Raw genomic sequence first — 57671 nt, forward strand, 5'->3', positions numbered from 1 at the left:
GATCAAGGTCACTCTCCCCGAGCAGCACCCGCTGAGCTCGGTGCGCACCAAGCCGATCCCCGGCTGGACCGCGCAGGTCGAGAAGGCGCAGATCCCGCCGGTGATGGTGGACGGCACCCAGGTCACCGAGGCGGCTCGCAGCATCACCTGGACCGCGCAGCCGGGCACCCGGATCGGGCCGAACGAGTTCAGCGAGTTCGAGGCGACGCTGGGAGCGCTGCCGGAGAACGCCGACGAGCTGATGCTGCCCACGACCCAGACCTACGACAACGGCAAGGTCGTGGACTGGAACCAGCCGACTCCCCCGAGCGGCGAGGAGCCGGAGCACCCGGCACCGGTGGTGAAGCTGATCGCCGCGGAAGGCGGCCACAGCCACGGCGGGACGCCGTCCGGATCGGGCGTACAGGAGGCCGACCAGCACGGATCGGCGGACGAAACGGCCCGCTACCTCGGCGGCGCCGGACTGGTCGTCGGTGCGCTGGGCGTCGGCGTCGGCGCCGGCGCCCTGCTGCGCGGACGTCGTTCCGATGGGGACGCGTCATGAGGCGGCTGCTGACCGTCGGCGCGTTCGCACTGGCCGCGCTCATCGGCGGTGCCGCTCCGGCGCTCGCGCACAACGTGCTGGTCGGCAGCGATCCGGCCGAGGGCGCGCAACTGTCCGCGAGCCCGCGCGAGGTCCAGTTGACCTTCGACCAACCGGTCCGCGCGGGCGAGTCCTATAACACCGTCAACGTGGTGGGGCCGGACGGCTCGTTCTGGGCGGACGGACCGGCTCGGGTCGAGGGCAACTCCGTCATCGCCCCGGTCCGCGAGCTCGGACCGGTCGGTACCTACACCGTGGGTTACCGGATCCTGTCCAGCGACGGGCACCCGGTCCCGGGCAAGGTCAGCTTCACCCTGACCGCCCCCGGCAAGGGCACCCCGGCCCCCGGACCGCAGGGCGGACAGGACTCCGGTCAGCCCGCTGACCAGGCGGAATCCGACTCCGGTGGGATGCCGATCTGGCCGTGGATCGCGGGCGCGGTCCTGGTCGTGATCGTCGGGCTGGTCCTGGCCCTGCGCCTGGGCGCACCGAAGAAGTGAATCCCCGGGAGGGTGTCCGGACTCCGCGTCCGGGCGCCCTCCCGCTCCTCTTTCCGCGGAATTCCGGATCCCGTTCTCAACGGAAGTCCCGATCACGATTCATGTGGAATTCCGCGTTCCGATTATCGCGCGAATTGTCGATCACTTCGTGCGGAGCTGGATCGCCCCCGCGACCCCCGGTTCGAGAGATCCATCGCAAACCAGGTTCGGCGGAACCATGAACCACGGCTGCGGCCCACCCTCCGGCCCCCAGACCGGGAGGTAGGACTGGTCGATCAGCGAGATCGCGAAGTCCGTCGAGACCTCGTTCCCCCTCCCCAGCGCCGCGGTCCCCTGCCACGGCATCACCGCCGAACCCCCCAGCGGCACGAAGCGGAACCTGCCCTGCTCCGGCCGGAGCGACAGGCTCATCCGGACCCTGTCGTGCCGCCACATCGCGGCGTAGTCGAGCTCGGCGTCCACGTGCTTGTTGGCCAGGTACGTGATCGTCTCGTCCCAGGCCAGGGCCAGCAGCTCGCGGCGGGTCCCGCCCAGCTCCGGATCGTCCAGGTCGAACGGGTCGGTGTAGACCCGGCGGGAGAACTCCACCGGATCGGCGCCGGCGTTCGGGACGTCGACCGCGTGCACGATCGAGCGGAACATCTCCGCGAACCGGGGCTGACCGGCGCAGCCCGGGTCGAGCTCATCGACCTCGGCCAGCGCGCCGCGCGGATCGACCCGCACGTCCAGCCCCGCCACGGCGGACTCGTAGCGGTCGCGGTGGCGGGCCAGCAGCTCGGCGCGCGCTGCCGCGTCGCCGCAGCCGAACTCCGCCGCCGCCTCGTCGATGTTGCGCACCGACACCACCCGGTCCGCGCCGGTCAACTCCAGCATCCGCCGGAACTCCCGCTGGTAGCCGCAGTACCGGCTGACGTCGCGCACCCGGAAGTGGCTCGGATCGGCCAGCGCGGTCACCCGGATCCCCGGCGGGTGCACCCGTCTCACCGCGGTGTCGAGCTGCAACAACCGGGCCAGCATCGCCACCTCGGCCAGGTCGGGCAAGCCGCCGAGCGCCTTCAGCCGCGAACCGTCCTGCTTCGTCGGCGGCCCCAGCAGCACCAGCTCGGCCGGTTCCCCCTCGGCCACCGCGCGCGAGAGATCCTCGTCGGCCTGCTCCCACGGGTAGGCCGTGCGGGACGCGCCGAACAGCTTCGCCTGCAAGACCTGCCAGATCGCCCGCGTCGTGCCCAGCTCGATGGCCGCCACCCGGTCACCGAGCCGGGCACCGGTCTCCTCCGCCTTCCGGCACAGTCCGCCCACGATCTCCGCCTGCTCGTCCTCGGAGAGCCGGACGCCCTGCCGCCACAACGTCGGCCGGGTGCGCATCTCCCCGAGCCGGAGCTGCGCGATCGAGGTGGCGTGCGACAAGCCCGGTCTCGCCAGGTGACCCCGACCCAACGGCGTCGGCTGCGGCAGCGCCTCGAAGGTGCCGATGGCGTCCGGCTCGTCGACCCCGGTGAACCCCGGCGCCGCGACCGGCACCACCACGGCCTGCGGGAACGCCGATCGGAGGGCTTCGAGGTTGGCGGCCTTGTCGTCGAAGGCGGCCACCGGTTCCCAGCCGCTCATGCCACGCAGCGCGGCGACCTTCTGCTCGCCGACGTCCGCGCCCTCGTCGCTGGTGCGCAGGTCGAGGTGGCCGAGACCGTGCCGGGCCAGCGCCTCCTCGGTGGCCGCCCGCATCCGGTGCCGACGTCCGGTCACCAGCACCACCCGGCCGCCGGCCTGCTCGACGTCGCCGGCGAACTGCCGCACGCCGGGCGCGAGCTCGTCGGTCAGCAGCGCTTCCCGGTCCCACGAGATCGCCCGCCGGAACTCCGCGTGCTCCACGTCCGCCGGCAACCCCGCCACGTCCCGGAACGGCCGCCACCCCGGCTCGTACAAGCCCGGCAGCACCGGCAGCGGACCGGTCACGCCGATCGCCGCGAGCGCCGCTTCCACCCGCGCCCGCGGGTGGAAGGCGCAGAAGTCCAGGTCGAGGGCGACCAGCGGGCGCGGCGCCGCGGGATCCCTGCGATGCGCGGCCGAGCGGTCCTTGACCAGCCGCAGCACCTGCTGGAGCAACTCGTGCTGGGCGGAGGGGACGTGATGCAGGTGAGGGCTCCACGGGTGTTCGCCGGCGAGCACCGACAGCAGCCCCGCCGAGCAGAACCGCAGCTCGCGGGCGAGGACTCCGGCCACGTCCGGGCTGATCGCGGTCAACCGGCTGTGCAGCCCAGTGATCGTCTCGGTCACGCGGTCCGGGTCGGCGGGTTCCAGACCGGGCACCACCACCCGCCCGCTCGGCAGGTGCACGCCGAGCGGTCCCACCGGGACCTTCCCGGCCGCCAGCAGTCCCCGGACCGTGATCACCACCGGCCGCACGACGCTCTCGATCAGCTCGTCCTCGGCGAGCTCCGGCGGCTCCACCAGCGGGATCGTCCCGCGGGGTGCTGTTCCGACCAGGCAGTACTTCGCGAGAAGGGAGTCGCGCGCGAGGTCCTCCAGCGCGCGTTCCGGCAACGTGCCGGTTGCGTACACCGCGTCTCCTTAACGATTGCAGCGCTCATCAGGCCTTCCACGTGTGCGGATGGCGGCTGCGCGAGGAGGCGCGAAAATTCGGTTCGACCGAAACCGACGACTACCGATCGGCTAACCCGCAGGTCACTGCGGGAATGTTCGGTTCTCCAACGGGTCCGCGATGCGGTCCGGAGGACGAAGACGCGCAAGTCGGCGAGCGGTCATTCACCGTCGACGAACTGCACCGGAGCGAGCCCGTTCGGCTCGTCCATCCGCCGGAGCGCGGCGCGGGCGCGGCGGTGGAGCTCTCGACGCGAGATCCAGCCCGCCGCGTAATGCCGGTACGCCTGGGCCACCATCACCAGTTCGGCGAGGTGTTCGGCGTAGGGCTCGCGGAGTTCCGGCGGCAGCTGTCGCATCGACTCGAGGTGACCGTCCACGATCTCGTTCAGCAGCCGCGCGCTGGCGAGCGCCCGGTCCCGGCGCGATCGCGGGGCCTGCTCACCCGGCGAGAACTCTGCGATCCTCATCGACAGCCCATCCGCTTAGCACCACTCGATGCACCAGTTCGCTCGTATGGTTTACCCCTTCAGGTCGAATCCTGTAACCAAAACCGACCAGAAAGGCACCGCAAACCGACCAAGATCGCCCTATCGGACGCATCAAGGTTGAGCCGGAAGCGTCAGTCGATGCTTCCGTCCACACGAGACGTCAGCTGTACGGCGCCCACTGGGTGTCCAGATCGCCTTCTCGGATCGTGCGCAGCCGCCAGCTCAGCTGCTCGCGCACGCTCGGATTCGTGCGCAGGATCGGCAGCACCCCGGTGGTGATCTTGAGTTCGCGCAGCTCGCGCAGCACCGGGAAGCCCTCCCACGACGTGATGTCGAAGCCGTACGCGTCGGCCAGCTCGCGGTGCCACTCGGCCGGATAACCCATGCGCAGGCTGCCCACCGCGATCGGCGTCAGGTCCCACTCGGGCTGGCCGATGCACAGCGAGTCCAGATCGCACAGCAGCGGGCCGTCCGGACCACCGATCACGTTGCCCAGGTGGGCATCCGCGTGGATGACCGCGCGCGGCAGCGGGAACTCCAGCCCCTCGAGCTGTTCTTCCAGGTAATCGCACCGCTGCTGGAGGAACGCGTGGTCCTCCGGGTCGATGTCCACCGCGTCGCGCAGCCGACGCCGGATGTCGGCCATCGGCTTCCAGGGCTTGAACGTCTCATCGGCGAGCGGCTGGGAGTGCATCTGGCGCAGCAGATTGCCCAGGTCGGCGCTGCCGGGCACCCGGCCCTCCTCGGGCACGAACTGCCACAGCGTCCCGCAGTGCGCACCCGAGGTGACCGGTTGCTCCACCCCCGGGAGTAACCGCACCGCGGGAACCCCGTGCACCGCGAGCCAGTGCGCGGCCTCGACAGCGGTGCGCGCCCGGTGGGCGAACGACGAGGACAGCACGACGCGAACGATCACGGGTTCGTCCCGAAGCAGGAAAACCCCGTTGTTGATGCACCTGATCAGCCGGGCGCCACGCGGGTTCAGGCCGACGGTCTCGCAGATCTCGGTCAGCGCCAGTTCCAGTTCCGGGGGGACGCTCTGACCCTGTTGAACCTGGTATGTCTTCATGCTCATGTTCTCAACACCGACGTCGCCGGCCGGTCACACCCGGAATCGGGGCGACCTCACGCCTGGCGGAACCGCCGGACTTCCTCGAAGAGGTCACGGGAATCCGAGTTGGCCCGGTTCTTGCCCGCTTCCAGCTCCAGTGGTTTGAGCCGGTCGGCGACCCGGGCGGACTTCACGCGCTCACCGAACTGCAGCGCACGACGTCCGACCTTCAGGCCTTCCTGAACGTCGCCGGCCCGGAAGTGGTTGGTTGCCTGCAGGCTCAACCCGAAAACGTGGGTTCGCTGCATGTCCGCGCCATACGCCTCGTTGCACTTGATGGTCTCGGCGACCGCGATCGAGGCGTGCTTCTTGGGATCGAACACCGCCAGCGCGTCGTGCGCGGAGCCGATCATGCCGTGCAGGTCGTTCTCGGTGAAGAAGCGGACCCAGTCCGGAGCGTCGTCCACGTTGGCGCGGGCGAACTCGTCCTTGGTGCGGCCCACCATCTTCTGCACCTGGTCGGGCTTGTTGAGCATCCCGTAGGCCCACGCCTCGTTCGCGCACAGCACCGCGACGGTCAGCGAAGAACCCGATTCCTGGGCCGCGATCTGGCCCAGCTGGAACAGCTTCAACGCCTCGTTGGGCTCCTGGTAGTGCAGGTAGACCCGGCCCATCCGGTACAGCACGCTGGCCACGAGGCTGTCGTCGTCAGCGCGCTTGGCGAACTCCAGGGCGCGGCCGAAGTGGCTGCGCGCCGGGTCCAGCAGGCCCACGTCGAACGAGGTCCAGCCGGCCAGGCTGTGCATGTCCGCCAGCGCCACGAACAGCTGCTTGCGGACGGGATCGCTGGAGGTGGAGTCCAGCAGCTGCTGGGCCCACGAAAGCTGGGCGACCACGGCGTCGCGGCAGGTGCCGCCGCCGTATCGGTAGTCGAGGTCACGCAGGGCCTTGGTAGCGGCCTGGATCTGCTGCACATCCGTCATGCCGATGCGCGCCGGAGCCGGAGTCTGGGCGCTGGCGGGCGACCAAGCACTGTCTTCGGTGCCGAACACCGCGGCGCCCATGGTCACCGCGGCCGCGTGGGACAGGAACTTCCGACGCTTCACCGATTCGTCCTCCTCAGCTTCCAGGGCGTTCGTCGCTTTCGCGACCCGCATGGCGGTCGCCCCGTCGTAGGCGAGGCCCATGTAGCCCCGCGGGATGCCGAGCCCGTCGGCTATTCGGGCCAGCACGTCATACGCCATGACCTGCCGACCCTTGAGGATCTCGGACACCTCGGACTGGGATTGCCCCGTCGAGGCGGCGATCTGCCGCTGCGAGACCCCGTGCCGGCGCAGTTGCCGGTAGACCTCGCTGACGTCCCTCCGAGCCAGCGCATCCCGCATCTCCCGCTCGTTCCAGACGTCGGGAGTAACGGGCGAGCCGCCAGATCCGATGATGTTCATTTGACCCCCTGACGCTCTCAAACGGGCGTTGCTCGCAGAGTAAGCGCACTGCGGCAACTCGGTGAAGCCCGTATCGGTAGAGGTGATCGGTTGCGGTGAAGTCCGCTTACCGCTCGTCGCGGCCTTCGGTCCGGTCGTCGCCTGTCCTCTAGGCGAAGCGACCGCCAGGCATCAATGTAGTCATCAGCAAGCAGCGAGCACAGACAGGATCTGGGGCAACACGATGGACATTCGAGCGACGGACTCGCGGCAGGAGGGTGACGGAACCCCGCACGTTCCGGAATCCGCCGACCGCCGTCGCTGGTGGCACGTCGACTGCCGCGATGTCGCGAACGCGCATCGGAGCCTGGCCGTGCTCGTCAACAGGGACAAGGTGGTGCTCGTCGGACCGCCCGGCTACGCCGCGGAACTCGAAAGCCGTGGTGCAGCTCAGTTGTCGATGGCGCTGCGGGATGCCGCAGCGCAGGCGAGAAAGTGACGGTGGACGTCTCATGGACGAGATCCTGGGGCAGGTGTTGCGCAGCGCGGTGCGTGAGCGGCTCGATGTTCTTTCCGAGCTCGCCGACCGCGCGGACGCCCCCTCCCTGCTCTCCGTGGCGCGCGCCGAACTCCCGCGGCTGACCGCGGGATGGCGGGCGCTGCTCACCGCGCACGAAGCCGACGAGAAGGGCAACTGCCCAGAGTGCTCCGGACGTCGACGCCCCACGAAAGCACCGTGCTCGGTGTGGGAGTCGGCCTACGAACACCTGGTCGCAGGAGCCCTCGCACCCCGTCCCGCACGGCACCAGCGACCGGCGCACGCTTTGCAGCCGGCCACGCCGGTGCCGTAAGCCGGCGGACTCGGACCCGGACAGCAGCACCTCCTCCCCGACCCGGGACCGAGCAACCGCCAGGTGGCGGCCGATGAGCGCTTAGTCGCGAATCCCCGACCCCGGCCAACGCGAGTCGGCCGCCACCAAGCTCCACCGCTGTGACAACACAAGACTTCCGCGGGCCGGTGCTGACGCACTCCCCTCCCCCCGACCGGTACCGGTCCGCGGACTCCAACCACTCCGGATCACCGTTTCCCCGGACGGACCGGAGGTGGAAAAGGCCCTGGACGCGACCTCCCCGACTCGCGCCCAGGGCCTTTCCTTATTTCAGGTTTCGGGTTGGCCGCCGCTCGGTGCCGGTCTGGTTCTGCTGTCCGGCGAGGTCTTGGGGTTCTGCTTACTGACAAGACTCTGTGGTCAGCCTGCTTGGCGGTGTGGGAAGCGGAACCTGAGCGGCTCTCTGGCTCCGGGATCCGAGACTTGTGTATGCCCAATACACGGCGCTACGGCTGTCCTCACCAGAGAGCCGCTCAGAACCCGCGGCGGTGCCGGTTGCTCAGGTGGGGTGCTGAGAAACCGGCTTCGCCGGTTGCCTGACGTTGTTTTCGTTCTTCGCTCTTCGTACTTCTTCTTATTTCCTGCGGAGTCTTGCTCTTTCGGCGAAGTCCGGTTCCAGGCGTAGTCCCTCTCTGGGTGAAACTCCGCGTGGGGTGGGGACGTTCGGGGGTTCGATCAGCTGTGTTCGGTCGGCGGGGACCATGGCCCAGGGTTGGCGCGGGCCCAGGAGCGGTGAGTAGACCGGGACGAAACCCTGGTCCAGCAGCGAGATGGCGAAGTCGATCGCGACGTGGCCGCGCGGGTCCAGGACGCCGGTCCCCTGCCAGGGCAGCAGGCCCGAACCGCCGAGGTAGGTGAAGCCGAGGCAGCCCTGCCGGACCGCGCTGAGCGTCAACCGCACCCGGTTCGGGAACATCCGCTCGTAGCCGAACTCCTCGTCTACCTGCATCGTCGCCATGTAGCGGATGACCGTGTGCCACGCGCGGCGCAGCACCGCGCGTCGTCCCTGCCGGATCTCGGCGGAGGCGCTGGGATCGCTGACGTTGTAGATGTCGGCGTACAGGGCGGCCGACCACTCCAGCCGATCGGTGCCCGCGGGGACCGTCACCGGTACCGAGTACACCAGCGACATCAGGATTTCCCGGAACAGCCCGATCACGTGCGGCGCGAAATCCGTCTCCGCCGTCGACCAGTCGTGCACCGATTCCAGGGTGCGCAACGGGTTGTCGGTGATGTCGAAGTCGCGCAGCCGATCGCTGAGCAGCTTCCGGTAGTTCGCGATCCGGCGGGCGCGTTCGGCGGGCAGGCCCGGCCCGAGCCGCTGCTCGGCGACCTCGTCGATGTCGGCCACCATCGTCCGGTCCCCGATGCCGACGAGGTCCACGTACTCGCGCAGCTTCCGCTGGTAGGCGTCGGCGATCGCGGCCGGCCTGCTCCGGAAGTGCCTGCCGTCGGTGAGGATGTTGAAGTGCAGCCCCGGCGGGTACACGGCCGCGACCGCGCGCTGCATCTCGCGCAGCCGCGCCATCGCGCCCAGCTCCGCCAGGTCCGGCAGCGGTCCGGACGCCTTGAGCCGGTTCAGGCACTGCTTGACCGGGAATCCCAGCAGCACCACGTCGATCGGTTGACCGGCGCGCACCGGGGTTTCGGCGTCGCGCTTGAGGTCGGCCAACCGGTAGTTGGCGCGCGAACCCTTGATGAACTGCTTGCGGGTCACCACGTGGTGCAGCGCGGCCAGCACCCGCTCGACGTCGTCCGGATGTTCGTCCAGGCCGAACTTCGCGATCGCCCCTCGACCGGTGCGCTGCGCGGCCCGATCGGTGTCGGCGACGATCGAGTCCACGATGGACTGCGTCTCGCCCTCGGTGAGGTGCACCGCCCAGCGGCCGGCCAGCCGGTTCCGGCGCAGCGCGCCGATCTGCAGCTCCTCCAGGGAATGCGTGTTGGACAGCTTCGGCCCGCCCGGCGCGCTGGGCCGCGTCTCGAAGGTGGCGATGACCGCGGCGTCGTCGGCGGCGGGGGCGTCCGGCCGCCGCTGCGCGGCCAGGCCCGGGATCTCCACCGCGACCGGCACCGCGTCGCCGAACTCCGCGCGCACCGCCGTCCGGTTCTCCCCTTCGTCGTCGAAGACCGCGACGACGTCCACCTCGCCGAGGGCGCGGATCCGCTCCGCTTTGACCTCGGCGATCGGCCGGGAGACGTCGCTCGGCACGACCAGCAGCGTCGCGTCCGGCACACCGGCGTCGGCCAGCAGCTCGGCGGTGATCTCGCGGAACCGCTCCTTGCGGGCCGTGCAGAACACCACCTGGCCACCGGCGTCCTGGACGTCCCAGACGAACCGGGCCAAGCCGGGGTTCACGCTGTCGGTGCGCAGCCGCTCGCGCGGCCGGGACTGGAAGGCCCGCAGGAAATCACCGCGCAGCTCGTCCCAGTCCACCGCCGGGTAGCGCTCGCCGAGTCCCGACCAGCGCACGAAGTTCTCCCAGCTGCCGGGCAGGTGCGTCGGCAGCACCGGGAGCGTGGCCGGACCGGCCAGTTCGAGGATGCCGCCGGGCGCGCCCGGCCGGGGCCCGGAGACGGCGCGGGCCGCGTCGGTGATCCGCTGCAACGGGATCAGCCCGCACAGGTCGACGTCGATGACCACGGCGGGCCGCGGCGCGTCCGGGTTCCACCGGCGCTCGCGGGTGCCCTGCTGGACGCGGTCGAGCACCGACTTGAGCACGCTGTCCTGGCTCTCCGGCACGGTGTGCGCGTAGCTCTGCAGCGGCTGCTCGCCGGAGAGCAGCTCTGCGGTGTGCGGCGCGAGGTAGCGCAGCTCCTCGCCGATGACCCGCCGCACGGCGTCGGACACCTCGCGGCCGCGGTCACCGGCGCGCAGCGAGGCGAAGCCCTCGCCCAGCCGTTCCAGCGTGCTGACCAGCGCGCGAACCCCGGTGGTGACCTCCGCGCGGCTCGGCTCGGCGGTGATCCGCTCGTGGTCGGTGACTACGATCCGGCCGGTGGCCTGCAACTCCGGCGAGAGCTCGACGGCGAAACCTGTCTCGTCCAGCGCGAAGAGGCCGAGTCCGTGGGTGTCCAGCGCCAGGCGGAACACCCGCAGCAGCGGCCGCACGAAGTGCTCCAGGAAGTGGTCGAGCTCGTCCTCGCGGCGCGCGAACCGGTTGTCCAGCACGACGCGCAGCAGCTTCGGCGCGCCGTCGGAGTCCGGGTGCAGCAGCGCGTCGAGGTCGGCGGCGATCGTGCCGCCCGGGTGCCTGGGGTGCGCGGGGGCCGGGTCGATGACCCGCAGCAGCGCGGTCGTCCCGGTTCCGGTGTCGACCACCGCTCCCGGCACCGGCTGGGTGGCGCAGTGCATCCGCAGTTCCGGGTCGCCGGAGACGACCGAGGCGAAGCGCTCCCAGCCGCGCAGCGCGCGCAACGCCTGGTCGCGGGAGTCGATGGGCTGCACGCGAACGGCGCGTTCCCGTCGGCCGACGGTCACCCCGGCTTCGGGGAACGGCACCTTCGGGCCGGTCCCGGGACCGCGCAACGACGCCAGCACACGGTGCGCCAGTTCGCGGTCGGCACCGCAGAGCAGGTCGACGCGCTCGGCCGGAACCTCGGTGACCCGCGGTTGCGCGGGGCTCTCCGGGGTCAGCGAACCGGCGAGCCGGTTCAGCCACGCCGCGTCGAAAACCCGCCTGGTGCGCCGCGATCGGACCAGCGCGCGGTACAGGTCGGCCCAGGTCGCGTCCGCGCCCAGCGGGATTCCGGTGCCGACACCGGCAAGCAGCAGATCGCCGTCGGGAGCCTGCTCGACCCAGAGCCCGTAGCCCCCGGCGGTGAGCAGGTCGTTCGCCTCTGCGACGGTGAGCGGGCGCCAAGGTCCCGGGGCAGGAAGCCCGTCCACCGGCCAGTCGTCCTGCGCGGAGTCCTCCGCCAGGAACGGCAGGTCCGTCTCCGCCTGTCGAGCCGTCACCACTTCCCGGGCCGTCACGGGACCGAGCGGACGGTCTCGGCACACAGGCGAGGGAACCCGGGTACGGCGAGCAGACGTGGGGCAGCCGTGCAGTAACCCACAATGACCCTTCTGTCACGGAGAATGACGACTCTCGTCACACTAGATAGCGACCCTCCGCGTTGACAACATGACTCAATGCATACCGGTTTCCTGTAACGCTCGTGGATCACCAGGCCGAATGGGGTTTTCACCCGCATGGGATGTAACACTTGACCTAGGTCAAGTGACGCCCAACGAATTCACCCTTTCGTCCGACGTCGTCGGCGGCATGTCCGATACGCGCGGATGTCGGCTCATTAGCAGACTGGTCGACACAACTTCAAGAAATCAGGGAGTCGCATTGCCTGCTGAAACAGCACCGCTGCGGCGCAAGCCCGTGCAGCAGCGAAGTGCCCAACGAGTGGAGAAGATGCTCGCCGCCACCGCCGGCCTCATCGACGAGGTGGGCTACGACGGATTAACAACCACCCTCATCGCAGAACGAGCCGGAGTCGCGGTCGGATCGCTGTACCAGTTCTTCCCGGACAAGCGCGCCGTCGTGCAGGAGCTGACGCTGCGCAACCTGGACCGCTTCGTGCGGACGGTGTCCAGCCGCTTCGAGCAGCTGGAACTCGCCCACTGGTGGGACGCCGTGGACGCGGTCTTCGACACCTACCTGACCATGCACCGCGAGGTCCCGGCGTTCAGCCGGCTGCACTTCGGGGACGTGGTCGACCTGCGGTTGCTCGATCCGAGCAAGGACAACAACGCGGTCATCGCGGAGAAGCTGACCGGGCTGATCGCCGAGGAGTTCCAGCTCGACCCGGCCGACCTCGCCCTGCCGCTGACCGTGGCCGTCGAAGCGGCCGACGCCGTGCTGCACCTGGCGTTCCGGCGCGACCCCCACGGCGACCAGGCCATGCTGGCCGAAGCCAAAGACCTGGTCCGCGGGTACTTGTCCAACCGGATCGCCGAAGGAGAACGAGTCAGCTCGGCCGTGGTCGGGCGAACGATCATGCCGCGTTACCCGAACGACCTGCCTTCCCCGCGGTAGGTCGGCACCTCTTCGACGGCCGAGACCCCGCCGTCGACCAGGTGGTAGCGGTTGAACCGTTCCGCGAGCTCCCCGGCCTTGGAGTGCCGGAACCAGACCCGGTCCCCGATGCGCAGGCCGCGCGCCGCCGCACCGGTCACCGGTGTCTGCACCTCACCGGCACCCTCGGCCCCCAGCAGCCCCAGGCCCTCCGGCCAGTGCGGGGCCGGAACCCGGTCCGCCCCGGGCGGGCCTGATGCGATGTAACCGCCGCCGAACAACGTCGCGATGCGCCCTGCCGGTCGATGCACCACCGGCAGGGCGTAGAGCACGGCCGGCCGCGGCTGGAAAGCGCGGTAAGCGTCGAACAACGTCGGGCCGATCAGCCCCGAACCCGCCGCGACCTCGGTGATGATCCCGTCCTCCACCGCGGTCCGCTCCAGGCTGCCTGTGCCACCGCCGTTGACGAACTCCAGATCCGCGACCTCGCGAACCTCGCGCACCACCGCCGCGCGTCGCTGCGCCAGCTCAGCCGCCGAGCGGCGCTGGATGCCGCGCAGCAGCGCCCCGCGCAGCGGCCTGCCGGGCGGGGCATCGCCGAGCCCCGCGATCTGCCCCTCGTACGCCATCAACCCGACCAGCTGGAATCCCGCGCGCCGCTGAGCGGCTTCGGCGAAACGCCGCACCTGCGCCGGGGTGTGCAGCGGGGAACGGCGGGTGCCGATGTGCACCCCGGGCACCGGCCGCCACGAGGCGTCGACTTCGACGCACAGCCGGATGTCCGGCCGGTCGCGGCCCACCGCCGCGTCGATGAGGTCCAGGTGATCGATCGAGTCGACCATGACGCTGATCGCCGCGGCGGCTGCCGGGTTCGCGGCCAGTTCCCGCAACGCGGAGCAGTCCGCGGTCGGGTAGGCGACCAGGAGGTCGTCGCTGAGGCCTTCGGCGTGCAACCACAGTGCTTCGGCCAGGGAGTAGCACATCAGGCCCGAGTAGCCGTCCATCCGCAGCGCGCGGGTGATGAGCTCCCGGCACCGGACGGATTTCGTGGCGATCCGGATCGGCACACCGGCCGCGCGGCGCACCATGTCCTGGGCGTTGTGGTCGAAGGCTGCCAAGTCCACCGCTACGAACGGTGCCTCGATTTCGCTGGTGATCTCGTCGATCCGGCGCACGCCGACAACCGTAAGCCGATGGGCCTTGTTATGTGAATCGGTTTCACATAACTTCAGCCCATCGCGCCGACCACCTCACCCATTGGAGGCCCGGCATGCAGCGTGATCCGGCCACCGCACGGCCGTGGACCAACTGGGGCCGCACGACCACCGCACACCCGGCGCGGGTCGTCGCCCCACGAGACACCGCCGAAGCGGCCGAAGCGATCCGCGCCGCGACCCGGGATGGCCTGCGGGTGCGGCCGATCGGGTCCGGGCACTCGTTCTCGGCCGTGGCCTCGCCGGAATCCGGTGTGGCCCTGGACCTCCGGCACTGGTCGGGGATCATCCACGCCGACCCGTCGACCGGCCTGGTCACCGCGCACGGCGGCACTCCGCTGCACGTGCTCAACGCCGAACTCGACTCGCTGGGCCTGGCGATGGCCAACCTCGGCGACATCGACCAGCAGACCATCGCCGGCGCCATCTCCACCGGAACGCACGGCACCGGAGCCGGTCTCGGCGGTCTGGCCACGCAGGTGGAAGCGCTGGAACTGCTGCTCGCCGACGGCAGCGAGGTGCGCTGCTCGGCGACCGAGAACCCCGAGCTGTTCGCCGCGGGCAGGCTCGGCCTGGGCGCTCTCGGCGTGATCACCACCGTGACGCTGCGCTGCGTTCCGGCGTTCACGCTGGCGGCCGAGGAACGCCCGGCGCCGCTGGAGGAGGTGCTCGCCGACTTCCACGGGCTCGCCGAGGCCCACGACCACTTCGAGTTCCACTGGTTCCCGCACAGCCGCAACGCCATGGTCAAGCGCAACGACCGGCATCCGGGACCGCCGCGCCCGCTGCACCCCGTGCGGCACTTCCTGGAGTACGAGGTGATGGAGAACCACCTGTTCGGCGCGGTCTGCGGGATCGGGAGGGCCGTTCCCGCGCTGGTCCGGCCGCTGAACCGGATCTGCGCCGCGACCTGGTCGGCCCGCAGCTACCAGGACCGCTCGTTCCGGGTGTTCACCACGCCGCGCCGAATCCGGTTCGTGGAGACCGAGTACGCGTTCCCCCGCGATGTCGTCCCGGACGTGGTGCGCGAACTGCGCGAGGTCGCCGCGCGGCTGGCCGACCCGGTGATGTTCCCGGTGGAGGTTCGGGTCGCCCGAGCCGACGACGTGTGGCTGTCCACCGCTCACGGCCGCGACACCGGCTACATCGCGGTGCACCAGTTCCTGGGAATGCCCTACCGGCACTTCTTCGACGCCTTCGAGGCGATCGCCCGGGACGCGGGCGGGCGACCACACTGGGGGAAGATGCACCGCCTGGACGCGACGGCGTTGTCTCGCATTTACCCCCGGTTCAACGAGTTCCGGCAGGTCCGCGCCTCGGTCGACCCGGGCGGGATCTTCCACAACTCGTATCTGGACCGCGTCCTGGGACCTGTGGATAACCCGAACTGATTACCCCGCCGCGGCACGCACCGCGTCGGTGATCGCAACGTCACCACCGACGAGCTCCAGGGCCCGTCCGGAGGTCCCCGGTTCGCGCAGCAGGGCCGCCAGAACGGCGGCCACGTCGCGGCGCGTGACCTCGTCCCGGCCGACCTCCTCGGCGAGCGCGACCCGGCCGGTCGGCTCGTCGTCGGTGAGCCGTCCGGGGCGCAGGATCGTCCACTGGAGATCGCGCCCGCGCAGGTCCTCCTCGGCCGCGCGCTTGGCGTCCAAATAGGCCCCGAACACCGGGTCCACGTCGGGCGGGTTGGGGGTCCGGGTACCCATCGAACTCACCTGCACGAAGCGTCGAATTCCGGCCTGTTGACAGGCATCCGCGAGCAGCGCGGAGGCTCCGCGGTCCACTGTGTCCTTGCGCGGAGCACCGCTGCCGGGGCCCGCTCCCGCGAGGAAGACGGCGGCGTCCACTCCGGACAGCCGGCCCGCCAGCTCGGCCGCTCCGGTGCTCTCCAGATCGAGCACCAGGGGCTCGACGCCGTCGGCTTCGAGGTCGGCCGCGTGGTCGGGGTTGCGGATGATTCCGAGGACCTGATCGCCCCGTTCGGAGAGCAGTCGGCCGAGCGGCCGAGCGATCTTCCCGTGGGCTCCGGCGATGACGATGCGCATGTCCCCACGGTATGCCCGACGCCGCTGCTCAACCGTTCAAGCACGGCCTGTGGACAACTCCCGATTTCTGGGGATAACCCACCTGTGGACACACCTGTGGACAACTCCGCGAGAAGCCTCGAACCGAGTCGGCGGACGGAGCCCGCCCACGCTGCGCGGTAGCGTGGTCCGGGCGGGCACCGTCCGCTTCTCTCCCCCTCCAGCAGGCAAACCCCCGCCCACTGGTTCTGGTAAGTGCAGTTCCAGTTGAAGCCCCCCGGTCCAACTGGAACTGCGGCCCCCAGGGGCCTTCAGCTGCGCGACGGCGCTGTGGCTTCAGCAGACAGCAGTTGTTGGTAGACGACCTCGTTCACCCATCGCGAGACCGCGGTGTGCTCGACCGGCGGCGCGTCGTCGAGGCTGTGCCCCGGAAGTTCTTCGCGCACGTCGTCACCGTCGGCGCTGAGCACCGCGATGCCGAACTGGCGGGCGCGGATCAGGCAGGTCTCGGCGAAGTCCGGCGCGACGGCCACGCTGCGCGGCACGACGATCGCCGCGTCGACGAAGCGCGCGAACGGCACCGCGGCGGTCAGCGCGGTGCGCCAGTGGCGCGCCGGCGCGAGGACTCCGGTGATGCGAGCCGCGGGCGGTGGCACCCGGCCGTCCATCTCGGGCCAGACCCAGGTGGCGATCTCCGCGCGGTCCAGAACCGGACCGCTGGCGAAGACCAGGCGTTCGGCGTGGGCTTCGGGCACCAGTTCCGCGGTGGCGATGATCTGGCGTCCGAGCAACTTCACCGGCGGCAGCACGCTGCCGCTCCAGCCCATCGCGTCCACCGATCGCTGGGCGAGCCGACCCATCGAGGCGGCCTGCCCCAGCGGCGACCGGACCTGCGTGGTCGAGCAGGCTCGGAGCTCGTCTTCGGACCAGGCATGTCCCGGCATTGCGGTCACAGCGTTCCGCCTCCCTCGCGCTACGTGCACTCCGCGACTTCAACTTCCCCCGGCCACCGGTGCGGGGGCCACGTTGACTAAAACAGCTCCGAGGCGGTTCTGCGCTGCTCATCGGGGGTCGCTGCGATCGGCGGCGGGCAGCTGTCGGTGACCGGTCGACGAATGACATGGAGGCTTCAGCCCCGCCATGCGGCCAAACAGGTGATCGGTACCCGACACCCGCACGACGACGCCTTCCGCCCATCATTCATGGCCTGGAAAATCGCGGCATGATATCTGCGCCGGTCACACGACCTGCACAAATGTACAGTTGACGGATTATTCGACCAGTAAGCGGAAGATTATTCATCGCTGCAGCGCGTCGAGGTTGACCCGTTCGCCCTCGGCGAGTCGCTGCCGGATGCCGTCGGCAGCGGGCAGCAGCGAGCGGACGAGCCGGGTGACGTCGGCCCGGACGCTGTGGGCGACCACGCCGAGCGCCGCGACGACCGTGCCCGAGGTGTCGTGGACGGGCACGGCGACCGAGCAGTTCCCGAGCGTCATCTCCTCGTTGGCGGAGGCGAAGCCGCGCGTGCGGACGCCCTGCAGCTCGCGGCCGAGCCGGCCGGGCTCGGTGATCGTGTAGGCGGTGTGCCGGGACAGCCCCGTCTCGCAGCAGGAGTGCAGAACGCTCGCGGGCGCGTGCGCGAGGAGGACCTTGCCGACCCCGGTCGCGTGCAGCGGCAGCCGTCCACCGGTCCGGGAGACGATCGGCACGGCCTTGGGCGTCGTGAGCTTCTCCACGTACACGGCGTCCAGTTCGTCCCGGACCGCCAGGTGCACGTTGTCGTGAGTGGTTTCGCACAACTCCTGCATGTAGGGCAGCGCGGCTTCGCGCAGCCGCCCGTTCACCGGGGCCAGCAGTCCGATCTCCCACAACCGCAGCCCGATGACGTACCGCCCGTCGGGGTCGCGCTGCAGCGCACCCCACAGCTCCAGCTCGCGCACCAGCCGGTGCGCGGTGGCCAGCGGGATGTCGGCCCGCTGCGCGATGGCCGTCAAGGTCAGCCGAGGGTGCTCCGCGTCGAAGGCGGTCAGCACACTCAAGGCACGAGCGGTCACCGACCGCCCAGAATCCCGACTGTTTCCCGCCACGAGGCCACCTCCGAGCCACAACCCCCAGCCGGACACCCCCACCCCAGCACAAGAAGCACCCAACACCAAGAAAGATCACGAAAAGATTTCGCTCAACGCTGAACACCCACCCCACCACGAAAACAACAAGGAGAAGGGAGAAAACGGCGCGAGGAACGACCCGAGGCCGAAGGCCGAGCACGGCGCTTCACGTGAGCAGGCCGACGAAGAACGAAGGCGACGACCAGGAAGAACGAGCCCAGCCGCACCGTGGGGGGCATGGGGGGCATGGGGGGTTCGACCCCCCAACACGAAGACGAAGAAGGCCCCCGGCGAAGCATGAGCCGGGGGCCTTCGAAGTGGGCGAGGAGGGAGTTGAACCCTCACGTCCTTTCGGACACACGGACCTGAACCGTGCGCGTCTGCCATTCCGCCACTCGCCCGTGGCACGATGAGAAGCTTAACTTGCCGCTCTTCACCGCTGGGCACCGGGGTGAGCTTCCGCTTTTCCCTGCTGCCCTGTTGGCGAAAAGAAGATTAGCACGGCCCTGAGAGGGGTCTGCGCAGGGGGGTCAGGAAGTTGGGAGCAGGGCGGTGTCTCGGGCCGTGGGCCCAGATACGATGGTCGGCAGAAGTCGTACGCGTGGAGGGATATTGCCGTGGGCCTCGTGCAGCGCTTTGAGCGCCGGATCGAAGGCATCGTCGGTAATGGCTTTGCGCGCGTGTTCGGCGGGAACGTAGTTCCGCAGGAAGTCGCCCAGGCCTTGCAGCGCGATGCTGAGCTGAAGGTCAGGCAGCTTGCCGGTGGTCGGTTGCTCGCTTGTAACCACTACGTTGTGCAACTGAGCCCGTCGGACCATGATCGGCTCACCGGCGATGAGGACCGGGTGACGGACCTCCTCGCCGACTGCGTTCAAGAGCACCTCACCGAGCAGGGGTGGGACACATATGGTGACGTCGTAGTCTCCCTGGAGCGCTCTGAAACGCTGCACACGGGACAGTTTCGAATCAGTTCGACCGTCGACCCCGATGTAACCCGACGGCCGACACAACCGCGTACCGCAGGAGACCGACCCATGAGCCAGCCACCAGGCCACTACCCCCAGGGAGATCCGTACAACCAGCAGGGGCAGTACGGCTACGACCAGGGATACGGCCAAGGCCAGGACCCCAACTACGGCTACGGTCAGCAGCCCGGCTACGACCAGCAGGGTTATGGCCAGCAGCAGGGCTACGGTCAGCAGCCCGGCTACGACCAGCAGGGCGGGTACGGCCAGCCGCCGCAGCCCGGTTACGACCAGGGCTACCCGCAGCAGCCCGGCTACGACCAGGGCTACGGGCAGCCGCCGCAGCAGCCCGGTTTCGACCAGGGTTACGGGCAGCCGCCGCAGCAGGGATTCGACCAGGGCTACGCGCAGCCACCGCAGCCCGGCTACGACCAGGGTTACGGCCAGCCCCAGCAGGGTTATGACCAGGGCTACGCACAGCCGCCCGGTTTCGACCAGGGCTACGGCCAGCCCCAGCAGGGATTCGATCAGGGCTACCCGCAGCAGCCTGGCTTCGACCAGGGCTACGGCCAGCCGGGTGGTGCCTACCCGCAGAGCGCTCCGGGCGGTTTCCCGGACCAGGGCGGCTACGGCCAGCCCGGCGGTGGCTACCCGCAGAGCGCACCGGGCGGTTACCCGGCCGGTGGTCCTCGTGGTCAGATGACCGCCACGCTGCACCTGGACGACGGTTCGAACCGCTCGTACACGCTGCAGCAGGGCTCGAACATCATCGGCCGCGGACAGGAGGGCCAGTTCCGCCTTCCCGACACGGGGGTCTCGCGCAAGCACATCGAGATCACCTGGGATGGTCAGAGCGCGATGCTGGCTGATCTCGGTTCGACAAACGGCACCACGGTGAACGGCACTCCGGTGCAGACTTGGCAGTTGGCAGATGGTGACGTGATCAGGGTCGGGCATTCGTCCCTGGTCTTCCGCGCCCAGCAGGGCTGAGCGCGGATCGCCGATCCCCGAATACGAGTAGGAGCGTTCACAACAAGTGCCGGAGCTGGTTATTCAGCTGACCAGAGCAGGGTTTCTCGCCCTGCTCTGGTTGTTCGTGCTGGCTGCGCTTCGCGTGGTTCGTTCAGATCTCTACTCCGCGTCGGGGATGCGAGTCCCGATGCCAGGTGCGAGTCGGGCCCCGGGCAAAGCCCGGGGCAAGAGCAAGGCGCCCCGCCAGATGGTGGTGACGCACGGCGCTCTCGCCGGCACGCGCATTTCCCTGGACGGCCGGCCGATCCTGATCGGCCGAGCCGATGACTCCACGTTGGTGCTGGACGACGACTACGCGTCGACGCGGCACGCTCGGTTGTCGCTTCGCGGCTCCGATTGGTACGTGGAGGATCTAGGCTCCACTAACGGCACATACCTCGATCGGGCGAAGGTCACGGGGCCGACCAAGGTCCCGCTCGGCGTTCCGATCAGAATCGGCAAGACGGTGATCGAGCTGCGCTCATGACCCTCGTCCTTCACTACGCAGCCCGCAGCGACCGCGGCCTGGTGCGCTCCAACAACCAGGACTCGGTCTATGCCGGCCCACGACTACTCGCCCTCGCGGACGGCATGGGTGGACATGCCGCCGGTGAGGTCGCCAGCAAGGTCGTCATCGCGGCGTTGGCGCCGTTGGATGATGACGAACCAGGTGACGACCTGCTCGGACAGCTCCGCGGTGCGGTGCTGGACGGCAACAGCGCGATCGCCGAGCTGGTGGCCAACGACCCGGAGCTGGACGGGATGGGCACCACCCTCACCGCTGTGCTGTTCGCAGGCAGCAAGCTGGGTCTGGTGCACATCGGTGACTCCCGCGCATACCTGGTCCGCGACGGCGAGCTGACCCAGATAACCCACGACGACACCTTCGTGCAGTCGCTGATCGACGAAGGCCGGATCACCGAGGAGGAGGCCGCCAACCACCCGCAGCGCTCGCTGCTGCTGCACGCGTTGACCGGCCACGAGGTGGAACCGAGCCTGGCGATCCGCGAAGCTCGCGCGGGCGATCGCTACCTGCTGTGCTCCGACGGCCTGACCGGCCCGGTGAGCACGGAGACGATGGCGGAAGCCCTGCGCATTCCGGACCCGCAGCAGTGCGCGGACCGGATGATCGAGCTGGCGCTCAAAGGTGGCGGTCCGGACAACGTGACCGTGATCATCGCCGACGTCGTCGACGTCGAGTTCGGCGACGACGCCCCCATAGTCGGGGGTGCGGCGGGAAATGGCGATGAGCATCCGCAACCCGATTCGTCGGCGGCGCGCGCTTCCGCGGTGACCATGCCGCGGCCGCAGCCGAAGCGTTTCGAGCCCACCTCACCTCCGGCGGAGAAGCCGCGCAAACGGCGCTGGCTGACCTCGCTGGTGGTGGCCTGCGGCGTGCTCATCGTGTTGGCGGCTGTCGCTCTGGTTGGGCGTTGGTGGGTGCTCAACCAGTACTACATCGGCGTGAACCGCGCCGATGAGGTCGTGATCTACCAGGGCGTTCAGGGAGCCACGCTGGGCGTGGCGCTGAACTGGCAGGTCGAGACCTCCTGCCCGCCGGACTCCGCCAAGGACTGCCAGCCGATCAAGCTGGACGACCTGCAGGAAGCGCAGCGTCCCGACGTGCGCAACGGCATCACCGAGGTCAACGGCCTCACCGAGGCGCGGGAGGCGATGCGGCGGCTGCGGATGACCGCGCTGCTGCCGGAGTGCCAGACGCCCGAGCCTTCGGTGCCGACGGTTCCGCCCGTTCCGGGTGCCCCCGTTCCGGGTGCGCCGACACCGCCTCCTCCCGGTCAGCCGCCGGTGCAGCCCACCCCGGGTGCTCCGACGCCTGGTCAGGCCCTGCCGCCGGAGTCCTCGGCGGCGGACGCCACGCCGCTGCAACCGGAGGAGCCGAAGCCTGGCGTGAACTGCCGGACGGTGAGTTGATGTCCGAACCGGCCGCTACGACCGGAGCAGTCAACGGGGCCCCCCGAGTCAACACTCGGCGGGGCACCGAACTGTTCATGCTCGTTTTCTCCGCGATCATCGTGACCGCAGCGTTGATCCTGGTGGAGGTTTCGCAGGAGCAGACCGTCACCCGTGAGCTGCTGTTCTACGGGGTCGCGTTCCTGATCCTCTACGGCGCCGCGCACTTCGGCGTGCGCTACTTCGCGCCGTACGCCGACCCGTTGATCCTGCCGCTGGTGGCGTTGATCAACGGGCTCGGTCTGGTGATGCTGCACAGGCTGGACCTGGCCCCGGTCGTCGGGGCGCCGTACACGCCGAAGCAGATCCTCTACACCACGGCCGGCGTGGTCATGTTCATCCTCGTCCTGTGGCTGGTGAAGGATCACCGCACGCTCGCGCAGTACGGCTACACGTGCGGCTTCGTCGGGATCGCGCTGCTGGCGCTGCCCGGTGTGCTGCCGGCGAGCATCTCGGAGGCCAACGGCGCGAAGCTGTGGGTCAACCTGGGTTTCATCTCGATCCAGCCGAGCGAGTTCGCCAAGATCCTGCTGCTGATCTTCTTCGCCTCGTTCCTGGTGGGCAAGCGCGAGCTGTTCACCACGGCGGGCAAGCGGTTCCTCGGTGTGGACTGGCCGCGTCCGCGTGACCTCGGCCCGGTGCTGGTCGCCTGGGTCCTGTCCATCGGCATCGTGGTGCTGGAGAAGGACCTGGGCACCTCGCTGCTGTTCTTCGGCATCGTGCTGGTGATGATCTACATCGCGACCGAGCGCGCGGTGTGGGTCGGCCTCGGCCTGACGTTGTTCGCGGCGGGCGCGGTCATCGCCTTCAACCTGTTCTCGCACGTCCAGGTCCGGGTGAACACCTGGCTCGACCCGATGATGCGGGTGGCCGACGGCGAGTCCGACCCCGGCTACCAGCTGCGCACCGGCCTGTTCGGGATGGCGCACGGCGGCATCCCGGGTTCGGGTCTGGGCAGCGGGATGCCGAACATCACGCCGCTGTCGTTCAGCGACTTCATCATCCCGGCGCTGGGCGAGGAGCTCGGCCTCATCGGGCTGATGTCGTTGCTGCTGGTCTACGTGCTGCTGATGATGCGCGGGCTGCGCAGCGCGCTGGCCGTGCGCGACTCCTTCGGCAAGCTGTTCGCCGGCGGTCTGTCGTTCACCATCGCGCTGCAGCTGTTCGTGGTCGCCGGCGGTTCGACGGGTCTGATCCCGATGACCGGTCTGACGGCGCCGTTCCTGGCGGCCGGTGGTTCGTCGATGCTCGCCAACTACGTGCTGATCGCGCTGCTGCTGCGGGTGTCCGACGCGGCCCGCCGCCCGCAGGCCCCGGCCAAGCCCAAGCCCAAGCAGGCGCCGATCGCGGAAGCGCATACGGAACTGGTGGAGCGTCCCCGATGAACAAGCCGCTGCGCCGAGTGGCGCTGGCCATGATGGCGATGGTCCTGCTGCTGATGGGCAACATGACCTACGTCCAGGTCATCAAGGCCGATGAGTACCGCGAGGATGCCCGCAACACGCGCACCCAGCTGGAGGAGTTCTCCCGGGAGCGCGGTCAGATCATCGCGTCCGGTCAGTCGCTGGCCAGCTCTTCGCCGATCGAGCACGACCGCTACAAGTTCCAGCGGACCTACCCGAACGGTCCGCTGTACGCGCCGGTCACCGGGTTCTACTCGTTCTTCTACGGGTCGAACGGCGTCGAGCGCGCCAACGACAAGATCCTCAACGGCACCGACGACAGCATGGCGTTCGGCCGGATGTCGGACATGATCACCGGCAACACGCCTCGCGGTGGCAGCGTCGAGCTGACCATCAGGCCGGAGATGCAGCAGGTCGCCTACGACCAGCTGACGAAGAAGGGCTTCCAGGGTTCCGTGGTGGCGCTGAACCCGTCGACCGGCGAGATCCTGGCGATGGTCAACGCGCCCTCCTACGACCCGAACAAGCTCACCGGCCCGGACAACAACCAGGTCGCCGAGCAGTGGAACGCGCTGAACGAGGCCGAGGGCAACCCGATGGCCAACCGGGCGGTCTCCGAGATCTACCCGCCCGGTTCGACGTTCAAGCTGATCACCGCGGCCGCTGCGCTGGAGAACGGGTACAACCCGAACAGCCAGGTGCAGGACGCCGCGTCGATCACGCTGCCGCAGACGTCGACCCAGCTGCCGAACTACGGCGGCAAGAAGTGCTCGGGCAACACGCTGACCGACGCGCTGGCGCACTCCTGCAACACCGCGTTCGCCGAGATCGCGGGCAAGGTCGGTGCGGACAAGCTGCGGGAGACCGCGGCGTCGTTCGGCTTCGGCCAGGACCTGCAGATCCCGATGAGCGTGGCCAAGTCCGACCTGGGCCCGATGGACGACGGCGCGTCGCTGTACCAGAGCGGCATCGGCCAGCGCGACGTGCGCGTCACGCCGATGCAGAACGCGATGATGGCCGCGACGATCGCCAACGGCGGCAAGGTGATGAAGCCGCAGCTGGTCAGCGCGACGAAGGCTCCCGACATGGAGGAGCTCGACTCGCTCCGCCCCGAGGAGCTGGGCCAGGCGGTCACGCCGGACGTCGCGGGCAAGATCCGCGACATGATGATCAAGTCGGAGCAGAACACCAAGGGCTCCGGCAAGATCACCGGGATCGAGATCGCCTCGAAGACCGGTACCGCTCAGCACGGCGACCCCGGTGACCGGCCGCACGGCTGGTACGTCGCGTTCGCGCCGGCCGCCAACCCCACGATCGCCGTCGCGGTGATCGTGGAGAACGGCGGCGACGAGGGCGACGAGGCCACCGGTGGTTCGCTGGCAGCCCCCATCGGCCGGGAGGTCATCCGGGCCGGTTTGCGGGGAGGTGGCTGATCCGTGCTGACCACCGGCCAGTTACTCGCCGAGCGCTACCGCCTCGGCCGCCGCATCGCGGTCGGCGGAATGGGCGAGGTGTGGGAGGCGGTGGACGTCCGGTTGGACCGGACGGTGGCGGTCAAGGTGCTCAAGGCCGAGCTGTGCGGGGACGCCGAGTTCCTGCACCGCTTCCGCACCGAGGCCCGCACCACAGCGTCGCTGAACCACCCGGGAATCGCAGCGGTCCACGACTACGGCGAGACCGCTGCGGTCCCCGACGGTCCGGAGGACACCGCCTACCTGGTGATGGAGCTGGTCGAGGGAGAGCCGCTCGCGGCGATCCTGGCTCGGGAACGGCGGATCAACACAGATCACACGATGGACATGCTGGAGCAGGCGGGCCAGGCGCTGCAGGCCGCGCACGAGCGCGGCCTGGTGCACCGGGACGTCAAACCCGGCAACATCCTGATCACCCCCGAGGGCAAGGTGAAGCTGACCGACTTCGGCATCGCCAAGGCGGCCGACGCGGCACCGGTCACCCGCAACGGGATGGTGATGGGAACGGCGCACTACATCGCGCCCGAACAGGCGCTCGGCAGCGACGCGACACCGGCCAGCGACGTGTACTCGCTGGCCGTCGTCGGTTACGAGTGCCTGATGGGGCACCGCCCGTTCCTCTCCGAGAACGCGGTGACGGTCGCCATGATGCACATCCGCGACATCGCGCCACCGCTCCCGCCGGACGTTCCGCCGGGAGTGCGGGCGCTGGTCGAGGCGACCCTGGTGAAGGACCCGCGCCGGCGCTACGCCGACGGCGGGGAGTTCGCCTCCGCGGTCGCCGCGGTGCGCGCGGGTCGGCCGCTGCCGACACCGTCAGCCCTGGTCGCCCAACAGCAGCGACCGGTGAACGTGCACGGGCCGGGCACCGGCGTGCACCCGGCGCCGCCGGGTCCGCCACCGATGGGCAACACCTATCCGCCCGGCATCATCCCGCCCCAGCAGCCCGTGCAGCAGCAGGCCGTTCAACAGCACCAGGTTTCACAGCAGCAGGCCCCGATGCCGGTTCCGGCCAACGCCTCGGCGGTGGCAGGAGCCATGGGTGGCAATGCTCACCGGGAAAGCGGCAACACCAGGGTTGTCGTGTGGATTCTCGTCGCGGCGCTGGCGGTAGTCTTGCTGGTCGCCATCGGTCTGCTGACGTATTGGGCGGTCAACCGCCACGACCTCGGCATGTCCGGACGCGGTCCGGTGGCCACCCTGAGCCTGGATTCCACGAACGGTTTGGGCCAAACTTCGCAACGGCAGGAACCCATGATCGGAATGCCTCCCGCGGGTGAGATGGGACGATCGTTGACAAGGATCGGAACGACGATTCGATGAGTTCACCTCGACTTCTATCCGACCGCTACGAGCTCGGCGAGACTCTCGGCTACGGCGGTATGTCGGAGGTGCACAAGGGCCGCGACACCCGCCTGAGCCGAGACGTCGCGGTCAAGATCCTGCGTGCCGACCTAGCCCGGGACCCCACCTTCCAGCTGCGCTTCCGCCGCGAGGCGCAGAACGCGGCAGCGCTCAACCACCCGGCGATCGTCGCGGTCTACGACACCGGCGAGACGGACTCCGAGAACGGGCCGCTGCCCTACATCGTCATGGAGTACGTCGACGGCCGGACGCTGCGCGACATCGTCAAGACCGAGGGACCGCTGTCGCCGCGACGGGCGATGGAGGTCATGGCGGACGGCTCGGCCGCGCTGGACTTCAGCCACCGGCACGGGATCGTGCACCGCGACGTCAAGCCCGCCAACATCATGATCACCCGCTCCGGCGCGGTGAAGGTGATGGACTTCGGCATCGCTCGCGCGCTGGCCGACGGCCAGGCGGCGGTGACCCAGACGGCGGCGGTCATCGGCACCGCCCAGTACCTCTCGCCGGAGCAGGCGCGCGGCGAGGCGGTGGACGCGCGAAGCGACGTCTACGCCTCCGGCTGCGTGCTCTTCGAGCTGCTCACCGGGGAACCGCCGTTCACCGGTGACTCGCCCGTCGCGGTGGCCTACCAGCACGTCCGGGAAGAACCCCGCAAGCCGTCCGACGTCGTTCCCGCCACCCCCGCGTCGCTGGACGCCGTGGTGCTCAAGGCGCTGAGCAAGAACCCGGCCAACCGCTACCAGTCGGCGGCCGAGATGCGCGCGGACCTGGTCCGCGTGCTGTCCGGTCAGCGCCCGAAGGCTCCGATGATCATGTCGGAGGAAGAGCACACCGCGATGCTCGGCCAGGGCGCCGGCCCCACCGAGATGATCGGCTCCGGCAGGCACCGCTCGGACGACGTCGAGGACTACCCGCCGGCCCACCCGCCGGAGCGCCGGCGCAGCAAGAACGCCGTCGTCGCGCTGGTCACCCTGGCCTGCGTGGCCGTGTTCGCGCTGGCCGCGTGGCTGGTGACGATGCTGGTCGGGGTGGGCAACCCGGATCGCGTCCCGGTCCCGAACCTGATGGGCATGACGGCTCAGGCCGCGAACGAGAAGGCCAAGTCGGAGGGCTGGATGGTCCTCCCGCGGTCCTGCCCCTCACCGGAGGACAAGCGCGGCACCATCGTGAACCAGACGCCGAGGGCGGGAACCCAGAGCGTCAAGGCCGAGACCAAGATCGAGCTCTGCGCGGGCACCGGTCCGGAGTCCACCGCGGTCCCGGACCTGTCCGGCATGACCATGACCGAGGCTCAGCAGGCGCTCGAAGCCGCGGGGCTGAAGATCGGGCTGAACCCGGACAAGAAGGAGACGTCCGACCCCAAGCAGGTCGACAAGATCCTCGACTGGGACAGCAAGGGCTCCGAGGTCGCCAAGGGCACCACGATCAACGTCGTGGTCGGCCAGGCGATCCCGCAGACGGAGGTCCAGGACCTGCGCGGCCAGCAGCTGGAGACCGCGAGGGCGTTCCTCGTCGGCGCCGGTTTCAAGGTCAGCGTGGAGCAGCGCGACTCCTCCGAGCCGCCCAACACGGTCATCGACCAGTCGCCGTCCGGCGGCACCAAGGCCCGAACCGGTTCGACGGTGACCCTGGTGGTCTCCAAGGGCAACCAGATCACCATGCCGCAGCTGCAGAACATGTCGAAGAACGAGGCCGAGGCAGCGCTGAAGGCCGTCGGCTGGAACGGCACCCTCAGCGAGTCCGAGCAGCCCACCGGTGATTCGTCCAAGGACGACAAGGTCCTCAGCAGCTCGCCGCAGGCGGGTCAGAAGATCAGCAAGGACCAGGCGATCACGATCTACGTCGGCAAGTACGACAGCTCCAGCACGAGCTCACCCCCGGGCAGCGGAGGCGGGTTCTTCCCGTTCCCCTGAGGGGACTGACGAGAGCGGGGCGGTGGCCGAGTGGCCACCGCCCCGTTTCGCGTTCGAGGAGTGCTGGTCAGCGGGCCGATGCCGCTGCGGCGACCTTGCGCATCTCGGCTTCGAGCTGGTCGACGACGTGGTCGGCCACCGGGTGACCTGCCGAGGCCATCCAGTTGGCGAGCATCCGGTGGCCGCCGTCGGTGAGCACCGACTCGGGGTGGAACTGCACGCCCTCGATCGGCAGCTCGCGGTGGCGCATGCCCATCACGATGCCGGACTCGGTACGCGCGGTGACCTCGAAGTCGTCCGGGATGGTGTCCGCGCGGACGATCAGCGAGTGGTAGCGGGTCGCGATGAACGGCTGCGGCAGTCCGGCGAACACACCGGCCCCGGAGTGCTCGATCTCGCTGACCTTGCCGTGCAGCAGCTCGGGAGCGCGCTCGACCGTGCCGCCCCACACCGCGCCGATGGCCTGGTGCCCGAGGCACACGCCGAAGGCCGGCTTGCGCTCGGCGGCGCAGCGCTGGATGAGCTCCATCGTCCGCCCCGCACGGTCCGGAGTCCCCGGACCGGGGCTGAGCAGCACTCCGTCAGCAGCGGCCACGTCGTCGTCCGTGACCACGTCGTTGCGGCGCACCTCGCACTCGGCTCCGAGCTGGGCGAGGTACTGCACGAGGTTGTAGACGAAGCTGTCGTAGTTGTCGACCACCAGAACACGCACGCGCCCAGACTACGCGTCCGGCGCATCCGAATTTTCCGCGCTCGTCCTGCTCGGCGGTGGTCAGCCGGTGGTGACGTCGTCGAACGGCAGCAGCGGTTCGACCCAGGGGAACACCACGAACAGCAGCAGGGCGACGACGGCCGCGACGAGCACGAGCGCCACCAGGGCCTTCGCCGCGAACGGGCCGGGCAGGTGTCGCCAGATCCACGCGTACATCAGCGCTCCTCCAGTTCCGGGGGCCGCAGCTCGGGGTGGTCGGCGACCTTGGGGTACTGCGTGGTGAGCACGCCGTGGACGATCAGCCGCTCGCGCGCGGAGAACTCCGGGTGGCAGGTGGTCAGGGTGATGAGCCTAGTCAGCTGGTCGCGGGGGAAGGTCTCCGGCGCGAGGCCGGGCACCGGGAAGATCACCTCTCCCTGCGAGGGCCGCACGACGTGCCGCCCGACCACGTGGTCGTAGGGCGCGGGGATCGGCGCGACGCCCCGGCAGCGCGGATCGCCGCCACGCCCGTCCCAGGTCACGACCTCGTCGGGCATCGGCAGGACCCGGTAGACGTACCAGTGGGTGGCCGTCTCCACGACGATGGGTGCGCAGGAGGGCAGCCGGTCCAGGTCGTTGAACGGCGCGCCTCGCCCGATCCGGTGCCCGGCGACCGCGAAGTTCCCCTGCTCCCCCGGCCACGCCGTGCCGGTGTAGTGCCCGGGGCCGCCGCTGAGGGTCCGGAGGTCGGTGCCCTCCAGCACGGTGAAGTCGAAGTCCGGCCCGAAGGTCGGCAGGTGGAGCTGCGCGAACCCGGCGCCGGGCGCGGGCGGCGGCGGTTCGGCGATCGGGTGCAGCTGCCGGGCCTGCCACTCCTCGTGCATCCGCCCGGTCGCCTGCGCCTGGTCGCGCGCGGTGAACAGGTCGGTCACGTAGACGACGTAGAAGACGAACAGCAGCAGCACCAGGCCTGCGGTGATCATCAGCTCGCCGAGGACGCGGACCACCGCACGGGCGGTGTCGCCTCCGCGCCGGGGCGGCGGTTGGGGCGGGCTCTGCACCGACGGAACCACGACGTTCCTCTCCGGTCACGGGTTTGCGAGGGGTGCTCGCTCAGCGCTGTGATTACGTTAACGTGGTAGGTGGAAATGGAGCCGTTCCGCCGCCACCGGCGACGAGCCGGGCGGGCGCGGGACGGCGGTGCCGCATCACCTGGCGAGGACAGCTATGCCGAAGTCCAAGGTCCGCAAGAAGGACGACTCCAACCCGGTTGTCGATCGCCGCACGCCGGTCAAGGCGAAGTCGGTCGGTCCGTCGCACCCGATCTACGTCGCCGTGATGCTCGGCCTGATGATCATCGGGTTGCTCTGGCTCGTCGTCAACTACATCGCCGGCGACAAGATCGGATTCATGAGCGACCTGGGCGGGTGGAATTTCGCCGTCGGCTTCGCGTTCATGATCGTCGGCCTGCTGATGACCATGCGGTGGCGCTGACCCACCCCGCTGACCTGCGGTGACGTCCGGCCTTGAGGGTCGCATAAGGCCGGGCGCACGCGGTCGCAATTCGAGCGCCCAGCACGACGACGCTTCGTGCACGAGCTCCGGAGGAGGGAACTCCTTCGGAGCTCACTCATCCCTTTGGCGGCTTGACAGACGGTCAGCGAAACACACCTGTGTAACTAGTCCCCAGTGGGGATAAGTCCTGTGGATAACTCGTCGATAGCGGGTGGATGACGGTGAACACGGCGGAGCAGTCGATGGGCTGGGCACCTCCGGCCGCACTGGTGGGATGCGGCTGGCTGCTCACCGCGGGCGCCGCGACCTGGGCCTTCCTCGCCTCCACACCGGCCGACCGGGTCTTCGTGGGAGCGCTCGCGCTCGCCCTGCTGACCGCGTCCGCCTTCGGCACGATCTGCCGTCCCAGGCTGCACGCCGACGCCACCGGCATCACGGTGCGCGCGCTGACCGGCCGCAGGCACTACTCCTGGGACCAGGTCACGATCCGCGTCCGGGAAACCCGCCGACTCGGCCTGACCGGCACCAGCCTGGAGCTCGACGCGGACCCGGACCTGACCGTCCTCACCCGCCTCGACCTCGGCGAAGACCCCTACGCGGCGGCCGACGCGCTGCACGCGCTGCGCAGGTGAGTCAGCCGCAGGCCAGGGCGTAGCCGGAACCGAAGCAGGCCAGGTCGCCGTAGGAGGCGTCCCGGACGAACAGCACGACCACCAGCACCACCAGCAGTCCGACCAGCGCACCGGCCTGGACGAGGGTGCGGCGCTCGCGCGGCGCGTAGACCAGGGCCGCCGTCGACGCGGCGCCCAGGATCAGCCCGCCGATGTGCCCGAGCAGCGAGATGCCGGGGATGAGCACGCTGGCGACGATGTTCAGCGCGATCACGGTGATCACCGGGCGCAAGCTCACGTTCAGCCGAAGCGCCGCCACGGCGATGCCGCCCATCAGGCCGTACACCGCACCCGAAGCACCCGCGACCGGGGCTTCGGCACCACCCAGCAGGAACACCGCGGTGCTGCCGCCGATCAGCGACAACCCGTAGACGGCGGCGAAGCGCGCGCGGCCGAGCAGCAGCTCCAGGTCCCGCCCGATCACCCACAGGGCGAGCATGTTCATCACCAGGTGCACGACACCGATGTGCAGGAACCCGGAGGTGACCAGGCGCCACCACTGCCCGCCGGCCACGGTGAGCGGGATCAACGAGTAGTCGACGAACAGGGCCGACCGGTAGTTCGCGCCGAAGTTGCCCGCCTGAACGGCGGTGAGCACGTACGCGGCGACGTTGGCCGCTATCAGCAGCGGCACCAGGATCGGCTTGTCACGCAGCCGCGCACCGGCGACCGTCACGGGTCGGCGCACGGTCGCGCCGCCCTCCCGGACGCAGTCCACGCACTGCTGGCCGACGGAGGCGTCGCGCAGGCATTCCGGGCAGGCCGGGCGTTCGCACCTGGTGCAACGCAGCCCGGTCGGCCGGTCGGGGTGCCGCGCGCACGTCGGTAACTGCGGCGGCGCCCCGTCCGGCCCGGGCGTCGTTCCGGGTGGCACAGTCACGGGTGAGACCTGCTTTCCCGGGCGGTGTCAGCCGCGCTCGATCGAAACCTTCTCGATGACGATGTCGTTCACCGGGCGGTCGTTGCGACCGGTCGCCGTGCCGGCGATCGTGTCGACCACCTCGCGCGACTCCTTGTCGGCGACCTCACCGAAGATGGTGTGCTTGTAGTTCAGCCAGGACGTGGCCGCCACGGTGACGAAGAACTGCGAGCCGTTGGTGTTCGGCCCCGCGTTCGCCATCGCGAGCAGGTACGGCTTGGTGAACTGGAGCTCCGGGTGGAACTCGTCGCCGAACTGGTAGCCGGGGCCACCGCGTCCGGTACCGGTCGGGTCACCGGTCTGGATCATGAAGCCTTCGATGACCCGGTGGAAGATCACGCCGTCGTAGAACGGGCCGGAGCGTTCGCCCTTGGCGTTCGGCTCCGTGTATTCCTGGGTCCCTTCGGCGAGGCCCACGAAGTTTTTCACGGTCTTGGGCGCCTGGTCGGGGAACAGGTTGATCCGGATGTCTCCCTGCGAGGTGTGCAGGGTCGCGGTCAATGTCGTCCCAACGAGCGATCCGTTGTCTTCAGCCACCCGACCATCCTGCCATCGAGCGGGCCGATTGCGGTGTCTGGGTGCAATATGGGCGGGTCCGCGTCCCTTACCCGGCTCCGTGGTGGAGGCGTGGTTGGCAGGTGCTCATCCGGGATAACCGGACTGGTGAAGGCAAGCCAGGCCAAGGAGGTCAACAGGCGATGGATGAAGTGAACGCGATGGCCAAGGCCGGCGAGACCGTGGGGAAGGCGGTTGGCACCGGTATAAAGCAGGCCCGTCACGGCGCGAAACGCGCAGGTGAGCAAGGTGCGGTGCTGTCCAGGCAGGCGGCAGCGAGGGCCGAGCGGGAACTGGCCAGCCGCGGCTATTCGACCGAGGAGTTGCAGGAGCTCATCGCCCAGCGCGCCACGGGCAAGTCCCGCAAGGAGCTCGCCAAGCAGGCGAAGCAGGCCCGCAAGGACTGGGAGAAGCGGACGACCGAGTCCCGCAAGCGGCTGGCCGCCAAGATCGACCCCACTCCGGTGAAGAAGAAGCGCCGCTGGCCGTGGCTGCTGCTGGTGTTGGTGGTCCTGGGCGTCGCCGGAGCGGCGATCGCGCTGACCCGCCGCCCCGAGGAGCTCCCGCTCGCAGCGGCGGACGACGAGCCGTGGGACTCGCACACCCCGGGCACCTCCCAACCCCGCCACCGGGCCTCGGCCGAGACCGACGGCCACCAGGAACCTCGCGCGGTGGAAACCCCCAGGGCGAACCCGCCAACCCCCTGATCAGACGAGAAGAGGCCGGGCCCGCTGGGCCCGGCCTCTTCATGTTCACTATTAATAATGACTTCGATCATTCAATGATCTCCACTTGATGAAACCACCGCAACTGCGACACCAGCGGGAGCACGGGCCTGTGAGCAGGCCGGGAACGCTGTCCCGCGCACGGAGCCGACACCAAGCGGCCACCGCACCGTAGGGGGCCTGGGGTCGCTCCCCAAAAATCATGACGAAGCGACAAAAGCGAAAACGCCCCGCGTTGGGCGGGGCGTTCTGAATCGCGCAGTGGAGACGAGGGGAATCGAACCCCTAACCCCCGCCTTGCAAAGGCGGTGCTCTGCCAATTGAGCTACGTCCCCCAACGGCGGCGGAGGTCAGGGCCCCCGGCCGGAGGATCAGACCTCCGCGGTGGCCTCGCGCCAGAGGTCGGCCTCGGCCTTGGCGGCCTTGTTGCGACGGACCACGAACAGCACGACTCCGGCAACTGCGGCGAGTGCGAGCAGCTTCTTCATTCCGGTCGCCTCCTAGAACACGGCACCTGTGCCGTTGATGTTCGAGTCTGTGAAAGAGGGGGGAATAAATTCCCGAGTGGGCCTAGAAGGACTTGAACCTTCGACCTCTTCGTTATCAGCGAAGCGCTCTAACCGCCTGAGCTATAGGCCCTCGTTCGTTGTGCTGCAAACATTACAGGACGGGCTCCCGCTCTCGTCACGGGGGGTCACTCCGTCCCGACCTTGCTGCGGCGGCGCTCTCCCACCTCGGAAAACGCCGCCGCAGCCCGGTCAGCTGCTCACTCGCGCTCGGACAGCGTGATCTCGATGCCGCCGGCGAAGTCCGCAGCCACGTTGTAGATGAACGCGGCCACGGTCGCCAGAGCCGTGATCAGAACGATGTTGATCGCACCGATGATCGAGGCGACGCCGAAGACCCTGCCCGCGCTGATCAGCGGCTCGTTCACCGCGTCGTCGGGCTGGGTCAGCTCGGTGAAGGTGCCGTTGAGCTGCTCCCAGACGCCCATGCCGTCGAGCACGCCGTACAGGACGGCCACGGCGATCATCCACACGAAGAACAGCGCGACGCTGAGCACCAGGGCCAGCTTCAGCACCGACCACGGATCGAACCGCTTGACCTGCAGACTCGCCCGGCGCGGTCCCCGGCTGGGGCGCCGCGCGGACGGGCCGCTGGAGCTGCGCTGCTGCGTCCCCGAAGCGCTGCCCGCACCGGTGTAGGACACCTGGGTGCGCGCCGACTGCGGGATCTGCGTGCGGACCGTCTCCTGGTCGGACACGGTCTTCGGGATCGTCTGGGTGTCGTCGGCGCCGCGGCCCCCAGCGGCGGAACCGCCTGCCGCGGCACCGGCGGCGCCGCCGAGGGCACCCGCCGCCAGCGACCCCGAAAGACTGCCCGGCTCCTCCTCCGCGGATTCCTCCTCCGAGGAGGCGGCCGAGCCGCGCTGCCACGGCGGCGGCGCGTCGGTGCCGTCGAGGGCCTCCCCGCCGCCGTCGGTGGCGGTCGGCTCGGCCGTCGAGCCGGACTCCGCGGTCCCGCTCGCAGAGGCAGCAGCCTCAGAACCGGTCGTCTCGACCTTGTCGTCGACTGTCTGGGTGCTGGCCGAGCCCCGGCCCGCATCCTTCTGCGGGTCCGAGGACTCCGGCTTCTCGGAACTTGTCACGAGCGATCCTTCGGTGATCGTCGGCGTTGGTGTGCCCCGTGGCGTGCCACGGCATGTTCAGTTGATCGGCGCTGCGGTCACGCCTGCTTGGGCTCCGGTGCGGCGTCCGGATCCGCTGCCTCGTCGGCGTTGCGCGCCACGGCCAGCAGGGTCGAGCCCTCGTCGAGGTTCATCAGGCGAACCCCCTTCGTCTGCCGACCGGCCTTGCGCACCTCCTTGGCAGTGGTGCGGATGACCCCGCCGGCGGAGGTGATGGCGTAGAGCTCGTCCTCCAGCTCGACGATCTGCGCCCCCACAAGCCTGCCACGTTTGCGGTCGTACTGAAGAGTCAGCACTCCCTTTCCGCCGCGGCCCTGGACCGGGTAGTCCTCGATGGGCGTCCGCTTCGCGTAACCGCCGGCAGTGGCGACCAGGACGTACCGGTCTTCGCGGCACACGCCCATCGCGAGCAGCTCGTCACCGTCGTTGAAGCGCATGCCCAGCACACCTGAGGTGGCCCGGCCCATCGGCCGGAGCGCGTCGTCGGAGGCGTGGAACCTGATCGACTGGCCTTCCGCCGACACCAGCAGCAGGTCGTCGTCGGCCGAGCAGAGCACCGCGCCGACGAGTTCGTCCTCGTCCTTCAGGTTCACGCCGATAAGACCACCCGATCGGTTGGAATCGAAGTCCGTCAAACGGGACTTCTTGACCAGACCGTTCTTGGTCGCCAGCACCAGGTACGGCGCCGCGGTGTAGTCCTTGATCTGCATGACCTGGGCGATCTGCTCGTCCGGCTGGAACGCCAGCAGGTTGGCCACGTGCTGACCGCGAGCGGTCCGGTTGGCCTCGGGCAGCTCGTAGGCCTTGGCCCGGTAGACCCGGCCCTTGTTGGTGAAGAACAGGATCCAGTCGTGCGTGGAGCAGACGAAGAAGTGCGACACGATGTCGTCCTGCTTCAGCGCCGCTCCCTGCACTCCCTTGCCACCGCGCTTCTGCGCCCGGTACAAGTCGGTGCGGGTGCGCTTGGCGTAGCCGGTGCGGGTGATCGTGACGACCACGTCCTCGTCGGCGATGAGGTCCTCCATGGAGACCTCGCCCTCGAACGGGACGATCTTGGTGCGGCGGTCGTCGCCGTACTTGTCGACGATCTCCATCAGCTCGTCGCGGATGATCTGCCGCTGCCGCTCGGGCTTGTCGAGGATGTCCTTGAGGTCCTCGATCTCCCGCTCGATCTCGGCCAGCTGGTCGACGATCTTCTGGCGCTCCAGGGCGGCCAGGCGGCGCAGCTGCATCTCCAGGATCGCGTTCGCCTGGACCTCGTCGACGTCGAGCAGCTCGATCAGGCCGGTGCGCGCGTCGTCGACCGTCGGCGAGCGGCGGATCAGCGCGATGACCTCGTCGAGCATGTCCAGCGCCTTGACCAGACCGCGCAGGATGTGGGCGCGCTCCTCGGCCTTGCGCAGCCGGTACTTCGTCCGGCGGACGATGACCTCGATCTGGTGCTTGACGTAGTAGCGGATCGTCTGGTCGAGCCGCAGCGTGCGCGGCACGCCGTCGACCAGGGCCAGCATGTTGACGCCGAAGGTCGTCTGCAGCTGGGTGTGCTTGTAGAGGTTGTTGAGCACCACCTTCGGGATCGCGTCCCTCTTGAGGGTGACCACGATCCGCATGCCGCGCCGGCTGTTGGACTCGTCGGCGATGTCGGAGATACCGGAGATCTTGCCTTCCCGGTGCATCGAGGCGATGTTCTCGATGAGGTTGTCCGGGTTGACCTGGTACGGCAGCTCGGTGACGACCAGCGTGGTGCGTCCCTTGCTGTCCTCCTCGACGGCCACGACGGCGCGCATCTTGATGGAGCCGCGGCCGGTGCGGTAGGCGTCCGCGATCGCGTTGGTGCCGAGGACGAGGGCGCGGGTCGGGAAGTCCGGGCCCTTGATCCGCTCCATGAGGGCTTCGAGGAGCTCCTCGTCCTCGGCCTCGGGGTGCTCCAGCGCCCACACGACGCCGTCGGCCACCTCGCGCAGGTTGTGCGGCGGGATGTTGGTCGCCATGCCCACGGCGATACCGCCACCGCCGTTGACCAGCAGGTTCGGGAACCGCGACGGCAACACGTCGGGCTCCTGGGTGCGCCCGTCGTAGTTGTCGGAGAAGTCGACGGTGTCCTCTTCGATGTCGGCGAGCATGTGCATCGCCAACGGGGCCAGCCGCGACTCGGTGTACCGCATGGCCGCGGCCGGGTCGTTGCCCGGCGAGCCGAAGTTGCCCTGACCGTCGATCAGCGGGTGGCGCATCGACCACGGCTGGGCCAGGCGGACCAGGGTGTCGTAGATCGCCGAGTCACCGTGCGGGTGGTAGTTGCCCATCACGTCGCCGACGACGCGGGAGCACTTCACGTAACCGCGGTCCGGCCGGAAGCCCGAGTCGTACATCGCGTAGAGCACGCGCCGGTGCACCGGCTTGAGGCCGTCGCGCACGTCCGGCAGGGCGCGCGCGACGATCACGCTCATCGCGTAGTTGATGTAGGAGTTCTGCATCTCCTGCTGGAGTTCGACCGGTTCGATCCGACCGTGTTCCGGCGGCAGGATTTCCGTCATGCTCTTCCCTTGCTAGTTCGGAGAGTTCGCTGGTTGACCTGCGCGTCGATCACACGTCGAGGAAGCCGGCGTCCTTGGCGTTGCGGGTGATGAACGAGCGCCGGGCTTCGACGTCCTCGCCCATCAGCACGCTGAACAGCTCGTCCGCGGTCGCCGCGTCGTCCAGCGACACCTGCAGCAGCAGCCGGGACTCGGGGTTCATCGTGGTTTCCCAGAGCTCGTCGGCGTTCATCTCGCCGAGACCCTTGTAGCGCTGGATGCCGTCGTCCTTGGGCAGCTTCCGCCCGGCGGCCGCGCCCTGGGCGAGCAGCGCGTCGCGCTCCTTGTCGCTGTAGGCGTACTCCGGCTCGGCGCGCGGCCACTTGATCTTGTACAGCGGCGGCTGCGCGAGGAACACGTGACCGTTCTCGATCAGCGGGCGCATGAACCGGAACAGCAGGGTCAGCAGCAGGGTACGGATGTGCTGGCCGTCGACGTCGGCGTCGGCCATCAGCACGATCTTGTGGTACCGCAGCTTCGACAGGTCGAACTCGTCGTGGATGCCGGTGCCCAGCGCGGTGATGATCGCCTGGACCTCGTTGTTCTTGAGGACCTTGTCGATCCGCGACTTCTCCACGTTGATGATCTTGCCTCGCAGCGGCAGGATCGCCTGGAAGCGCGACTCGCGACCTTCCTTGGCCGAGCCACCCGCGGAGTCGCCCTCCACGACGTAGAGCTCGCACTCGTCGGGCTGGTTGGACTGGCAGTCCTTGAGCTTGCCCGGCAGGCCGCCGATGTCCATCGCGCTCTTGCGGCGGACCAGCTCCTTCGCCTTGCGCGCTGCCATCCGCGCCTGCGCCGAGGAGACCGCCTTGTTCACGATCGTCTTCGCGTCGGCGGGGTTGCGCTCGAACCAGTCGGTCAGCCACTCGAAGGCGGTGGTCTGCACGAACGACTTGACCTCGGTGTTGCCCAGCTTGGTCTTGGTCTGGCCCTCGAACTGCGGCTCGCGGACCTTCACCGACACGATCGCGGCGAGACCTTCGCGGACGTCGTCACCGGTGAGGCTGCCGTCCTTGTCCTTGAGGAGCTTCTTGTCCTTGGCGTAGGCGTTGACCACGCGGGTCAGCGCGGACCGGAAGCCCTCCTCGTGGGTGCCGCCCTCGTGCGTGTTGATCGTGTTGGCGAAGGTGTACACCGACTGGTTGAAGCCGGAGTTCCACTGCAGCGCGACCTCGAGCTCGTGCCCGTTGCCGGAGGCGTTGAAGGCGACGACCTTCTTGTGGATCGGTTCCTTCGTCGCGTTGATGTGCTTGACGAAGTCCTCGAGCCCGCCCGGGTAGTGGTACGTGCGCTCGGTGATCTTGGCGGTGGCGCCCTGGGCGTCCTCACCGCCCTCCTCCGCCTCGGCCGTGCGCTCGTCGCGCAGGACGATGGTCAGGCCCTTGTTCAGGAAGGCCATCTCCTGCAACCGGCGGGAGACCGTCTCCGCGTTGTAGTGGGTGGTCTCGAAGATCGTCGGGTCGGCCCAGAACGTGATGGTGGTGCCGGTCTTGCTGGTCTTCTCCCCGCGCTCGATGTCGGCGGCGGGCTTGGAGTCCTCGTAGCGCTGCCGCCACACGTGGCCGTCGACGTGGATCTCCGCCTCGAGCACGGTCGACAGCGCGTTGACCACCGACACGCCCACGCCGTGCAGACCACCGGAAACGGCGTAGGAGTCGCCGCCGAACTTGCCGCCCGCGTGCAGCACGGTCAGCACGACCTCGAGGGTCGGCTTCTTCTCGACCGGGTGCATGTCGACCGGGATGCCTCGGCCGTCGTCGCTGACCCGCACGCCGCCGTCGGCGAGCAGGGTGACCTCGACCTTGGAGGCGTACCCAGCCATCGCCTCGTCGACCGAGTTGTCCACGACCTCCCACACCAGGTGGTGCAGGCCGCGCTCACCGGTCGAACCGATGTACATGCCGGGACGCTTGCGGACGGCCTCAAGGCCCTCAAGAACGGTGATGGATGAAGCGTTGTATTCGCTCTTCTTCGGTGCCACGGGCCTCGATTTCTCCTCAAGCCGACTGTGCTGTCACGGTGATCGGTCGATGCCGGCCTGGTTACCGGCTCCGGCGCACCTCTACGACCACTTCGGGGCGACTCGGCTGCCGGCGCCGCACCCCGGCGCGGCCCGGTCCGGACCCCTCGCCACTAACGACCGGGGAGCGCGTCGGGTCACACCCGCCTTGATTCTACTGGTCCCCCGCCGCAGAAGTGGGGCAAGGACGCCCCTAGCTTGCTCACAGAGTCGAGAACTCGGATCAATCCACCATCGGAGAGCCGTGAGCGCCCGCTCGGAATTCTCTGCGGCGATCGGCCGCCCGGCGACCCTCACCTGCGAGTGGACCCGCACCTCGACCGTCCGCAGCTCGCAGATTACTAGCCGTAGGTGTCTCGCGGTCCGCGCCCGGAGATGTGTCGCGGACCGTGTCGCCAGCTCGGAGCCGCAGGTCCCTGCACCTTGATCCGCTTGACCACGCCGGGCCCCACCCCGTCGCTGATCCGCTTGAGGATCTGCCGCTGGAGCAGCCGCAGCTGCGTGGCCCACGCCGTGGACTGCGCCTGCACCGTGAGCTCGCAGTCCTTGAGCTGCAGCGGCTTGGTGTGCTCGGCGATCTCCCCGCCGACCAGCGAATCCCACTTGGCGAAGACCTGACCACCGGAGAGGTGCTCGGTCCAGCCGTGCTCCGCGGCGATCCGCGCGGCGAGCCTGCCCAGCGGCTGCGGGTCCCGGTCGTCGGGTCCGGCACCGGTCCAGCCACGACGCCTGCGGGTGCGGAGCTTGCCCGGCTTGCCGGGTTTGCCCATCGCCTTGCGCTTGGCCGCGGACTGCTCGCGCGCCGACTGCAGCGCCGCACGAGCGAGGTCCGGCCCGGCCAGCTCGCTGCCGTCGATCCCCTGACCTGGCACTTTGTCCTCGGGCAGGGCGGCGCCGTCGGAGCCGCGAACGGGCGCGGAGTTATCCACACCATCCACAGAGTTATCCCCAGATGTGGGTAGTTCCACGGATTGATCCGTGGTCGCGGTCACTCTGCGTGAAGTTTTTCGTCCGTTTCCGTCAGGCGGCACGGTGCACCTCACCTTCCCGGACGTCGAATCGGGCGCCGGTGAGCTCCTCCGGGACGTCCTCGCCGACCGCGGCCGTCACCAGGACCTGCTCGGCCCCCGAGACGAGCGCGGCGAGCCGTGACCGCCTTCGGCGGTCGAGTTCGGCGAACACGTCGTCCAGGATCAACACCGGTTCGGCGCCATCCTCTGTGAGCAGGTGGTAAGAAGCCAGCCGCAACGCCAGGACGAACGACCACGATTCACCGTGACTGGCATAACCCTTCGCCGGCAGCTCGCCGAGCAGCAGGTCCAGGTCATCGCGGTGCGGGCCGACCATCGACACGCCGCGCTCGATCTCCTGCGGCCGGACGCGCTCCAGCTCCGCGAGCAGAGCGGCCTCCAGCTCCGGCACAGCCTCGTCCCACGGGATCTCCGGGCCCCCGGGCACCCCGTAGCGCTCCGGCATCGATTCGCCCAAGCTGCTGCGATATCGCAGGTCAGCGACCCGTCCGGACGGAGTGCTCGCCTCGTCGGTCGCCGCGACGTTCGCGTATGCGCTGGTCACGTGAGGGGCAAGCGCCGACACCAGGGAGAGCCTCCCGGCCAGCAGCTCGGCGCCGTAGCGCGCGAGGTGACCGTCCCAGACCGCCAAGGTGCTCAGATCCGCCTTGCCCCCACCCCGCCGGGCGGCGCCCGCCGACTTCAACAGCGCGCTGCGCTGCTTGAGCACCCGCTCGTAGTCGGAGCGGATCCCCGCGTAGCGCGGCGCCCGCGCGACCAGCAGGTCGTCCATGAACCGGCGGCGTTCGCCCGGGTCACCTCGCACGATCGCCAGGTCCTCCGGTGCGAACAGCACGGTCCGCAGGATCCCCAGCACGTCGCGGGGTTTGCCGGCCGCGCCCCGGTTGATCCTGGCGCGGTTGGCCTTGCCCGGGGTGATCTCCAGCTCGACCAGCAGCTCCCGGCCGTTGTTGACCACCGCGGCCCGCACCACCGCCCGGCCCGCTCCGTAGCGGACCAGCGGTGCGTCGTTGGAGACCCGGTGCGATCCGAGGGTGGCGACGTAGCCGATCGCCTCGACCAGGTTCGTCTTGCCCTGACCGTTCGACCCGACCAGGACGGTGACTCCGGGTTCGAGTTCGAGGTCGGCGAGCGGCCACGACCGGAAGTCGTTGACCTGCAAGTGGCGCACGTACACGACGATCCAACTCAGTTGTTCTTGCCGGGCAGGTTCCGCGGACTCCGCGGCTGCGACGTCCGCACCGTCCGAATTGGTGTGTCCGGACCGTGCCGGACGGCCTGTCCGCGTGCCGCGACCAGCGCGGACACCCGCGGAACGACGGGGAGATTTGTCGACAAGTCTCCCCGTCGACGTTCCCGCGGTGTGGGGACGCTTCAGCCGAAACGCCCCCACACGAGGAGCCGGGAGTTCAGCCCTCGGACTTCTGGACCGCGTGGCCGCCGAACTGGTTGCGCAGCGCCGAGACCGCCTTCATCGCGGGCGAGTCCTCCTGGCGCGAGGCGAACCGGGCGTACAGCGCGGCGGTCATGACCGGGGCCGGGACCGCGTTGTTGATCGCTTCCTCGATGGTCCACCGGCCCTCGCCCGAGTCCTGCACGTAGCCGCGCAGCTCGGACAGCTCCGGGTCCTCGTCGAGCGCGCGAACCAGCAGGTCGAGCAGCCAGGAGCGCACCACGGTGCCCTTGCTCCACGCCTTGATGGTGGCGGGCACGTCGGTGACGACGTCGGAGGCGGCGAGCAGCTCGAAGCCCTCGGCGTAGGCCTGCATCAGGCCGTACTCGATGCCGTTGTGCACCATCTTCGCGTAGTGACCGGCCCCGACCGGACCGGAGTGCGCGAAGCCCTCGTCGCGCGGACCCTCCGGCCGCAGCGCGTCGAAGATCGGCAGCGCGCGTTCGACGTCCTCGGCGTCACCGCCGGCCATCAGGCCGTACCCGTTCTTGGCGCCCCAGACACCGCCGGACACGCCGACGTCGACGTACTTGATGCCGTTCTCCGCCAGCAGCGCGGCATTCGCCTGGTCATCGGTGAACTTGGAGTTCCCGCCCTCGATCACCAGGTCACCGGCGGACAGCAGTCCGGACAGCTCCTCGACGGTCTGCCGGGTCGGGTCGCCGTGCGGAACCATGATCCACACGATCCGCGGACCGGCCAGCTTCTCGACCATCTCCGCCAAGGACGCCGCATCGCTGACGTCCGGGTTGCGGTCGTACCCCACGACCTCGTGGCCGGCGGCCCGCAGCCGCTCGCGCATGTTGAAACCCATTCGGCCGAGGCCGACAAGCCCGAGTTGCACTGGAACTCCCTATCCGAACTGTGTGTCGACTTGTGGAGGTCGGCGCGTGGCCGGCCGCGCTGCGGGATCATGGCACCCGCTGAATCGATCTGGCGCGAGCCTACGACCACGAACCGGGACGACGAGGCGGGTGGTGCGCCGGATGTGAGCCGCGCACCACCTCGGCCGCGTCGGAGGTCAGCCGGGCAGGCGGACCGGCATCAACAGGTAGAGGTAACCCTCCTGGACCTGGCCCTCGTCGTCGATCGGCTTGATCAGCGCCGGGCGGTTGGCGGTGGTGAACTGCATCTGGGCGCGCTCGGACTTCAGCGCGCTGAGTCCGTCGAGCAGGTACGCGGGGTTGAACGCGATGGTCAGCTCCTCGCCGTCGAGCTCGATCGGGAGCTCTTCCTCGGCGCTGCCTTCGTCGTCGCCCCCGGCGGACAGCCGCAGCAGGCGGTCGGAGAACTCCAGCCGGACCTGCGTGCCGCGCTCGGCCACCAGCGACACGCGCTTGATCGCCTCGGCCAGCGGCCCGACGTCGATGTTCGCGGTCACCGCGGTCTCGGCGGGCAGCAGCTGCCGGTACTTGGGGAACTCCGCGTCCAGCAGCCGGCTGGTGTTCCGGCGGGTCGTGCCGGACAGGCCGAGCAGTCCGTCGCCGGAGGCCAGCGAGATCTCGACCTTGCTCGCACCGGCGCCCAGCGTCTTGGCGGAGTCCGCCAGCGTCTTGGCCGGGACCAGCACCTGGGTGTCCGTGATGCTCGTGCCGGGCTCCCAGGTGATCTCGCGCATCGCCAGCCGGAACCGGTCGGTGGCGACCATGGTCAGCTTGTCCGCGTTGATCTCCATCCGGATGCCGGTGAGCATCGGGAGCGTGTCGTCCTTGCCCGCGGCCACGGCGACCTGGCCGACCGCTTCGCTGAACAGGTCGGTCGGCACGGATCCGGCGTGCTCGGGCATCTCCGGCAGCGCCGGGTAGTCCTCGACCGGCATGGTCGGCAGGCTGAACCGCGAGCTGCCGCAGGTGATGGTCACCCGGGAGCCGTCAACGGTCAGCTCGACCGGGCGTGCCGGCAGTGCCTTGGTGATGTCCGCCAGCAGACGCCCGGAGACCAGGGTCTTCCCGCTGGCGTCGATCGAGGCGTCGATGGTGACCTGGGCGGAAACCTCGTAGTCGAAGCCGGAGATGGTCAGCGCTTCCCCGGAACTCGCATCGAGCAGCACCCCGCCCAGCACCGGAACCGGTGGCCGCGACGGCAGGCTGCGCGCGACCCAGGCGACGGCGTCGGCAAGACCGTCACGCTCCACGCGGATCTTCATGGGTGTCCTTTCGGTTTCAGCCGTGGCTCGGCTGCCGAGAACTGTGTCGAGCCGTGCGCGGCTGGAAGGTTCGGTGTGCTCCGCATCGGGGGCGAAGCGATCCCGCGGCGAGAACAGCTTGAACTTCGCTAGGAGTTCGAGCCGGGCTTCTCGTTGCGGGGAGTTCCACCGTAGAGCGTGCTCACCGATCTCCGCATCCGGGTCGTGGCTGTTGGCCCGAGCCGGTTCGAGCGCCGAGGCGGGAGTTGTCCACTTATCCACCGCCCCTAGTTCTCTTTTCTTTTTTTCTAAGAAGAGAAGAAATGTCCGCAGTAGTAGTAAGGCCTGTGAGTTGTGGGGACAACCGTCGTTTGGGCTGGTCGGGTGGCGTGATCGCGTGTGGATGGCCACTGGAAGTAACCGGGGACTACGACAGCCGGGTGGTGGACAACTTCTGACCGTCTTGAGTTCTTCCACAACCATCCCCAGTTGTCCACACTCCCATCCACAGTCGGACCCCAGGTTGTACCCATCCCCGGGTGGATTGGGCGTTCTCCACCGGTCGGGTTGTGGGCAGAGTTGTGGGAACTCTGTTGGCAACCGGCCTCAACCATGTGGGCAGACTGTGCACAGCTTGTGGATGAACTGGGGATATTTGCAGGTCAAGCCTGGGGATTGAATCTCTGTGGACAGCTGGTGTCTTCGGCGGTTTTTTGTTCTGGCGGTGAGGTGAAGCCCACGGGGCCGGGCAGAAAAGTTCTTGGCGACAATCTTCGGAGACGCACGCACCGCGCCCGGACGAACACTGAAAGTGGTGATTTCCGGGCGCAGGCCTTGCGCGGAGGCGTTCGGCGGGCCCGACGGACGACCGGATCTGGCTCGAATCTTTCTGCTCAGCACCCGGGTTCAGGCCGGAGCGGTCCAGCAGAAACCCTCGCGAGCACCTCGACGGCCACGGGTGCGGGCGCGGGGGCAGGGGTGAACCCGGGCCGGAACGCCTGAACATTTCTGCTGCGGTGGGTGGACGCGGGCACGCCCCGGTATCAGAAAGATGGGCCGTGCGCGGCCTAGGGAATCACACCAGGGGACCCGCAAAATCCCGTCAGCGGCGAAATGAGCGGCTGGCGCCGAAAAGGTGCAGGTCAGAGCCTCGCGTTGACCGGCTTGGTCAGGCAGGCGGGGTGCGGAAAGGACCGAGAACTACTCGGACGGCGGTTGTCCTCGGCGTGGTGCGGTCGATCAGCGGGACTGCTGCTTGATGCGGGCGGTCAGCTCCTGGACGTGTTCGTACACGCGCCGGCGCTCGGCCATCTCCTTGCGGATCTTCTTGTCGGCGTACATGACGGTGGTGTGGTCACGGCTGCCGAAGTACTGGCCGATCTTCGGCAGCGACGAGTCCGTCAGCTCGCGGCACAGGTACATCGCGATCTGCCGGGCCTGGGCCAGCGCCTTCGTCTTGCCGGGCCCGCAGAGGTCGTCCATGGTCACGCCGAAGTAGTCCGCGGTGACCGCCATGATCGTCGGCGCGGTGATCTCCGGGGTCTGCGAGTCCGGGATCAGATCGCGCAGCACGATCTCGGCCAGCTGCAGGTCGACGGGCTGGCGGTTCAGCGACGCGAACGCCGTGACCCGGATCAGCGCGCCCTCCAGCTCGCGGATGTTGCGCTCGATGCGGGAGGCGATGAACTCCAGCACGTCGGCCGGCGCGTTCATCCGGTCCTGGGCCGCCTTCTTGCGGAGGATCGCGATCCGGGTCTCCAGCTCAGGCGGCTGGATGTCGGTGATCAGACCCCACTCGAACCGGGTGCGCAGCCGGTCCTCCAGCGTGCGCAGCCCCTTCGGCGGCCGGTCGGAGGACACCACGATCTGCTTGTTCGAGTTGTGCAGCGTGTTGAAGGTGTGGAAGAACTCCTCCTGGGTGCCTTCCTTGCCCTCCAAGAACTGGATGTCGTCGACCAGCAGCACGTCGACGTCCCGGTAGCGGCGCTGGAACGCCACCTGCCGGTCGTCGCGCAGCGAGTTGATGAAGTCGTTGGTGAATTCCTCGGTCGAGACGTACCGGACGCGCATCCCCGGGAACAGCCGTTGCGTGTAGTGCCCGACCGCGTGCAGCAGGTGCGTCTTGCCGAGACCCGACTCGCCCCAGATGAACAGGGGGTTGTACGCCCGAGCGGGTGCCTCGGCCGCGGCGACCGCGGCAGCGTGCGCGAACCGGTTCGACGAACCGATCACGAAGGTGTCGAAGGTGTACTTGGCGTTGAGCCTGGTCTGCGAGGTCGGCGGCGCGTGCTTGGGCGCCGTGAACGGCTGGCCCTGCTGCGGCTCGGCCGACGGGATCGTCTGACCGCCCTGGCCGCGACCGAAGGTCGGCCACACGCCCTCGTCAGCGGCCTGCTCACCGGGTTCGGGCTCACCCGAGCTCGAGTCGGTGGAGGTGTCCGAGCTCTCGGACGCGGATTCGGCGAGTTCGGGCTCCGGTTCCGCCTCGGGTTCCGGCTTGGCCGAGGCGGGCTTCGGGACCTCGCCGTTGGGCCACTTGAACTCGGCCGTCGGGAAGTCGATGTCCGCGGCCTTCGGCTTCGGCTCGGGCGCGGCGTGCCTGCCCTGAGACTCCGAGCTGGGAGAACCGGCGCTGTGCGGACCGGTGCTGGGCACGATCGGGATGGATCCGGTGTGCGCGATCGAACCGGTGTGGGCGGTGTGCCCGAAGGAGCTGTCGCCGCCGTAACCGGGAACGGAGATGTAGCTGGAGGACGACTGGTCGTCGCCACCGCGCGGGCTCCAGGTCTCCGGGGCGGGCGCCGGTGCGGGCGCGGGCGCGGGCGCGGCGACCGGGCGGGTCGGCGCGGGCACCGCGGTGTCGACCTTCACGGCCAGCGAGACGTCGCGGCCGAGACGGCGGGAGAGGGCATCGGTGATCGGATCGCGCAGCGCGCGTTCGATGGCTTCCTTCGCGAAATCGCTCGGAGCGGCCAGCAGCGCGGTCCCGTCGAGCAGCCCGATGGGGCGGGTGACCCGCATCCACGCGCGTTGCTGCGGCGAGAGAGTGCCGGAGGACAGCTCCTGCACCACCTCTTCCCAAACTCGACCGAGATCGGCTTGGTGGTCGGACACCGCCTGCTCCCCTCCCCTCGCTTGATGCTCCCCGGTTGCGGCCCCGGTCCCCAACCCCCAAGGTTGCACGGGTAGCGGGTACCACGGAACGAGTGGGCGACTCGATGGGCACACGTGTCCACAGAGTTGTCCACAGCGTGTGTATGAAGGTACGGCAGCCCGCTCCGGTGTCTCCCCCTGGGGCCGTAGTACCCCTGCGATCCAGGTCAGTTCCCCCTGACTGCCGACCGATGCTCCCAACCACCGGCCCGCGACATCGCAGGGAGGCACGCTAACAAGCGGAGGCCTCAGCCACAAGCAGGTCCCCGGGGCCTCGCGGAGATCGTGATGTGGCAGGCTCGTCGGTGTCGACGAGCGGTGACCCGATCACCAGCGCGGACATCTCCGCGAGCCTCGCGACCCGCTTCGCCGGGCCTGGCCGCCTTCGTTATGGGGCCGATATCGCCGGATGCCGACCCCGGCTGTGAACCTGCTGTTGGCTCTGGCGTACCCTCGTACAGTCCCCCGCTTGTGCAGCGGGCATGTCGGCGCGCCGACATCACGCCCGGCCTTGCGGCTCTTGGTCCGTAACCTGCGGACCTGCGGGTTGAAGAACCGGGGACACCAAGACCGAACCGTGGTCCGAACTGACCATCGGTGCCTGTAGTAACCGGGAGATCCGACCGTGAGCAAGGGCAAGCGCACTTTCCAGCCGAACAACCGCCGCCGTGCCAGGAAGCACGGGTTCCGGCTGCGCATGCGCACTCGCGCCGGCCGGGCCATCGTGGCCACGCGCCGTCGCCGGGGCCGCGCGCAGCTGTCTGCCTGATCGCGTCCGGCCGTGCTTCCCACGGCAGCCCGGCTGACCAGGAACCAGGACTTTCGCCTGGTGGTCCGTCGTGGTCGTCGGGCCGGACGTCCCCGACTGGTGGTCCACGTCCTGCGCCCGGATCAGACCCGGGCTCGGGTCGGTGGTGAGGCCAAGTCGGAGGCTCAAGCTAATACGGCACCCACCCGGGACTCGTCTGCTTCGACCCGGGTGGGTTTTGTCGTCAGCAAGGCCGTGGGTGTCGCGGTGGTGCGCCACCGGGTCGCCCGCCGTCTGCGGCACTTGATGCGAGACCGCCTCCCGGACCTGCCCGCTGGCACACTGGTGGTGGTTCGGGCGCTGCCTCCGGCAGCGGACGCGTCCAGCCGGGAGCTCGGCACCGACATCGACGCGGCGTTGAAAAAGCTTCGCGTCCGTTACCCCGATGGCCCGGACAGCAGTTGATGGCGGGGTTGCAGGAGATGGCACCGGATCGGCGGCATGACGAATCGCATGACGAAAGTCGTGCGGGGAGCAAACCGCACCTGTCCGCCTGGCTCCTGCTCGGCCCGGTGCACGTCTACCGCAAGGTCATCTCCCCGCTGCTGCCGCCGATGTGCCGGTTCTACCCCAGCTGCAGCGCCTACGCTGTTGAGGCACTGACCGTGCACGGGTTGTTCCGCGGCGGATGGCTCACCGTCCGCAGGCTCCTGCGTTGTGGCCCCTGGCACCCCGGAGGACTGGACCCGGTCCCACCACCCCGTGAGCGGCGAGCCGGTATTCGCCTTTCCGACAAACCCGCCGAGGAGTAGCCCGCGTGCTGGACTTCATCTACTACCCCGTGTCGGCCATCCTCTGGTTCTGGCACAAGGTCTTCGGCTCCGTGCTCGAACCGTCGAGCGGGTTCGCTTGGGCGCTGTCGGTCATCTTCCTGGTCTTCACCCTGCGCGCGCTGCTGTTCAAGCCGTTCGTGCACCAGGTCCGGTCGATGAAGAAGATGCAGGACTTCGCTCCCCTGGTGCGGGAGTTGCAGGAGAAGCACGGCGACGACAAGCAGAAGCTCGCCGCGGAGATGCAGAAGCTCCAGACCGAGCAGGGCTTCAACCCGCTCTCCGGCTGCCTGCCCATGCTCGTGCAGGTCCCGGTGTTCATCGGTCTCTTCCACGTGCTCAACGGCTTCAAGCCCGGTGCCCCCGGCAACTTCGTGTTCAACGCCGCCGACGTCGCCTCCTTCGTCGAGGCCGACCTGTTCGGCGCGAAGCTGTCCAACACGCTCAGCCAGCCGACCGAGCTGCTCGCCACGTTCGGCACCGACCGGCTGTCCATGATGACCGTCGCCGTGCCGCTGATGATCGCCGCCGCGATCGCCACGCACTTCACCGCCCGGCACTCGCTGCAGCGGCAGAGCCCCGAGGCCGCCGCCAGCCCGCAGGCGGCGATGACCAACAAACTGATGCTGTGGATCTTCCCGATGTTCGCTATCGTCGGTGGTCCGTTCCTCCCGCTGGCCATTCTGATCTACTGGCTGGCCAACAACTTCTGGACGCTGGGACAGCAACGAGTGGTGTACCGCCGGATCGATCGCGAGGAGGCTGCGTCCGCTGACGCGCCCGCGGTCGCGAACCCGGCAGGCACGACGTCGGCCACTGCTGGTTCGGCCACCGCTGAGAAGGCGTCCGATGACCAACCCGGTGAGATCCCCGGGGTGATCGAAGACCGCGCTCGTGACACGGACAAGCCGGGCGAGACCCGCTGACCCTGTCGCGAACCCCTGGAGAGGAGACACCCAGTGTCTGAAACTGTGCAGGAGAGCCCGGCCGTCGCCGAGGCCACCGACTCCCCCGCCAACGACGAGTCCTCCCCCGAGGTGTCCAACACCGAGGCCCTGCTGGTGCAGGAAGGTGACGTCGCGGGCGACTACCTGGAGCGGCTGCTCGACCTGCTCGACTACGACGGCGACATCGACCTCGACGTGGAGGCCGGCCGTGCGGTGGTGAGCATCGACGGAGGCTCCGACCTCGAGAAGCTCGTCGGTGGCCGCGGCCAGGTGCTCGAAGCCCTGCAGGAGCTGACCCGGCTCGCCGTCCAGCAAGACACCGGCGTGCGCAGCCGGCTCATGCTCGACGTCGCCGGCTGGCGGGCCGGACGCCGTGAGGAGCTCTCCGAGATCGGCCGGTCCACCGCCGAAGAGGTCCTCAAGAGCGGCCAGGAGGCTCGGCTGCGGCCGATGACCCCGTTCGAGCGGAAGATCATCCACGACGCCGTTGCGGCGATCGATGGGGTGTACAGCGAGAGCGAAGGCGAAGAGCCCAACCGCAAGGTCGTCGTCTTCAAGAGCTGACCCGCTCCCCTGCTGAACGCCCCCGTCGGACTTCGGTCCGGCGGGGGCGTTTTGTCGACTTGAACACTTACCGGTTTGCCACTGGGCGGACTGGGCTGTAGTCGTGGTGCAACCGTTCTGAAACTCTGGTCTGGCTGAATGGTCCTTGGCCTCGCCGGTACTCGTTCGGCGTGGTTTCACGTGAAACAGCGGGTTGGTGCGCGGCTTGGGATCGCGATCCGGCAGGCTAGACGCGAAGTCTTTCGTTTCACGTGAAACAGCGGGGTGAATGTCTTGACCGGAGGTGCGCCCGAGGCGGCGCGGGTCGTTTTCGGCGAGCGAGTGGAGTTGGCGGAGAGGTTCGCCGAGTTACTCCACGAGCACGGAATCCGTCGCGGATTGATCGGTCCACGCGAATTGGACCGGCTCTGGGAAAGACATCTGCTGAACTCTGCTGTGATTGCGGAGTTGCTACCCCCTCAAAGCCGGGTTGTGGACGTAGGCTCTGGGGCGGGGTTGCCGGGCATCCCGTTGGCGATCGCTCGCCCGGATCTCACCCTCACCTTGCTGGAGCCGATGGCTCGGCGGGTGACGTGGTTGCAGGAAGTCATCACCGAGCTGGCACTCACCGTCGAGGTGGTGCGTGGTCGTGCCGAGGAGGGTCCGGTGCGCGAACGACTTGCCGATCAGGACGTCGTGACCGCGCGCGCCGTGGCGCCGATGGAACGGCTCGCGAAGTGGTCTCTCCCGCTGCTGCGGCAGGACGGCCTACTGCTCGCCATGAAGGGCGATAGCGCGGCTGAAGAACTCGAACGGGATGCGGCGGCGATCGCCGCGGCCGGTGGCGGTCGTGGCGAAGTCAAATCATGCGGTGTCGGCGTACTCGATGTGCCGACGACCGTTGTCGTGGTGGAGCGGGTCGCGGCGGCCCGAACCTCGTCCGGTCGGCGTCGTGAGACACGTCGAGCGAGAAAGGAACGTGGACGGTGAATCCGGAGGAAAACGGAGCGGGTCGGGTTTCACGTGAAACAAGGGGGCGCGCGATGGGCGCCATGCGATTCCCCTCCGGCCCGGAGACCAACGCCATGAGTTTCGGCCGGGACGACATCGGCTGGACTCCGATCATGGAGGAGGCGCAGCGCGCGACGCGCGTGCTGCACCCCGACGAGCTGGACCTCCCCCGCCCCAAGAACCGGCGCATCATCACCGTGGCCAACCAGAAGGGCGGCGTCGGCAAGACGACGAGCACGGTGAACCTCGCGGCCGGGTTGGCGCTGCACGGGCTCAAGGTTCTGGTGATCGACCTCGACCCGCAGGGGAACGCGAGCACGGCGCTGGGCGTCGAGCACCGCGGTGGCGTCCCCTCGGTCTACGAGGTGCTCCTCGGTGAGATCAGCGTCGCGGACGCGGCGGCCAAGAGCACCCAGTCGGACAACCTCTTCTGCGTCCCGGCCACGATCGACCTCGCCGGCTCGGAGATCGAGCTCGTCACGATGGTGGCTCGCGAGGGCCGCCTGAAGGAGGCCCTGAACGCCGAAGCGGTCGAGGCGTTGGACTTCGACTACGTCTTCGTGGACTGCCCGCCGTCGCTCGGCCTGCTCACGGTGAACGCGTTGGTCGCCGCGCACGAGGTGCTGATCCCGATCCAGTGCGAGTACTACGCGCTGGAGGGGCTGGGACAGCTCCTCCGCAACATCGAGCTGGTGCAGTCCCACCTCAACCCGGCGCTGTGGGTCTCGACGATCCTGCTGACGATGTACGACGGGCGGACGAAGCTCGCCGATCAGGTCACCGCCGAGGTGCGCGGTCATTTCGGTGACCTGACCCTGCGGACGGTGATTCCGCGTAGCGTGAAGATTTCTGAAGCTCCGGGCTTCGGTCAGACTGTGCTGACCTACGATCCGGGATCACGAGGCTCGATGAGCTACCTGGACGCGGCGCGAGAGATCGCGGAGCGGGGTGCCGAAAGGAAGACAGCATGACCGAGCGACGAGGTGGTCTGGGCCGCGGTATCGCCGCGCTGATCCCGAGCGCTCCCCCAGCCGGTGCCGATGGCGCCACGCTGAGCGGGACGACCTCCGGGATGCGCGGTGGGCCCGCCTACGGCGGCTCCCAGCCCGAGCCCTCCGTTTCACGTGAAACGGAGAGCGAGGCGCAGGGGTCCGTTGCGGGTGCCGTCTACAAAGAGATCGCCATCGCATCGATCAACCCCAACCCGAAGCAGCCTCGTCAGGTCTTCGACGAGGAAGCGCTCAACGAGTTGGAGCACTCGATCCGCGAGTTCGGGCTCATGCAGCCCATCGTGGTGCGCGAGATCGAGGACGATCAGTACGAGCTGATCATGGGCGAGCGCCGGTGGCGCGCTTCCCAGCTGGCCGGTCTGGAGTACATCCCCGCGATCGTCCGAGAGACCAAGGACGACGCACTGCTCCGGGACGCGCTGCTGGAGAACATCCACCGCGTGCAGCTCAACCCGCTGGAAGAGGCGGCGGCCTACCAGCAGCTGCTCGATGAGTTCGGCGTGACTCACGATGAACTCGCGGACCGGATCGGTCGCAGTCGTCCGGTCATCACCAACACCATCCGGCTGCTGCGCCTCCCCCTCGAAGTCCAGCGTCGGGTCGCCGTCGGCGTGCTGTCCGCCGGCCACGCCCGCGCGTTGCTGAGCCTCGACGACGTCGGGCACCAGGAGGACCTCGCGAAGCGGATCGTCGCGGAGGGTCTTTCGGTCCGCGCGACCGAGGAGCAGGTGACGCTCAAGAAGTCCGAGGCTCCTGCGAAGGAGAAGTCCTCGGCGAAGAAGCAGATCCAGGCGCCTGGCTTCGATCGGCTGGCGGATCGGCTCGCGAACCACTTCGACACCAAGGTGAAGGTGTCCCGTGGAAGCCGGAAGGGCAAGATCGTCATCGAGTACGGGTCGATCGACGATCTTGAACGCATCGCAGAATTGATCTTGGGCCAAGAAGGCCGTGGAATCAGCGAGGAATGACACCGGGGCCTTACGTCACGGTGATGATTACTGATCGTGATCGAATCGGCCGATCTTGGTGACGTTCGGCGATCGACGAAAAAGCGGCGGACTCCACGGAGTCCGCCGCTTTTGTTTCACGTGAAACGCGCGAGTCAGCCGCCGCGCTTGATCGCCCGCTCGACGAGTCCGGCGTAGGTCTCCCCCAGCGATCGCCCGGCGGCCTCGACCGCCATCGGCAGGAGCGAGGTCTCGGTCAGTCCGGGCGACACCTTCGCGTCGAGGAAGTGCGGGATGCCGTCGGTGTCGATGATCGCGTCCGTCCGGGAGATGTCGCGCAGCCCGAGCAGCTTGTGCGCGGCGATCGCCAGCTCGCCCGCCGCCGCGGCGGTGTCGGCGGAGATGTCCGCCGGGGATCGGTAGTTCGTCAGCCCGGCGGTGTAGCGAGCGGTGTAGTCGTAGACGCCGTCGGCCGCTTCGATCTCGACGGCCGGCAGCGCCTCCGGACCGTCCGGTCCCTCGACGACGGTGATCGCGACCTCGGTCCCCTCGATGAAGCGCTCGACGAGAACCGCGTCGCCGTAGGAAAGCGCGCCCACCATCGCCGACGGCAGATCCGCGGCGTCGCGCACCACCTGGGCACCCAGCCCCGAGCCGCCCTGGTCCGGCTTGAGCATCAGCGGCAACCCGAGCTTGCTCACGAGCGCGTCCAGCACGGCTTGCGCTCCCAGCTCGCGGAAGGTCGCGTGCGGCAGTGCCACCCAGTCCGGCGTCGTCAGCCCTGCACGGGCCACCTCAGCCTTCGCAGTCGGCTTGTCCCAGGTGCGACGGGAAGCGTGCGGACCGGTTCCGACGTAGGGGATGCCGAGCATGTCCAGCACGGCCTGCACCGAGCCGTTCTCCCCTTCACCGCCGTGCAGGGCGATGACCACCGCGTCCGGCCGCTCCTCGGTGAAGCGGGACAGCAGCCGGGCATCGGCGTCCCACTCCGCGACGGTCATGCCGACCGAGCGCAGCGCGGCGGACAACCGGCGGCCGGAACGCAGCGACACATCGCGCTCGTGCGAAAGCCCACCGGCGAGGACGGCAACCCAGCGATCAGACACTCTTCAGCACCTCGGAAAAGTAGCGGTCCACTGCACCTGATCAGGCGCAGTGGACCGGTCGTGTGGATGGGGAAAACTCACGCGGTGTCGGGCGACGGCGCCTGCGGTCCCGGCACGCTCCTGGGCGGCACGGTACCGAAGGTGCGAACCAGCTCCATCTCCTCGGACAGCGTGTTGGCGAGCCGGCGCACGCCCTCGCGGATCCGCTCCGGCGTCGGGTAGCAGTAGGACAACCGCATTTGGCGGCTGCCGAACCCGTCCCGGTAGAAGCCGGTGCCCGAGACGTAGGCGACCCGCTGGGTCACCGCGCGCGGCAGCATCGCCTTCGTGTCCACGCCCTCCGGCACGGTCAGCCAGACGAAGAAGCCGCCCTCAGGCTTGGTCCACGTGCAGCCCGCCGGCATGTGCTGCTCCAGCGCGGACATCATCGCGTCGCGGCGCTCCCGGTACTGCTCTTGGAAGATCTTGATCTGGCCCTGCCAGTCGTGCGTCGACAGGTAGCGGGAGACGATCATCTGGTTCAACGTGGGCGGGCACAGCGTCGCCGACTCGGCCGTGAGGACCAGCTTCTCCCTGATCGCCAGCGGGGCCAGCACCCAGCCCACGCGCAGGCCCGACGCGAAGGTCTTCGAGAACGAACCCAGGTACACCACGTTGTCCGGGTCCATGCTGCGCAGCGCCGGGTACGGCTTTCCGTCGAAGCCCAGCAGGCCGTACGGGTTGTCCTCCACGACGAGGATGTCCGCCTGGCGGCAGATCTCCAGGACCTCCGCCCGCCGGTTCACCGCGAGCGTGATGCCGCCCGGGTTGTGGAAGTTGGGGATCGTGTACAGGAACTTGATCCGCTTGCCCTGCTTGCCCAGGTCCGCGATCGCCTGGCGCAGCGCCTCCGGCTGCAGGCCGTCCTCGTCCATCGCGACGTGAACGACCTCGGCCTGGTAGGCGCCGAACGAACCCAGCGCGCCCACGTAGGACGGCCCCTCGGCCAGGATCACGTCGCCCGGGTCGCAGAAGATGCGGGTCACCATGTCCAGGCCCATCTGGGAGCCGGCGGTCACCACCACGTCGTCCGGGTGGGCGCTGATCCCCTCCAGGGCCATGACCTCGCAGATCTGCTCGCGCAGTTCCGGCACACCGTGAGCGGAGCCGTACTGCAGCGCGACCTGCCCGTCCTCGGACACCAGCCTGGCCACCTCGGTGGCCAGGGAGTCCAGCGGAAGGGCGGCGAGGTTCGGCATGCCGCCCGCCAGCGAGACCACCTCGGGGCGGCTGGCGACGGCGAAGAGAGCTCGGATCTCGGAAGCGGTCATCCCGGCGGTCCGCTCGGCGTAACGCGCCCGGTAGGCGTCCAGGTTGCGGGCCGCCTTGTCCACGGAGTGGTCAGGCTGGTCCGGTTGGCTTCCTTGATCCGACATATCGCGCTCCCGTTTCGGTTAGGCGCACCAGCGCGTTTGCAGCTCGTACAAACGATCGGGCGATTCTATAGGCCCTATCGTTCCGCGGTATCGCCTGTGTAACAGGTCTCTCGTCGGTGGCCCTGCTCGTGCCTGGTGACGGCGGGCGCCTCGTTGTCGTTCTCGGGTGTTTCAGGCCGTTGTTTCACGTGGAACAACAGGTTGGCGCTGGTCGTCGAAGTCCGCCCGTTGGATCTTGGTTCGGTCGCTATTAGGGATGTCACCCCATTGAGGCGGTGCGGGTGAGTAGCGGAGCTAGCCGTCCGGCAGGACAGCGGCCTATTCTGGCGTCAACCCGCCGTGGTCGCGTGCGGGCAATTGCGGCTTGCCAGGAGGTCAGGTGTCGCGACGCGTGGTCGGCATCACGCTGGACAACCTCGACCACCTGCCCCCGCGGTGTCGCCGGTGCGTCTATTGGGAGCTCGCGCCGCACATCAGGGAGCAGGCGGAGGAGTTCGGCGAGACCGAGCTGGAGAAGGAGGCCTGGGTCTCCAGCGTTCTGCTGGAGTGGGGCTCCTGCGGTCGCATCATCTACGTCGACGGTGTCCCGGCCGGGTACGCGATCTACGCGCCGCCGGCCGCCGTCCCGCGTGCCGCTTCCTTCCCCACCGCGCCGGTGAGCGCGGACGCCGTGCTGCTCACGGCGTTGAAGGTGACCACGGAGTTCGAGGAGGGCGGACTGGGACGCATCCTGGTGCAGAACGTCGCCAAGGACCTCACCCGGCGCGGAGTGAAGGCCGTCGAGGCGTTCGGCGACCTGACCGGCGAAGCCGACGGTTGCGTGATCCCGGCCGGGTTCCTCCAGCAGGTCGGCTTCAAGACCGTCCGCCAGCACCCCAAGTGGCCGCGCATGCGACTGGAGCTGCGCACCGCCATCAGTTGGAAGGAGGACGTCGAGGCGGCCCTGGAGCGCCTGCTGACGTCCGTGACCATCAAGACGGCGGAACCGGCCGTCGGCGGCGCCTGACGGATTCCAAGCTCACCCCGCTCGGTAGCGGAATCCCGGCTGTCCTCGTCTGAGAGCCGCTCAGGGACCGCGGCGGCGCGGCGTGCTCAAGTTGGTCGCCGCCAAGCGGTTCGGAGGCTCTCAGGCGCCCTCGGCGCGTGCCAGCTCGTGCCGCAGGAGGTCGTCGAAGGTGAAGGTTCCGGTCGGCTGGTCGTCCTTGCCGAGCAGGTACAGGCGCTTCACCGCGACCAGCAGGCCCTCGGCCACCACGTCGCGGAACGACGGGTCGAGCAGGCGGTTGCGGTCGTGCTCGTTGGTCAGGTAACCGATCTCCATGCGGACCGCGGGCATCCGGGTCAGCCGGAGCACGTCCCAGGTCTTCGGGTGGGTGCGGCAATCGCGCATGCCGGTGCGGGCGACGATCTCGCGCTGCAGGAACCCGGCCAGCGCCTCCCCCACCGTCGAGGTGGTGCCGTTGCCGGTGCCGAAGTGGAAGCTCGCCACGCCCTCGGCTCCCGGCGACGGGTTGGCGTCGGCGTGCAGCGAGAGGAACATGTCGGCGCCCGCCTCGTTGGCGAACGCGGCGCGGTCCGAGTCGGGCGGGCAGGCGTTCGGGCCGCGCGTGATCAGCGCTTCCATGCCGGTGGCCACCATCCGGCCTTCGAGCCGGCGGGCCAGGTCCCAGGTCAGGTCGGCCTCGGAGACGTCCCCGACGGTCACGCCGCGGTCGCCGCCGCCGTGGCCCGGGTCGATCACGATGCGCTTGCCGCGCAGCCGCGGTCCGGCGCGCCGTACCTTCTCCTGCTCGCGCAGGAACACGGGGCGGCCACCGCGGACCTTGGGGGCGAGCTGCTTGAGCGCGCGCAGGGTGCCGGGGCCGCAGATGCCGTCCGGGGTGAGCCCGTAGTCGCGCTGGAAGCTGCGCAGCGCCTGCTCCGTCTCGGCGCTGAAGATGCCGTCCGGTCGGCCCGCGTCGTAGCCCAGCTCCAGCAGGCGCTCCTGCAGGG

General features: G+C 69.0%; 50 protein-coding genes, 3 tRNA genes and 1 pseudogene (2 of these 54 cut by a window edge). 25 read left to right on the plus strand and 29 right to left on the minus strand.

Features of this window, described 5'->3' with window-relative positions:
* A protein-coding gene (locus AB0J78_RS00270) for a YcnI family protein (RefSeq protein ID WP_363785276.1) crosses the window boundary here: on the plus strand, nt 1-544 show its 3' portion. 185 nt of this gene lie to the left of the window's left edge; 544 of the gene's 729 nt are visible here — the last part of the coding sequence; its start codon lies beyond the left edge, outside the window; it ends in the stop codon at nt 542-544.
* A complete protein-coding gene (locus AB0J78_RS00275; protein WP_363785279.1) occupies nt 541-1083 on the plus strand; it encodes a copper resistance CopC family protein in 543 nt (180 codons plus the stop codon). The genes AB0J78_RS00270 and AB0J78_RS00275 overlap by 4 nt, the downstream gene beginning before the upstream one ends.
* A 141-nt stretch (nt 1084-1224) precedes the next feature.
* On the opposite strand, the gene AB0J78_RS00280 is transcribed toward AB0J78_RS00275, so the two are convergent.
* The 4 genes from AB0J78_RS00280 to AB0J78_RS00295 all read right to left on the minus strand — a co-directional run bounded on the left by AB0J78_RS00280 (nt 1225) and on the right by AB0J78_RS00295 (nt 6668).
* A complete protein-coding gene (locus tag AB0J78_RS00280; protein ID WP_363785282.1) occupies nt 1225-3642 on the minus strand; it encodes an L-tyrosine/L-tryptophan isonitrile synthase family protein in 2418 nt (805 codons plus the stop codon).
* Between the two features lie 200 nt (nt 3643-3842).
* Nucleotides 3843-4151 carry a hypothetical protein gene (locus tag AB0J78_RS00285; RefSeq protein WP_363785284.1) on the minus strand — a complete coding sequence of 103 codons (309 nt, stop codon included), beginning with the start codon at nt 4149-4151 and terminating at the stop codon, nt 3843-3845.
* A gap of 181 nt (nt 4152-4332) precedes the next feature.
* Entirely contained in the window at nt 4333-5247 is a 915-nt protein-coding gene (locus AB0J78_RS00290; RefSeq protein WP_363785287.1) for an aminoglycoside phosphotransferase family protein, read from the minus strand.
* A gap of 50 nt (nt 5248-5297) precedes the next feature.
* Entirely contained in the window at nt 5298-6668 is a 1371-nt protein-coding gene (locus tag AB0J78_RS00295) for a helix-turn-helix transcriptional regulator (RefSeq protein ID WP_363785289.1), read from the minus strand.
* 61 nt (nt 6669-6729) lie between these two features.
* Here AB0J78_RS00295 and AB0J78_RS00300 point away from each other — a divergent pair, with 61 nt between their 5' ends.
* Nucleotides 6730-7146, plus strand: a complete 417-nt coding sequence (locus AB0J78_RS00300) for a hypothetical protein (protein WP_363785291.1) — start codon at nt 6730-6732, stop codon at nt 7144-7146.
* A gap of 13 nt (nt 7147-7159) precedes the next feature.
* Nucleotides 7160-7498 carry a hypothetical protein gene (locus AB0J78_RS00305; RefSeq protein ID WP_363785294.1) on the plus strand — a complete coding sequence of 113 codons (339 nt, stop codon included), beginning with the start codon at nt 7160-7162 and terminating at the stop codon, nt 7496-7498.
* Between the two features lie 613 nt (nt 7499-8111).
* Here the strand turns inward: AB0J78_RS00305 and AB0J78_RS00310 are convergent.
* On the minus strand, nt 8112-11513 hold the full coding sequence (locus AB0J78_RS00310) for an L-tyrosine/L-tryptophan isonitrile synthase family protein (RefSeq protein ID WP_363785297.1): 3402 nt from the start codon (nt 11511-11513) through the stop codon (nt 8112-8114).
* Between the two features lie 433 nt (nt 11514-11946).
* On the opposite strand from AB0J78_RS00310, the gene AB0J78_RS00315 reads away from it, so the two are divergent.
* A complete protein-coding gene (locus tag AB0J78_RS00315) occupies nt 11947-12570 on the plus strand; it encodes a TetR family transcriptional regulator (RefSeq protein WP_363786330.1) in 624 nt (207 codons plus the stop codon).
* Here the strand turns inward: AB0J78_RS00315 and AB0J78_RS00320 are convergent.
* Nucleotides 12540-13724 (minus strand): amino acid deaminase/aldolase, encoded by a 1185-nt coding sequence (locus AB0J78_RS00320; RefSeq protein WP_363785300.1) that lies wholly within the window; start codon nt 13722-13724, stop codon nt 12540-12542. The genes AB0J78_RS00315 and AB0J78_RS00320 overlap by 31 nt on opposite strands.
* A 95-nt stretch (nt 13725-13819) precedes the next feature.
* On the opposite strand from AB0J78_RS00320, the gene AB0J78_RS00325 reads away from it, so the two are divergent.
* Nucleotides 13820-15154 (plus strand): D-arabinono-1,4-lactone oxidase, encoded by a 1335-nt coding sequence (locus tag AB0J78_RS00325; protein ID WP_363785303.1) that lies wholly within the window; start codon nt 13820-13822, stop codon nt 15152-15154.
* On the opposite strand, the gene AB0J78_RS00330 is transcribed toward AB0J78_RS00325, so the two are convergent.
* The 4 genes from AB0J78_RS00330 to AB0J78_RS00345 all read right to left on the minus strand — a co-directional run bounded on the left by AB0J78_RS00330 (nt 15155) and on the right by AB0J78_RS00345 (nt 18299).
* Entirely contained in the window at nt 15155-15811 is a 657-nt protein-coding gene (locus tag AB0J78_RS00330; protein ID WP_363785305.1) for an SDR family oxidoreductase, read from the minus strand.
* 290 nt (nt 15812-16101) lie between these two features.
* Nucleotides 16102-16734 carry a hypothetical protein gene (locus AB0J78_RS00335; RefSeq protein ID WP_363786332.1) on the minus strand — a complete coding sequence of 211 codons (633 nt, stop codon included), beginning with the start codon at nt 16732-16734 and terminating at the stop codon, nt 16102-16104.
* A 354-nt stretch (nt 16735-17088) separates the two neighbouring features.
* Nucleotides 17089-17877: an IclR family transcriptional regulator gene (locus AB0J78_RS00340; RefSeq protein ID WP_363785308.1), complete on the minus strand. Its 789-nt coding sequence runs from the start codon at nt 17875-17877 to the stop codon at nt 17089-17091.
* A 339-nt stretch (nt 17878-18216) separates the two neighbouring features.
* Nucleotides 18217-18299: transfer RNA gene (locus AB0J78_RS00345), tRNA-Leu, on the minus strand.
* Nucleotides 18300-18515: 216 nt separating this feature from the next.
* On the opposite strand from AB0J78_RS00345, the gene AB0J78_RS00350 reads away from it, so the two are divergent.
* From AB0J78_RS00350 to pknB, 7 genes are read left to right on the plus strand one after another with little or no spacing between them, the layout of a single operon-like run.
* Complete coding sequence (locus AB0J78_RS00350) at nt 18516-19853, plus strand: FhaA domain-containing protein (RefSeq protein WP_363785311.1); 1338 nt, start codon at nt 18516-18518, stop codon at nt 19851-19853.
* Nucleotides 19854-19899: 46 nt separating this feature from the next.
* Nucleotides 19900-20361, plus strand: coding sequence for an FHA domain-containing protein (locus AB0J78_RS00355; protein WP_132626305.1), 462 nt, complete (start codon nt 19900-19902; stop codon nt 20359-20361).
* Entirely contained in the window at nt 20358-21806 is a 1449-nt protein-coding gene (locus AB0J78_RS00360) for a PP2C family serine/threonine-protein phosphatase (protein ID WP_363785314.1), read from the plus strand. Before AB0J78_RS00355 ends, AB0J78_RS00360 begins: the two co-directional genes overlap by 4 nt.
* A complete protein-coding gene (locus tag AB0J78_RS00365) occupies nt 21806-23230 on the plus strand; it encodes an FtsW/RodA/SpoVE family cell cycle protein (RefSeq protein WP_363785316.1) in 1425 nt (474 codons plus the stop codon). Before AB0J78_RS00360 ends, AB0J78_RS00365 begins: the two co-directional genes overlap by 1 nt.
* Complete coding sequence (locus AB0J78_RS00370) at nt 23227-24681, plus strand: penicillin-binding protein 2 (protein ID WP_363785318.1); 1455 nt, start codon at nt 23227-23229, stop codon at nt 24679-24681. Before AB0J78_RS00365 ends, AB0J78_RS00370 begins: the two co-directional genes overlap by 4 nt.
* 3 nt (nt 24682-24684) lie before the next feature.
* Nucleotides 24685-26043, plus strand: a complete 1359-nt coding sequence (locus tag AB0J78_RS00375) for a serine/threonine-protein kinase (RefSeq protein WP_363785320.1) — start codon at nt 24685-24687, stop codon at nt 26041-26043.
* Nucleotides 26040-28001: a Stk1 family PASTA domain-containing Ser/Thr kinase gene (gene pknB, locus AB0J78_RS00380; protein ID WP_363785323.1), complete on the plus strand. Its 1962-nt coding sequence runs from the start codon at nt 26040-26042 to the stop codon at nt 27999-28001. The genes AB0J78_RS00375 and pknB overlap by 4 nt, the downstream gene beginning before the upstream one ends.
* Before the next feature lie 67 nt (nt 28002-28068).
* On the opposite strand, the gene AB0J78_RS00385 is transcribed toward pknB, so the two are convergent.
* Genes AB0J78_RS00385 through AB0J78_RS00395 form a run of 3 tightly spaced genes read right to left on the minus strand, consistent with a single transcriptional unit; the run spans nt 28069 to nt 29753 of the window.
* Nucleotides 28069-28713 carry an aminodeoxychorismate/anthranilate synthase component II gene (locus tag AB0J78_RS00385; RefSeq protein WP_363785326.1) on the minus strand — a complete coding sequence of 215 codons (645 nt, stop codon included), beginning with the start codon at nt 28711-28713 and terminating at the stop codon, nt 28069-28071.
* A 60-nt stretch (nt 28714-28773) separates the two neighbouring features.
* Nucleotides 28774-28929 carry a hypothetical protein gene (locus AB0J78_RS00390; protein ID WP_363785329.1) on the minus strand — a complete coding sequence of 52 codons (156 nt, stop codon included), beginning with the start codon at nt 28927-28929 and terminating at the stop codon, nt 28774-28776.
* Nucleotides 28929-29753 (minus strand): class E sortase, encoded by an 825-nt coding sequence (locus AB0J78_RS00395; protein WP_363785331.1) that lies wholly within the window; start codon nt 29751-29753, stop codon nt 28929-28931. Before AB0J78_RS00395 ends, AB0J78_RS00390 begins: the two co-directional genes overlap by 1 nt.
* A 166-nt stretch (nt 29754-29919) precedes the next feature.
* Between AB0J78_RS00395 and crgA the strand changes: the two genes are divergently transcribed.
* Together crgA and AB0J78_RS00405 are read left to right on the plus strand one after the other, a co-directional pair.
* Complete coding sequence (gene crgA / locus AB0J78_RS00400) at nt 29920-30186, plus strand: cell division protein CrgA (RefSeq protein WP_363785334.1); 267 nt, start codon at nt 29920-29922, stop codon at nt 30184-30186.
* Nucleotides 30187-30422: 236 nt separating this feature from the next.
* On the plus strand, nt 30423-30839 hold the full coding sequence (locus AB0J78_RS00405; protein ID WP_363785336.1) for a PH domain-containing protein: 417 nt from the start codon (nt 30423-30425) through the stop codon (nt 30837-30839).
* Between the two features lies 1 nt (nt 30840).
* Here the strand turns inward: AB0J78_RS00405 and AB0J78_RS00410 are convergent, their stop codons facing one another.
* Both AB0J78_RS00410 and AB0J78_RS00415 read right to left on the minus strand, forming a co-directional pair.
* On the minus strand, nt 30841-31758 hold the full coding sequence (locus AB0J78_RS00410) for a rhomboid family intramembrane serine protease (RefSeq protein WP_363785339.1): 918 nt from the start codon (nt 31756-31758) through the stop codon (nt 30841-30843).
* A gap of 27 nt (nt 31759-31785) precedes the next feature.
* Nucleotides 31786-32334, minus strand: coding sequence for a peptidylprolyl isomerase (locus AB0J78_RS00415; protein WP_207920343.1), 549 nt, complete (start codon nt 32332-32334; stop codon nt 31786-31788).
* Nucleotides 32335-32495: 161 nt separating this feature from the next.
* Between AB0J78_RS00415 and AB0J78_RS00420 the strand changes: the two genes are divergently transcribed.
* Complete coding sequence (locus AB0J78_RS00420; RefSeq protein ID WP_363785342.1) at nt 32496-33059, plus strand: hypothetical protein; 564 nt, start codon at nt 32496-32498, stop codon at nt 33057-33059.
* 280 nt (nt 33060-33339) lie between these two features.
* On the opposite strand, the gene AB0J78_RS00425 is transcribed toward AB0J78_RS00420, so the two are convergent.
* The 11 genes and pseudogenes from AB0J78_RS00425 to dnaA form a co-directional block, all read right to left on the minus strand.
* Nucleotides 33340-33412, minus strand: a tRNA-Ala gene (locus AB0J78_RS00425).
* Between the two features lie 45 nt (nt 33413-33457).
* Nucleotides 33458-33565 (minus strand): annotated as a pseudogene (locus tag AB0J78_RS00430) (DLW-39 family protein); the annotation flags it as partial.
* Between the two features lie 77 nt (nt 33566-33642).
* Nucleotides 33643-33716: transfer RNA gene (locus AB0J78_RS00435), tRNA-Ile, on the minus strand.
* A 127-nt stretch (nt 33717-33843) separates the two neighbouring features.
* A complete protein-coding gene (locus tag AB0J78_RS00440; protein WP_363785344.1) occupies nt 33844-34725 on the minus strand; it encodes a DUF3566 domain-containing protein in 882 nt (293 codons plus the stop codon).
* 77 nt (nt 34726-34802) lie between these two features.
* Nucleotides 34803-37298, minus strand: a complete 2496-nt coding sequence (gyrA, locus tag AB0J78_RS00445) for a DNA gyrase subunit A (RefSeq protein ID WP_363785347.1) — start codon at nt 37296-37298, stop codon at nt 34803-34805.
* 49 nt (nt 37299-37347) lie between these two features.
* Nucleotides 37348-39321 carry a DNA topoisomerase (ATP-hydrolyzing) subunit B gene (gyrB, locus tag AB0J78_RS00450; RefSeq protein WP_363785350.1) on the minus strand — a complete coding sequence of 658 codons (1974 nt, stop codon included), beginning with the start codon at nt 39319-39321 and terminating at the stop codon, nt 37348-37350.
* 380 nt (nt 39322-39701) lie between these two features.
* A complete protein-coding gene (locus AB0J78_RS00455) occupies nt 39702-40247 on the minus strand; it encodes a DciA family protein (protein WP_363786334.1) in 546 nt (181 codons plus the stop codon).
* Nucleotides 40248-40380: 133 nt separating this feature from the next.
* The gene (gene recF / locus AB0J78_RS00460; RefSeq protein WP_363785352.1) at nt 40381-41568 is read right to left on the minus strand and encodes a DNA replication/repair protein RecF; all 1188 of its coding nucleotides are present in this window, start codon (nt 41566-41568) and stop codon (nt 40381-40383) included.
* 232 nt (nt 41569-41800) lie between these two features.
* The gene (gene gnd / locus AB0J78_RS00465) at nt 41801-42688 is read right to left on the minus strand and encodes a phosphogluconate dehydrogenase (NAD(+)-dependent, decarboxylating) (protein ID WP_363785355.1); all 888 of its coding nucleotides are present in this window, start codon (nt 42686-42688) and stop codon (nt 41801-41803) included.
* A gap of 177 nt (nt 42689-42865) precedes the next feature.
* The gene (gene dnaN, locus AB0J78_RS00470; RefSeq protein WP_363786336.1) at nt 42866-43990 is read right to left on the minus strand and encodes a DNA polymerase III subunit beta; all 1125 of its coding nucleotides are present in this window, start codon (nt 43988-43990) and stop codon (nt 42866-42868) included.
* Nucleotides 43991-45208: 1218 nt separating this feature from the next.
* Entirely contained in the window at nt 45209-47083 is a 1875-nt protein-coding gene (gene dnaA / locus AB0J78_RS00475; protein ID WP_363785358.1) for a chromosomal replication initiator protein DnaA, read from the minus strand.
* Nucleotides 47084-47747: 664 nt separating this feature from the next.
* On the opposite strand from dnaA, the gene rpmH reads away from it, so the two are divergent.
* The 8 genes from rpmH (at nt 47748) to AB0J78_RS00515 (ending at nt 53179) form a co-directional block, all read left to right on the plus strand.
* Nucleotides 47748-47891, plus strand: a complete 144-nt coding sequence (rpmH, locus tag AB0J78_RS00480; RefSeq protein ID WP_132626978.1) for a 50S ribosomal protein L34 — start codon at nt 47748-47750, stop codon at nt 47889-47891.
* 12 nt (nt 47892-47903) lie between these two features.
* A complete protein-coding gene (rnpA, locus tag AB0J78_RS00485) occupies nt 47904-48335 on the plus strand; it encodes a ribonuclease P protein component (RefSeq protein WP_363785361.1) in 432 nt (143 codons plus the stop codon).
* A 17-nt stretch (nt 48336-48352) separates the two neighbouring features.
* Nucleotides 48353-48682 carry a membrane protein insertion efficiency factor YidD gene (gene yidD, locus AB0J78_RS00490; RefSeq protein ID WP_363785363.1) on the plus strand — a complete coding sequence of 110 codons (330 nt, stop codon included), beginning with the start codon at nt 48353-48355 and terminating at the stop codon, nt 48680-48682.
* Nucleotides 48683-48687: 5 nt separating this feature from the next.
* Entirely contained in the window at nt 48688-49626 is a 939-nt protein-coding gene (yidC, locus tag AB0J78_RS00495; protein WP_363785366.1) for a membrane protein insertase YidC, read from the plus strand.
* Nucleotides 49627-49737: 111 nt separating this feature from the next.
* Nucleotides 49738-50211, plus strand: coding sequence for a R3H domain-containing nucleic acid-binding protein (locus AB0J78_RS00500; RefSeq protein ID WP_235876940.1), 474 nt, complete (start codon nt 49738-49740; stop codon nt 50209-50211).
* Between the two features lie 273 nt (nt 50212-50484).
* The gene (gene rsmG, locus AB0J78_RS00505) at nt 50485-51180 is read left to right on the plus strand and encodes a 16S rRNA (guanine(527)-N(7))-methyltransferase RsmG (RefSeq protein WP_132677511.1); all 696 of its coding nucleotides are present in this window, start codon (nt 50485-50487) and stop codon (nt 51178-51180) included.
* Between the two features lie 62 nt (nt 51181-51242).
* Nucleotides 51243-52172 (plus strand): ParA family protein, encoded by a 930-nt coding sequence (locus tag AB0J78_RS00510; protein ID WP_363786339.1) that lies wholly within the window; start codon nt 51243-51245, stop codon nt 52170-52172.
* Complete coding sequence (locus tag AB0J78_RS00515; RefSeq protein WP_363785368.1) at nt 52169-53179, plus strand: ParB/RepB/Spo0J family partition protein; 1011 nt, start codon at nt 52169-52171, stop codon at nt 53177-53179. The genes AB0J78_RS00510 and AB0J78_RS00515 overlap by 4 nt, the downstream gene beginning before the upstream one ends.
* Before the next feature lie 134 nt (nt 53180-53313).
* On the opposite strand, the gene AB0J78_RS00520 is transcribed toward AB0J78_RS00515, so the two are convergent.
* Together AB0J78_RS00520 and AB0J78_RS00525 are read right to left on the minus strand one after the other, a co-directional pair.
* Nucleotides 53314-54264, minus strand: coding sequence for a D-alanine--D-alanine ligase (locus AB0J78_RS00520; RefSeq protein WP_363785371.1), 951 nt, complete (start codon nt 54262-54264; stop codon nt 53314-53316).
* Nucleotides 54265-54341: 77 nt separating this feature from the next.
* Nucleotides 54342-55679 carry a PLP-dependent aminotransferase family protein gene (locus tag AB0J78_RS00525; RefSeq protein WP_132685523.1) on the minus strand — a complete coding sequence of 446 codons (1338 nt, stop codon included), beginning with the start codon at nt 55677-55679 and terminating at the stop codon, nt 54342-54344.
* 379 nt (nt 55680-56058) lie between these two features.
* Between AB0J78_RS00525 and AB0J78_RS00530 the strand changes: the two genes are divergently transcribed.
* Nucleotides 56059-56685, plus strand: coding sequence for a GNAT family N-acetyltransferase (locus AB0J78_RS00530; RefSeq protein WP_363785374.1), 627 nt, complete (start codon nt 56059-56061; stop codon nt 56683-56685).
* A gap of 120 nt (nt 56686-56805) precedes the next feature.
* Here AB0J78_RS00530 and AB0J78_RS00535 read toward each other — a convergent pair whose 3' ends face one another.
* Nucleotides 56806-57671: the 3' portion of an N-acetylmuramoyl-L-alanine amidase gene (locus AB0J78_RS00535; protein WP_132677506.1), read on the minus strand. 283 nt of this gene lie beyond the right edge of the window; the window shows 866 of its 1149 coding nt (coding positions 284-1149); its start codon lies off the right edge, out of view — the gene reads right to left on this strand; it ends in the stop codon at nt 56806-56808.

The organism is Saccharopolyspora sp. NPDC049426 (genome assembly GCF_040676935.1).
Taxonomy (GTDB): domain Bacteria; phylum Actinomycetota; class Actinomycetes; order Mycobacteriales; family Pseudonocardiaceae; genus Saccharopolyspora.

Coding starts and splice junctions, on each gene's coding strand:
- AB0J78_RS00285 (WP_363785284.1), bottom strand. CDS start 4,151: ATGAGGATCGCAGAGTTCTCGCCGGGTGAGCAGGCCCCGCGATCGCGC.
- AB0J78_RS00525 (WP_132685523.1), bottom strand. CDS start 55,679: ATGTCGGATCAAGGAAGCCAACCGGACCAGCCTGACCACTCCGTGGAC.
- AB0J78_RS00365 (WP_363785316.1), top strand. CDS start 21,806: ATGTCCGAACCGGCCGCTACGACCGGAGCAGTCAACGGGGCCCCCCGA.
- pknB (WP_363785323.1), top strand. CDS start 26,040: ATGAGTTCACCTCGACTTCTATCCGACCGCTACGAGCTCGGCGAGACT.
- AB0J78_RS00510 (WP_363786339.1), top strand. CDS start 51,243: ATGCGATTCCCCTCCGGCCCGGAGACCAACGCCATGAGTTTCGGCCGG.
- crgA (WP_363785334.1), top strand. CDS start 29,920: ATGCCGAAGTCCAAGGTCCGCAAGAAGGACGACTCCAACCCGGTTGTC.
- AB0J78_RS00370 (WP_363785318.1), top strand. CDS start 23,227: ATGAACAAGCCGCTGCGCCGAGTGGCGCTGGCCATGATGGCGATGGTC.
- AB0J78_RS00275 (WP_363785279.1), top strand. CDS start 541: ATGAGGCGGCTGCTGACCGTCGGCGCGTTCGCACTGGCCGCGCTCATC.
- AB0J78_RS00295 (WP_363785289.1), bottom strand. CDS start 6,668: ATGAACATCATCGGATCTGGCGGCTCGCCCGTTACTCCCGACGTCTGG.
- gyrA (WP_363785347.1), bottom strand. CDS start 37,298: ATGACGGAAATCCTGCCGCCGGAACACGGTCGGATCGAACCGGTCGAA.
- dnaN (WP_363786336.1), bottom strand. CDS start 43,990: ATGAAGATCCGCGTGGAGCGTGACGGTCTTGCCGACGCCGTCGCCTGG.
- AB0J78_RS00330 (WP_363785305.1), bottom strand. CDS start 15,811: ATGCGCATCGTCATCGCCGGAGCCCACGGGAAGATCGCTCGGCCGCTC.
- AB0J78_RS00405 (WP_363785336.1), top strand. CDS start 30,423: ATGACGGTGAACACGGCGGAGCAGTCGATGGGCTGGGCACCTCCGGCC.
- AB0J78_RS00325 (WP_363785303.1), top strand. CDS start 13,820: ATGCAGCGTGATCCGGCCACCGCACGGCCGTGGACCAACTGGGGCCGC.
- AB0J78_RS00360 (WP_363785314.1), top strand. CDS start 20,358: ATGACCCTCGTCCTTCACTACGCAGCCCGCAGCGACCGCGGCCTGGTG.
- AB0J78_RS00515 (WP_363785368.1), top strand. CDS start 52,169: ATGACCGAGCGACGAGGTGGTCTGGGCCGCGGTATCGCCGCGCTGATC.
- yidD (WP_363785363.1), top strand. CDS start 48,353: ATGGCACCGGATCGGCGGCATGACGAATCGCATGACGAAAGTCGTGCG.
- AB0J78_RS00335 (WP_363786332.1), bottom strand. CDS start 16,734: ATGCCGGGACATGCCTGGTCCGAAGACGAGCTCCGAGCCTGCTCGACC.
- AB0J78_RS00315 (WP_363786330.1), top strand. CDS start 11,947: ATGCTCGCCGCCACCGCCGGCCTCATCGACGAGGTGGGCTACGACGGA.
- AB0J78_RS00290 (WP_363785287.1), bottom strand. CDS start 5,247: ATGAGCATGAAGACATACCAGGTTCAACAGGGTCAGAGCGTCCCCCCG.
- AB0J78_RS00390 (WP_363785329.1), bottom strand. CDS start 28,929: ATGTACGCGTGGATCTGGCGACACCTGCCCGGCCCGTTCGCGGCGAAG.
- AB0J78_RS00305 (WP_363785294.1), top strand. CDS start 7,160: ATGGACGAGATCCTGGGGCAGGTGTTGCGCAGCGCGGTGCGTGAGCGG.
- AB0J78_RS00420 (WP_363785342.1), top strand. CDS start 32,496: ATGGATGAAGTGAACGCGATGGCCAAGGCCGGCGAGACCGTGGGGAAG.